This is a genomic window from Bacillus sp. FJAT-45066, assembly GCF_002335755.1.
Classification (GTDB): domain Bacteria; phylum Bacillota; class Bacilli; order Bacillales; family Bacillaceae_I; genus Bacillus_CD; species Bacillus_CD alkalisoli.
Genome location: NZ_NISQ01000001.1, coordinates 3,420,308 through 3,477,978, shown reverse-complemented (window position 1 = coordinate 3,477,978; position 57,671 = coordinate 3,420,308). Strand labels below are relative to the sequence as shown.

48 protein-coding genes, 2 pseudogenes and 1 riboswitch (1 of these 51 cut by a window edge) are annotated in these 57,671 nt (G+C 35.6%); of the genes and pseudogenes, 18 read left to right on the top strand and 32 right to left on the bottom strand.

Annotated elements, in window-relative coordinates:
- Positions 1-314 precede the first annotated feature (314 nt).
- Positions 315-439 (top strand): annotated as a pseudogene (locus CDZ92_RS20635) (excalibur calcium-binding domain-containing protein); the annotation flags it as partial.
- Between the two features lie 420 nt (positions 440-859).
- Here the strand turns inward: CDZ92_RS20635 and CDZ92_RS17500 are convergent.
- The 4 genes from CDZ92_RS17500 to CDZ92_RS17485 form a co-directional block, all read right to left on the bottom strand.
- Positions 860-2,041, bottom strand: a complete 1,182-nt coding sequence (locus tag CDZ92_RS17500; RefSeq protein ID WP_096156488.1) for an endonuclease NucS domain-containing protein — start codon at positions 2,039-2,041, stop codon at positions 860-862.
- Positions 2,042-2,186: 145 nt separating this feature from the next.
- Positions 2,187-3,125, bottom strand: a complete 939-nt coding sequence (locus tag CDZ92_RS17495; protein WP_096156487.1) for an MORN repeat-containing protein — start codon at positions 3,123-3,125, stop codon at positions 2,187-2,189.
- A 1,122-nt stretch (positions 3,126-4,247) separates the two neighbouring features.
- Positions 4,248-5,021 (bottom strand): transposase, encoded by a 774-nt coding sequence (locus CDZ92_RS17490; RefSeq protein ID WP_096156486.1) that lies wholly within the window; start codon positions 5,019-5,021, stop codon positions 4,248-4,250.
- Positions 5,022-5,037: 16 nt separating this feature from the next.
- Complete coding sequence (locus CDZ92_RS17485; protein WP_096156485.1) at positions 5,038-6,558, bottom strand: YifB family Mg chelatase-like AAA ATPase; 1,521 nt, start codon at positions 6,556-6,558, stop codon at positions 5,038-5,040.
- A 489-nt stretch (positions 6,559-7,047) separates the two neighbouring features.
- Here CDZ92_RS17485 and CDZ92_RS17480 point away from each other — a divergent pair, with 489 nt between their 5' ends.
- From CDZ92_RS17480 to CDZ92_RS17470, 3 genes are all read left to right on the top strand, one after another.
- Positions 7,048-7,872, top strand: coding sequence for a hypothetical protein (locus CDZ92_RS17480; protein WP_096156484.1), 825 nt, complete (start codon positions 7,048-7,050; stop codon positions 7,870-7,872).
- The gene (locus CDZ92_RS17475; protein ID WP_096156483.1) at positions 7,857-8,489 is read left to right on the top strand and encodes a hypothetical protein; all 633 of its coding nucleotides are present in this window, start codon (positions 7,857-7,859) and stop codon (positions 8,487-8,489) included. The genes CDZ92_RS17480 and CDZ92_RS17475 overlap by 16 nt, the downstream gene beginning before the upstream one ends.
- A 369-nt stretch (positions 8,490-8,858) precedes the next feature.
- Positions 8,859-10,238 (top strand): Glu/Leu/Phe/Val family dehydrogenase, encoded by a 1,380-nt coding sequence (locus CDZ92_RS17470; protein WP_096156482.1) that lies wholly within the window; start codon positions 8,859-8,861, stop codon positions 10,236-10,238.
- On the opposite strand, the gene CDZ92_RS17465 is transcribed toward CDZ92_RS17470, so the two are convergent.
- The 6 genes from CDZ92_RS17465 to CDZ92_RS17440 all read right to left on the bottom strand — a co-directional run bounded on the left by CDZ92_RS17465 (position 10,192) and on the right by CDZ92_RS17440 (position 19,167).
- Positions 10,192-10,644, bottom strand: coding sequence for a hypothetical protein (locus tag CDZ92_RS17465; protein ID WP_096156481.1), 453 nt, complete (start codon positions 10,642-10,644; stop codon positions 10,192-10,194). The genes CDZ92_RS17470 and CDZ92_RS17465 overlap by 47 nt on opposite strands.
- An 85-nt stretch (positions 10,645-10,729) precedes the next feature.
- Positions 10,730-11,593, bottom strand: a complete 864-nt coding sequence (locus tag CDZ92_RS17460; RefSeq protein WP_096156480.1) for a hypothetical protein — start codon at positions 11,591-11,593, stop codon at positions 10,730-10,732.
- 1,356 nt (positions 11,594-12,949) lie between these two features.
- Positions 12,950-14,068, bottom strand: a complete 1,119-nt coding sequence (locus CDZ92_RS17455) for an anti-sigma-I factor RsgI family protein (RefSeq protein WP_096156479.1) — start codon at positions 14,066-14,068, stop codon at positions 12,950-12,952.
- Positions 14,065-14,790 (bottom strand): RNA polymerase sigma-I factor, encoded by a 726-nt coding sequence (sigI, locus tag CDZ92_RS17450; protein WP_096156478.1) that lies wholly within the window; start codon positions 14,788-14,790, stop codon positions 14,065-14,067. Before sigI ends, CDZ92_RS17455 begins: the two co-directional genes overlap by 4 nt.
- Before the next feature lie 180 nt (positions 14,791-14,970).
- Positions 14,971-16,383: a DUF5667 domain-containing protein gene (locus CDZ92_RS19730; RefSeq protein WP_141395242.1), complete on the bottom strand. Its 1,413-nt coding sequence runs from the start codon at positions 16,381-16,383 to the stop codon at positions 14,971-14,973.
- A gap of 49 nt (positions 16,384-16,432) precedes the next feature.
- A riboswitch (cyclic di-GMP riboswitch) is annotated at positions 16,433-16,521 on the bottom strand.
- Between the two features lie 405 nt (positions 16,522-16,926).
- Complete coding sequence (locus tag CDZ92_RS17440) at positions 16,927-19,167, bottom strand: phospholipase D-like domain-containing protein (RefSeq protein WP_096156477.1); 2,241 nt, start codon at positions 19,165-19,167, stop codon at positions 16,927-16,929.
- 162 nt (positions 19,168-19,329) lie between these two features.
- On the opposite strand from CDZ92_RS17440, the gene CDZ92_RS17435 reads away from it, so the two are divergent.
- The 5 genes from CDZ92_RS17435 to CDZ92_RS17405 all read left to right on the top strand — a co-directional run bounded on the left by CDZ92_RS17435 (position 19,330) and on the right by CDZ92_RS17405 (position 25,213).
- Complete coding sequence (locus tag CDZ92_RS17435; protein WP_096156476.1) at positions 19,330-19,725, top strand: hypothetical protein; 396 nt, start codon at positions 19,330-19,332, stop codon at positions 19,723-19,725.
- Between the two features lie 1,226 nt (positions 19,726-20,951).
- Positions 20,952-21,623: an EcsC family protein gene (locus tag CDZ92_RS17420; protein WP_096156473.1), complete on the top strand. Its 672-nt coding sequence runs from the start codon at positions 20,952-20,954 to the stop codon at positions 21,621-21,623.
- A gap of 307 nt (positions 21,624-21,930) precedes the next feature.
- Positions 21,931-22,302 (top strand): hypothetical protein, encoded by a 372-nt coding sequence (locus tag CDZ92_RS17415; protein ID WP_096156472.1) that lies wholly within the window; start codon positions 21,931-21,933, stop codon positions 22,300-22,302.
- Positions 22,303-22,668: 366 nt separating this feature from the next.
- Positions 22,669-22,980, top strand: a complete 312-nt coding sequence (locus CDZ92_RS17410; protein ID WP_096156471.1) for a 4a-hydroxytetrahydrobiopterin dehydratase — start codon at positions 22,669-22,671, stop codon at positions 22,978-22,980.
- Positions 22,981-23,479: 499 nt separating this feature from the next.
- Positions 23,480-25,213, top strand: a complete 1,734-nt coding sequence (locus CDZ92_RS17405; protein ID WP_255249838.1) for an aromatic amino acid hydroxylase — start codon at positions 23,480-23,482, stop codon at positions 25,211-25,213.
- A 453-nt stretch (positions 25,214-25,666) separates the two neighbouring features.
- Here the strand turns inward: CDZ92_RS17405 and CDZ92_RS17400 are convergent, their stop codons facing one another.
- Together CDZ92_RS17400 and CDZ92_RS17395 are read right to left on the bottom strand one after the other, a co-directional pair.
- Positions 25,667-26,779 carry a Fic family protein gene (locus CDZ92_RS17400; protein WP_255249863.1) on the bottom strand — a complete coding sequence of 371 codons (1,113 nt, stop codon included), beginning with the start codon at positions 26,777-26,779 and terminating at the stop codon, positions 25,667-25,669.
- Positions 26,780-27,221: 442 nt separating this feature from the next.
- Positions 27,222-28,397 (bottom strand): hypothetical protein, encoded by a 1,176-nt coding sequence (locus tag CDZ92_RS17395; protein WP_096156470.1) that lies wholly within the window; start codon positions 28,395-28,397, stop codon positions 27,222-27,224.
- Positions 28,398-28,812: 415 nt separating this feature from the next.
- Between CDZ92_RS17395 and CDZ92_RS17390 the strand changes: the two genes are divergently transcribed.
- Positions 28,813-29,445 carry a hypothetical protein gene (locus CDZ92_RS17390; protein WP_096156469.1) on the top strand — a complete coding sequence of 211 codons (633 nt, stop codon included), beginning with the start codon at positions 28,813-28,815 and terminating at the stop codon, positions 29,443-29,445.
- Positions 29,446-30,526: 1,081 nt separating this feature from the next.
- Here CDZ92_RS17390 and nagB read toward each other — a convergent pair.
- From nagB to CDZ92_RS17345, 9 genes are all read right to left on the bottom strand, one after another.
- Positions 30,527-31,234 carry a glucosamine-6-phosphate deaminase gene (gene nagB / locus CDZ92_RS17385; protein WP_096157055.1) on the bottom strand — a complete coding sequence of 236 codons (708 nt, stop codon included), beginning with the start codon at positions 31,232-31,234 and terminating at the stop codon, positions 30,527-30,529.
- A 99-nt stretch (positions 31,235-31,333) separates the two neighbouring features.
- On the bottom strand, positions 31,334-32,149 hold the full coding sequence (locus CDZ92_RS17380; RefSeq protein WP_096156468.1) for a carbohydrate ABC transporter permease: 816 nt from the start codon (positions 32,147-32,149) through the stop codon (positions 31,334-31,336).
- Positions 32,150-32,165: 16 nt separating this feature from the next.
- The gene (locus tag CDZ92_RS17375; protein WP_096156467.1) at positions 32,166-33,125 is read right to left on the bottom strand and encodes a carbohydrate ABC transporter permease; all 960 of its coding nucleotides are present in this window, start codon (positions 33,123-33,125) and stop codon (positions 32,166-32,168) included.
- 149 nt (positions 33,126-33,274) lie between these two features.
- Positions 33,275-34,570 (bottom strand): extracellular solute-binding protein, encoded by a 1,296-nt coding sequence (locus tag CDZ92_RS17370; RefSeq protein WP_096156466.1) that lies wholly within the window; start codon positions 34,568-34,570, stop codon positions 33,275-33,277.
- A 61-nt stretch (positions 34,571-34,631) separates the two neighbouring features.
- Positions 34,632-36,104 (bottom strand): argininosuccinate lyase, encoded by a 1,473-nt coding sequence (gene argH / locus CDZ92_RS17365; RefSeq protein WP_096156465.1) that lies wholly within the window; start codon positions 36,102-36,104, stop codon positions 34,632-34,634.
- A 1-nt stretch (position 36,105) separates the two neighbouring features.
- Positions 36,106-37,320, bottom strand: a complete 1,215-nt coding sequence (locus CDZ92_RS17360) for an ROK family transcriptional regulator (RefSeq protein WP_096156464.1) — start codon at positions 37,318-37,320, stop codon at positions 36,106-36,108.
- A gap of 911 nt (positions 37,321-38,231) precedes the next feature.
- Positions 38,232-38,654: a DUF6843 domain-containing protein gene (locus CDZ92_RS17355; RefSeq protein ID WP_096156463.1), complete on the bottom strand. Its 423-nt coding sequence runs from the start codon at positions 38,652-38,654 to the stop codon at positions 38,232-38,234.
- An 868-nt stretch (positions 38,655-39,522) separates the two neighbouring features.
- A complete protein-coding gene (locus CDZ92_RS17350) occupies positions 39,523-40,395 on the bottom strand; it encodes a helix-turn-helix domain-containing protein (RefSeq protein ID WP_176483802.1) in 873 nt (290 codons plus the stop codon).
- 671 nt (positions 40,396-41,066) lie between these two features.
- Complete coding sequence (locus CDZ92_RS17345; protein WP_096156461.1) at positions 41,067-41,669, bottom strand: helix-turn-helix domain-containing protein; 603 nt, start codon at positions 41,667-41,669, stop codon at positions 41,067-41,069.
- 241 nt (positions 41,670-41,910) lie between these two features.
- Between CDZ92_RS17345 and CDZ92_RS17340 the strand changes: the two genes are divergently transcribed.
- The 3 genes from CDZ92_RS17340 to CDZ92_RS17330 all read left to right on the top strand — a co-directional run bounded on the left by CDZ92_RS17340 (position 41,911) and on the right by CDZ92_RS17330 (position 44,367).
- Complete coding sequence (locus tag CDZ92_RS17340; RefSeq protein WP_255249836.1) at positions 41,911-42,201, top strand: hypothetical protein; 291 nt, start codon at positions 41,911-41,913, stop codon at positions 42,199-42,201.
- Between the two features lie 1,053 nt (positions 42,202-43,254).
- A complete protein-coding gene (locus CDZ92_RS17335; protein ID WP_096156460.1) occupies positions 43,255-43,539 on the top strand; it encodes a helix-turn-helix domain-containing protein in 285 nt (94 codons plus the stop codon).
- A 279-nt stretch (positions 43,540-43,818) separates the two neighbouring features.
- Positions 43,819-44,367 (top strand): competence protein ComK, encoded by a 549-nt coding sequence (locus tag CDZ92_RS17330; protein WP_096156459.1) that lies wholly within the window; start codon positions 43,819-43,821, stop codon positions 44,365-44,367.
- 87 nt (positions 44,368-44,454) lie between these two features.
- Here CDZ92_RS17330 and CDZ92_RS17325 read toward each other — a convergent pair whose 3' ends face one another.
- The 3 genes from CDZ92_RS17325 to CDZ92_RS17315 form a co-directional block, all read right to left on the bottom strand.
- Positions 44,455-44,724 carry a hypothetical protein gene (locus tag CDZ92_RS17325; protein ID WP_096156458.1) on the bottom strand — a complete coding sequence of 90 codons (270 nt, stop codon included), beginning with the start codon at positions 44,722-44,724 and terminating at the stop codon, positions 44,455-44,457.
- An 85-nt stretch (positions 44,725-44,809) separates the two neighbouring features.
- On the bottom strand, positions 44,810-45,583 hold the full coding sequence (locus tag CDZ92_RS17320; RefSeq protein ID WP_096156457.1) for a hypothetical protein: 774 nt from the start codon (positions 45,581-45,583) through the stop codon (positions 44,810-44,812).
- Between the two features lie 391 nt (positions 45,584-45,974).
- Entirely contained in the window at positions 45,975-46,409 is a 435-nt protein-coding gene (locus CDZ92_RS17315; RefSeq protein WP_096156456.1) for a DUF7830 domain-containing protein, read from the bottom strand.
- A 577-nt stretch (positions 46,410-46,986) separates the two neighbouring features.
- Between CDZ92_RS17315 and CDZ92_RS17310 the strand changes: the two genes are divergently transcribed.
- The 3 genes from CDZ92_RS17310 (at position 46,987) to CDZ92_RS17295 (ending at position 49,386) form a co-directional block, all read left to right on the top strand.
- Entirely contained in the window at positions 46,987-47,250 is a 264-nt protein-coding gene (locus CDZ92_RS17310; RefSeq protein WP_176483801.1) for a helix-turn-helix transcriptional regulator, read from the top strand.
- A gap of 564 nt (positions 47,251-47,814) precedes the next feature.
- The gene (locus CDZ92_RS17300; protein ID WP_096156453.1) at positions 47,815-48,330 is read left to right on the top strand and encodes a competence protein ComK; all 516 of its coding nucleotides are present in this window, start codon (positions 47,815-47,817) and stop codon (positions 48,328-48,330) included.
- A gap of 540 nt (positions 48,331-48,870) precedes the next feature.
- Positions 48,871-49,386 carry a competence protein ComK gene (locus CDZ92_RS17295; protein ID WP_176483800.1) on the top strand — a complete coding sequence of 172 codons (516 nt, stop codon included), beginning with the start codon at positions 48,871-48,873 and terminating at the stop codon, positions 49,384-49,386.
- Positions 49,387-49,459: 73 nt separating this feature from the next.
- Here the strand turns inward: CDZ92_RS17295 and CDZ92_RS17290 are convergent, their stop codons facing one another.
- Positions 49,460-50,008, bottom strand: coding sequence for a DUF1836 domain-containing protein (locus CDZ92_RS17290; protein ID WP_096156451.1), 549 nt, complete (start codon positions 50,006-50,008; stop codon positions 49,460-49,462).
- 143 nt (positions 50,009-50,151) lie between these two features.
- Here CDZ92_RS17290 and trhA point away from each other — a divergent pair, with 143 nt between their 5' ends.
- Both trhA and CDZ92_RS17280 read left to right on the top strand, forming a co-directional pair.
- On the top strand, positions 50,152-50,799 hold the full coding sequence (gene trhA / locus CDZ92_RS17285) for a PAQR family membrane homeostasis protein TrhA (protein WP_096156450.1): 648 nt from the start codon (positions 50,152-50,154) through the stop codon (positions 50,797-50,799).
- 173 nt (positions 50,800-50,972) lie between these two features.
- The gene (locus CDZ92_RS17280) at positions 50,973-51,260 is read left to right on the top strand and encodes a hypothetical protein (RefSeq protein WP_096156449.1); all 288 of its coding nucleotides are present in this window, start codon (positions 50,973-50,975) and stop codon (positions 51,258-51,260) included.
- Between the two features lie 227 nt (positions 51,261-51,487).
- Here the strand turns inward: CDZ92_RS17280 and CDZ92_RS17275 are convergent, their stop codons facing one another.
- From CDZ92_RS17275 to CDZ92_RS17245, 7 genes and pseudogenes are all read right to left on the bottom strand, one after another.
- Positions 51,488-52,249 carry a transposase gene (locus CDZ92_RS17275; protein ID WP_096156448.1) on the bottom strand — a complete coding sequence of 254 codons (762 nt, stop codon included), beginning with the start codon at positions 52,247-52,249 and terminating at the stop codon, positions 51,488-51,490.
- A gap of 9 nt (positions 52,250-52,258) precedes the next feature.
- The gene (locus CDZ92_RS17270; RefSeq protein WP_096156447.1) at positions 52,259-53,785 is read right to left on the bottom strand and encodes a YifB family Mg chelatase-like AAA ATPase; all 1,527 of its coding nucleotides are present in this window, start codon (positions 53,783-53,785) and stop codon (positions 52,259-52,261) included.
- Between the two features lie 430 nt (positions 53,786-54,215).
- Positions 54,216-54,539 (bottom strand): annotated as a pseudogene (locus tag CDZ92_RS17265) (GDP-mannose 4,6-dehydratase); the annotation flags it as partial.
- Complete coding sequence (gene rfbD / locus CDZ92_RS17260) at positions 54,540-55,394, bottom strand: dTDP-4-dehydrorhamnose reductase (protein ID WP_096156446.1); 855 nt, start codon at positions 55,392-55,394, stop codon at positions 54,540-54,542.
- Between the two features lie 6 nt (positions 55,395-55,400).
- Positions 55,401-55,961 carry a dTDP-4-dehydrorhamnose 3,5-epimerase gene (gene rfbC, locus CDZ92_RS17255; RefSeq protein WP_096156445.1) on the bottom strand — a complete coding sequence of 187 codons (561 nt, stop codon included), beginning with the start codon at positions 55,959-55,961 and terminating at the stop codon, positions 55,401-55,403.
- 15 nt (positions 55,962-55,976) lie between these two features.
- The gene (rfbA, locus tag CDZ92_RS17250) at positions 55,977-56,855 is read right to left on the bottom strand and encodes a glucose-1-phosphate thymidylyltransferase RfbA (RefSeq protein ID WP_096156444.1); all 879 of its coding nucleotides are present in this window, start codon (positions 56,853-56,855) and stop codon (positions 55,977-55,979) included.
- Between the two features lie 104 nt (positions 56,856-56,959).
- Positions 56,960-57,671, bottom strand: the 3' portion of a protein-coding gene (locus CDZ92_RS17245; RefSeq protein WP_096156443.1) for a GDP-mannose 4,6-dehydratase. The gene runs 314 nt beyond the window's last position; the window shows 712 of its 1,026 coding nt (coding positions 315-1,026); its start codon lies beyond the right edge, outside the window — the gene reads right to left on this strand; the stop codon is at positions 56,960-56,962.

Here is a 57,671-nt window from a genome sequence, read left to right as displayed (position 1 = left end):
AAGAGAAGACTGACGCGGAAGACAAAGCAAAAGTTGATGCTGAGGCTAAAGCAAAGGCCGATGCGGAAGCTAAAGCAAAGGCTGACGCGGAAGCTAAAGCGAAGGCTGACGCGGAGGCTAAAGCAAAGGCTGATGCAGAAGCTAAAGCGAAGGCTGACGCGGAGGCTAAAGCTAAGGCTGATGCAGAAGCTAAAGCTAAGGCTGATGCAGAAGCTAAAGCTAAGGCTGACGCGGAAGCTAAAGCTAAGGCTGACGCGGAGGCTAAAGCTAAGGCTGACGCGGAGGCTAAAGCAGCTGCAACTTCAAGTGGAGAAAAAGAGTTCTTTGCTAATTGTACTGAACTAAGAAAAAATATCCAAATGGGGTATCTTCTGATCATCCAGCCTATCAGCCCAAATTGGATAGAGATAAAGATAACTTTGCTTGTGAAAAAAAATAGCTTAATATCACTTAGTAGACCTTTCTAAAGTATGTAATTATGAATAATCCCATCTCAAATATTGAGATGGGATTATTTGTGTTTTCTTAAAAATCATTATTCTGAAAGATTATTGGTTTTTAAGAATGTAGATTATTAACTACTAAAGCGAATTAGTTGAAGTTTTTGGCATTTTCTCGAATATGTTTGGACGCTGTCCCCTTGTCCATTCTATTAATCTCCTTATATTGAATCTGATCCAATAAATAGATAAGGACTATACAAATTAGTATCAATCCTAAAAACAATCCACTATTCCCGTCTCAAATTTGAAGAATTTAGGGATAAATTGGGACGGGGTTCATTTCACATTCCAAAATGTGAAATGAACCCCGTCCCCGTTTAACTCCATGATACAAGCTGAATGCACCTAAAATTCATTTAACACTCCAAATCAAAGAAATTAAACTCAATCCCCTTTTCCGCTCCTTTATAATGCGCTTTTACAATTGTTACTGCGAAAAGACCTTCAATAAGTTCTCCTATTTTCTTCTCTATTAAACTATCGTTTAAGCTTATCTCTCCTAGCCATAAAATTTTAGAAGGCTTTTTTTCTAATGAATCCTGGACGTAATATCCAAACTTATTGAGAGTGTGGTAGATATCTTCCCAGTGCTTTTTAGGTGTGCCAACTGCGTTAAATTTCAGCTCGTAAAATGGATATAATCCCCTTTTGCTCGTTCTTAAATATTTATGAAAACCATATTGAGTTTTCACTTGTTTTGTTCCTGTTCCAACTCTAACCTCGATAAACCTAGATTGCTCGTCTGCATAGGTACTCTTACTGTTACCACGATACCCAATTGTTCCTAAATAGACTTCACATGGAATTTTCATGTTTTCATATGAAAGTAGGTAACTTATGACATAACCTTGCCACGCATTGCCTTTCCCCTTTACTCTCCATTCCGGCGATTTGCCTTTTTCTCTAACAATAGTTATATTGCGATGAAATAATTCTCTATCGACGTGTGTGTCCTTGATGTGTTGAATAAAGGAATCTGCAACGAATTGATTATCTTCTTTGTTATTACTTAACTCTGGACTGGCATCTATAGGCTTAAAAAATTGGTAGGACGTATACGGCACTCCAAAGGGGGACGTTTCATTTAAGTACTGTTGAAAACTTAACTTTGGGACTAAATCTGCTTGTTTATATAACTTCCCATCCAAAAACAACGCTTGAAATAAACCTCTGTTTTCTTTTTGCAAGAAACTATATATTTCTTCCGTATTTACTTCCTTCCACTCTATTGTTTCCTTTTCACATAATTCTTTTATCTCACTAGGAACATACTGACCTATCAGCATTCCTCTGACATCTTTGTCCAAGGTCAACGTTAAACGATTCAAATAGTCTTTTATTTGAATAATATTGTCCTTGTTTACAACACCTTTTTTCAATTCAATTAACAAAAGCTTCCCTTCTTTATCGGAAAACGTTAAATCCGTCCTTCTAGTTTCTAATTGTGCTTGCCGACTAATTAATGTTAGCCCTTTTTCTATTAACTCTGGATGCAATGCTAGTACATCTTCCATCTCTCTTTCCGTTAAAATATGCAAAACTAATCATCCTTTCATGTAAAATTTAACGTTAACTCTGATAAATTAATTTCATTCACCAACAGAAAAGAAGACTCTCATATATTCTACAACCATGACTTTATTCCTATGTATTCGAACCGGGAATCTGGCCCCCGATCACTCCCTATTGTAACCTCCCATCCACCCATTGTCCTTCAAAAGTCGCTCCATCTGCTTGATAGAGTATGCCGTTTCCATGTGGTGTAACTTTATGAAGGGCACCAATATATGTGTTACCGTTTGAGTAACGGAACGTGCCATAACCAGTAATGTCACCATTTGTAAACTCACCGGTATATTCATTTCCATTTGGCCATTTCATTTCCCCTTCTCCATGAGGCTTCCCATTTAGGCGGCTTCCTACATGAATCGATCCATTTGCAGATTTGTATGTGCCATAACCAGTTATCTCTCCGTATGAAAACTCTCCTGTATAAACGTCCCCGTTTGCCCACTCTAGTTTTCCTTCACCATGCGGCTTTCCATTTAACGATTTTCCAACATATTTTGATCCATCTGGCCAAGTATATTTACTTTCCGCCAATTTGGTTACATTGCTTGAAACTTTCTCAGAGAAATCAGTCTGTAAAAACATCGGCTTGTCAGCGCCCATAGGTAAAAAATAATACAATACAGTAGCAACAAAAAGTAGAGAAAAAACATACCGCAGTTTTCTACCTTTCTTTCTTTTCAAAGCAGATACACCGTTAATTCTCTTTGTTTCATATTGGGTACTAAATAATATTCTGTCACACTGCTTACACGTATTTCTCAACGGTTCATTTGCCGTATGACAAAATGGACATACGTAGTAATTTGCATGATTTTTTACTTTCTTGCTCTTATTTCGCTTACTAGATAAGGTACTATATTGCACTTGATTCCCATTCACGTCCGAGTCCATACAAATTCCACACATTGCAACTTGTTGAAAACCCTCTTTTGACTCAGGATGCATTATCCTATATGCAGAAAATTCCCTGTCACTTAGCTTTTTATTGTTTTTATCTAAGTAAACTATTTTTAACATACTGTCTGAACCATTACATTTATAACATTTCATGCTTGACTCTCCTATCTCTATTAAAACAAGTCTACTAGTACCAACCTATAACCTCTAAACGAACCATCTCTTGTCGCTCTAACTCTTTTCTTTTCATGTCAATATTAAAAACAGAACTATGTAAGTGTGACGAGTCCATTCATTTCACCAGCTCTCTACAGAAAAAAAAGTATATATGACTATTATACCTTTTGAATTGATATATTTTCCATTTGCTAGAGTAATATTTTCAAATGATAAACAGGAACGGGGTTAAATTTATCATTTGAAAAAGGAGAAATGTAACCCCGTCCCCGTTTCTCTCTTAATAAAACAAACAACACTGTGAAATTGGGAATAATTCCATCCTTCCTTTTATTCGTAATAAGGTTTTATTCTCACAGAGTGAATATAGTTTCTTTATAGTTTAATAGGGTGGTCATCTACCCTGTCATCGTGGGTAGTCATCTCTGGTGAAAAAAAAACGATTATTGACTAGGTTCACCTGTCTGTTCTTTGACAGGATGCATTTACTTTCAAAAGATACTTTCGACTTGTTTCGAGGACGTGTCACCGTTCGGACATCTATGTATGCATTTGCAATTGGTTGGTATGAGAAATTTCTCGCCTTGGCTTACCAAGTCTATTTTATAAAAGTAGCGTTTGGATGAAAAAAGAGTAAATGAAGAGTTTGAGGGTGAGCAGCTAATGGAAACGTAACGTTTTCTCTAGGGAATATGCAACGTTTTACCTTTAATGTAGTAGGCAAATCAAAAATATAGTATAAATTTTGGTCGTAGGGATGGTTCTAGACCAGGGATAAAGTATTTCAAACATGTTTTGATTCATCTGGCACGGACAGCCTCTATTTCATTCAAAAAGAAAAGGACTCCGCGACAATTGTATGTTTGTCTGAGTCCTAATTATCTTTGTTCATTATTCGTATAAACTTGAACGAACTAATAGGTTGGAATGAAGGATATGGGAAAAACTTGTGAACAACGAGACATTCCTTGTCCACATCCGAAAAAGAATAAGGGCAGTCGACTCCTCCCGTTCAATCATTATGTGTTTAAGCTTTATAGATTAGTATAGTTTCCTAGTTGATTTCTCTAAAAATAGTTACTTTTCTTTAATCTAACACTAACCTTCACCCTTTATTAAATGTATCAAACTCTTAGATATCCCAGTTACTCTTGAAAGCTGCCTTAGGGAAATGCCTTCTAGTCTTTTGAGCTTCGTAATAATTTCGTTTCTTTTTTGGGTTTCCATTCTTTGTAGCTTTGAACTGTTAGCGACTCCTAATTGTTTTAGGTAGATTCTTATTTCATCATCAGATATTTTTGTTGCTGTGGTGTGGTCTAAGCATTGATCGTTGTTTGATTGGTTCATGAATGTCAGAAATAAGTCTTTTTCAGAGGATTTTCCGTTTGTATTAAATCGTTTTAGTGCTTCTTTCGTGTTTATTATTTTCCGCTTATGTGTGTATTCTTTTATACTTGTCCATTTACATTCGAAGATATTTTTGGCTAGTCCAGCTTTTACTGGGTTTTGATGGATATACCGGAGAGCGATTAAGAAGTATTTACTGTCCTCTACTCTTTCACTTTTAAATCTTTCTTGGAAAAGGTGGCCGCAACGGGCATATTTGTCATTGTACCAGTAGACGTAACTGGAGCTGATTCTTTTAATCGTTAAGGAAATTGTTTCTTCTGTTTCTTTCAATAGTAGATGTACGTGGTTATCCATTATACAGTAGCCATATAATTCATATTGGCTTACTTTTTTATATTTTGCTAACGTTTGTATAAATCTTCTTTTGTCTTCCTTGTCCTCGAAAATAGTTTGTTGGTTAATTCCTCTTAACATAATGTGATAGATTCCACTTCTACTTCTTTCTCTTGCTTTTCTTGGCATATAAATCACCTAGATATTATGTTGTTACTGCTTTCACTAGTTTATTGCTCTGTTCGCGACTGTTTAGTTTCACCGCTTCCCAGATGCTTTGGTCTGTTATGGAGATGGATTCAGCTAGATCGGATATCGTTCTGGCTAGGCGAATGATTTTTATTTGAGCGCGACTGCTTAATTGTTGTTTTGCGGCTAGATGACGTAGCAGCTGTTGTTGCGACGGTTGTAGAGGACTGGTCTTTAGTATTGTGTCGTAGGAAACTCTGCTATTAAGGATTGTTTGACTGTAGCGTTCGTATTGAATCAGCCTTGCCTTCTCTACTCGTTGTTGAACAGTTGCGGAGGTATCGCTTGGTGTATGGTACGTGTTGAAGTTAACCGCTTGGAGAGAAAGGAAAATATCAAAGCGGTCTCGTATTGGACCTGATAGGCGATTTTGGTATGCTGTGATTTGCTTCGGCGTACAGGAACAATAGTGTTTATTTGATCCTAAATATCCACAAGGACAAGGGTTCATTGCCCCGATCATGTTAAAAAGTGCCGGATAGGTAACGGTAGCATTCGCACGACTTATGGTGACATTTCCTGTTTCAATAGGTTGTCTCAGCATATCTAATGTCTTCTTACTAAATTCAGCCATTTCATCTAAAAAAAGAACGCCATTGTGCGCAAGGGAGATTTCTCCTGGTTTAGGAAATTGCCCACCTCCTATAATAGATACACTAGAGGCTGAATGATGAGGACTTCGGTATGGACGACTTGTTCGGTTTTCGAGTGAAACGCCACTTAAATGATACAAACTAAGCACTTCCAACATTTCCTCGCTTGATAAGTATGGCAAAATAGATGCAAAACTTTCTGCTAATAAACTTTTTCCGCAACCTGGTGGACCTGACATAAATAAATGGTGTCCTCCTGCTGCAGCAATTTCAAGTGCTCTCTTCGCTTCTTCGTGACCAACTATTTGTTCAAACGTGACTGTATGTGTTTTAGGTTCTAACTTTTTTGGTGATTGGCTGTTTAGTGTAAGTATGTTTTGTCCGGCTAGATGGTCGATTACATCTTGTATGGTAGAAACGTAGATTAATTGTAAATTAGAGAATTCGATTGGAGGGAGTTTTTCATCAAAAGGTAAATATAAACGTTTTAATCCTAGCTTTTTAGCTGCAAGTATGGCTGGTAACATCCCTTCAACAGGTAGGATACTTCCATCTAAAGAAAGCGAGCCGATGAATCCAGTATGTTCATCGATTGGACTGTGTATCGTATTCATTATGCAAAGCAAGCCGATTGCCATCGGTAAATCAAACATTGGTCCGTTTTTCCTTTGTTCAGCTGGAGAGAGATTGATCACAATTTTTTCTTCTAATCCGTGTTTAAATGTGTGTAGTGCAGCAGTAATCCTTTCTTTCGCTTCTTTCACAGATGCATCTGGTAATCCAACAATAACGATAGAATCAGGACCTTCTATTTGTTGGATTTCCACTGTCACACGATATCCTTCCATTCCTTTTAATCCGATTGTAGTAACTTTCACTGCCATGCTTTGTCCTCCTTTTGTAAATTGATAGGAAAATTCTGTCGTTTATATGGTGTGTGATTACTGGGGGGTGTTTTCATTAGAAAGTAGTTAGCGTCAAAATAGAACGTTTGTTCTATTTTTATTTTATTTAATTTTGTGGTAATAGTCAATTGTTTTGTATGGGAGGTAAGGAAGATTTTATCGTTGATCAATTTTTAATAGCTAAGAAGTTATGGGGGTATATTAGCACCTTTAAGTAGGTTGTAATCTTACAAACTACTTAAAGGGTTAGTTAAAGTTCTAATTGTAATTTCCAGAATAAAGGAACCTGTCCCCGTGTCCATCCAAATCTAGACAAGGTTTGGAAAACGGTGAATCTGTCATATTAGTAGTTGCTTTTAATGACCCAAGTAGAAAAAGGTACTATATTCCTATAAGAATACTCCATCGAGACTAGATGCATAGTATTATATTTATAGAGCGCTCTAAACATACAAAAAGGAGATTATTATGATAAAGAAAATAATTATAAGTTCTATTGCATTGATTATGTTTTTACAAATAGGTTTAATTACAAATTATGCTAATGCAAAAAATTCTTTAAGTAATTCTGAAGTTGAAGCTTTAAATCTACATTCTAATTTGCCTTCTAGTTCATTAGAGCTAAATCCTAAAGAAGAAAAAGTGATAACATTTACTGAATATTATATGCCAAATAAAAGTGGTGAATTAGAATTAGTTACAGATCCTAATATGATTAGGAGTTTAGAAATTCATTCTACTTCTGAATTTACTCCAATGAATAGTTTGGATCCAGGTCCAGGTGCTGTTAGGGTAAATGGTTACCTAATAGGCGCATCGGGGACTAACTTCGCCCAACAAGAAAAAGGTATTTTCGATTCAATCAAAAATATAGCAATGTATGTCGTAGTAAGTGGTGTAAAAACTTTTGTAACAACAGCTGGTAATGTTATATTGGATTTAGCTGGGATAATATCTACTGATGTTAATACTAAATCTTCAGTTACATCTACAATATCCTATTCATTAACTTATCCTGGTAAAGAAGGACAAATTTATAACTCAAATAAAACTTGGACTTCAAAATATGATGCTAGATCAAGATACACTTGGAAACATTATTATGGTATATGGCAAGATAGAAATGGCCAAGCAAGACAATATGTATACGACTATACTACGAGAAATGGTCATTCTCCTGTAAAAAGAGAATATTCTCCTAATTATAGTAACAATACCTATATTGCTAACGAAGCTTATAGAAGATGGACCTATAATCTTCCGAAAGGTGCAGAAAATTGGGCTACAAAATAATTGTTAATCTCACATTATTTATCATTATATTAACGGGTTGTTCCAATGAGTTAACAATGGATACTCCAAGTACAACAACAATTGATATTGAAGAAAGTGAAAAGTTAATTGAAAAAGAAGTACATGAAATAATGAGTAAATCAACAAGTGATTTTAGGACTAATTCTGACTTTTTTGAAATTAAAGGAAATATATTCCCTTCTGAATATGAGGAAAGAGATTTAATCACTATCGAGGTAATTATTAATAAACCTGTAGAAACAATGAATAATCTAGGTGCTACATTTGCATTAAATGATAATATTCTTACGTATCTTCATACACCACGACCATATAATTCTAATATTTGGGGAGATAAACCAACTATTACCCCTGAAATTAAAAAAGAAAGTGATAATTTAGGATTAACTATTGGTAAAGCTTTTGAAATTATTCCTGATGATCACCCTTATAAGTACAAAGAATTTAATAAAGAAGTGTTTTTAGATATATTAAGAGATATTCGTGTAAAAATAACCTGGGAGAACGATGATAAAGAAGTTTTTACAGAATATATTAAGTTAGATTCTGAAACTATCGAAATCGACGAAGGTATTTTAGATTTTTATACAGATTAGAGTTATAAAGCAGAAGCAAACTCTAGGAAGTTAATGAAAATATCAACCCTCGAATTTGAGCAAATCAGCTCAAATTCGAGGGTTTTATTTATAGGAAATAATCTTAGTGGACTCTAATACTATCCCGCAATATGTTTGAGGAAAGAGCCTTTTCCGAGTCAGTCCCTCTCCCAAATTAAAATCAATTTTCCAGTTTTTGCTTGGACAAGGAACCTGTCCCCGTGTCCACAGACAAGGAACCTGTCCCCGTGTCCACAAAGTTCAACTACAGCTAATTTTTAATAAAAGTTGGAGTTGCTCCATACCCTCACGTGTCCCATAATCCTTTATATGTTACACTAAAGAAAATCCAATAATTGGAGGGTTACAATGGCTAGTCAAACTAGAATGATTGTTCAACATTCATTAGATGCATTATTAAAAGAAGACCGCTTTTTGCCTGATTTACAAGGGGAAGCGCGAGAGCAAGCTTTTACTTCACTAGGAGCTATTCTTTCTACACCAAATCATGTGCATAAGGCATTTTTAAGAATTCCATTAGAGGATGGAAATGTTGTTCGAATACCTGCATTTCGTGTTCAGCATAATAACGCACTTGGCCCTTACAAAGGCGGGATCCGTTTTCATGAATCGGTGAATGAAGACGAAGTAATCAATTTAGCCTCCTTAATGACGTTGAAAACCGCTCTTCATGACGTTCCGTACGGTGGAGGAAAAGGTGGCGTGATTATTAATCCGAGATCCTACTCCGTTAAGGAGCTACATTTAATTTGCACAAAGTATGTTCAATACTTTAGTGATATTATCGGTCCAGATAAAGATATCCCTGCACCAGATGTTGGCTCAAGTGAAAGAGAAATGGATTGGATGATGGCGGAATATAAAAGTATTCGTCCTGGTCAGCCTTACCTTGGTAGCTTTACAGGGAAAAGCGTCGTTAACGGCGGATCACTAGGAAGACGAGAGGCTACTGGAAAAGGTGTATATTTTACCTTCCGATACATGTTGTATAACTTCGTAAAAGAACAAAAGCAATTTCTTACAAAAACAGAAAACCTCTTCGCGAAAACAGCTTTAGAGCTTGAAAACAAAGCACTTACTATTGCCGTCCAAGGGTTTGGTAACGTTGGTTCTGTCGCTGCACTTGAGGCGTATCATTGTACGCACTTACAAAATAAAGTAGTAGCAGTGAGTGACCGAAACGTAACGCTATATAACGAAGATGGACTAGACATTCCTGCCTTAGTACGTTTCACTCAAGAAAATAAAGGCGACCTTCCAATAAGTGAGGAAGAACTAGAAAAAATTGGAGTAAAAGCAGAGATTCGCGGAAGAGAAGATGTTTTATACTTGGGAGTCGACGTCCTATTTTTAGCTGCATTAGAGGATCAAGTTCATAAAGATAATGTAGATAAAATTCAAGCAAAAGTCATTGTAGAAGGCGCAAATGCACCAGTTACAAGTGAGGCAGATGAATATTTAAATAAAAATGGAACGATTATTATTCCTGACATTTTAGCTAACGCAGGTGGTGTTATTGTATCCTACTTTGAATGGCTACAAGGACGCGAAACACAGTTTTACAGCCAAGTGGAAGTATTCAAGCTTCTAACGGAAAAGATGCAGGCTACCTTAGACAATGTCCTGCCTTCCTTCTTTGGAGATCCATTCCCATTACGCCAAAACTGTTATATTCAGTCGGTTATGAAACTGTCGACCGTACTTTATAGGCAGGGGAAGTTGTATTAAAGAGAAGCACAGGTAGTGGAAAGTGGGGACGGGGTTCATTCCGAATTACTTTTACATCACTTTCGGAATAATACGTTTTTTTATTTACCGTATATAATTCGTCTCCTACTTTTAGTTCATCACCTAAGTCAACATGTAATGTAAAAGTGTCATATCGATTCCAACTTAGTTCGACATGATCCATGTACGTTTCTTCAGGGAGAAGAACTACTCTCCCCTCTTGTCTATAAATATTTTCTATCGTGCCTGAATTTACTTCTGCTCGTAGGTGCACCGTGTTCACCGTTTCGTTCGTTACATCTTTTACCGTTTGAGTAGTGCTTTGACTACTAAAATAAAACAAGCCGTAAATACATCTAGAAAGAACGATTAAGATAAAAGTAGACAGTATTAGTTTTCCTTTCAAGTTTCTTCAGTCCTTATAATGGATTTTTGGATTAACAAAGAGCCCGCCATTTGACGAGCTCCTTTTATTCAAAATTGGAAGTAGTTTATTTGTAAATCACATGATCGATGAAACGATTAATATGGTCCATGGAGTCTTCAATTGGATATATAGGATTAAAGAATAAAGCAACCACGTTTGCTTGCTTTTCTGATGTTTTCACGTTTATATATTCAAAATAAAGATTAGTAGATACAAAATGGTACATATCTAGTTCATTTGTTTTCCCTTCAAACATTAAGGCGATTTCTACGACAGAATCAGCAGGAATGCTTAATGGTAAAAGTTCATCTTTCTCTACTAGTTGTCCGTCTACTTTTATATCCGAAATGATTGGTTTAATATGATCTAATGTATAAATACTTTGTAATTCAATAGCTTCTTTCGCTTCGAATTGATAAATAAATGTATCATTTTCATTATTTATTGCTTGTGTGGAAAATTCATTTGGTAATATGTAAGGAACAAAATCATTTGTAAACACGTTTCCACCTGCAAATGTATGCTTAATAGGCGTTGTAAAATGAACTTTGTTTGGCTTTCCATCTAATAAAAGGACCATTTTATTAATCTCTATATCATGTTCGCCATCTTCTGGCATCACGTTCACCATGACGATAGAAATATAGTAACCTTTGTGCTTATGATTTTTAATTTGGTCTACTGTATTGTTTATTAATTCTGCTCTGCTATTTTCAACATTCGTGCCTTCAAACCCACCAAACTCCAAATTTGTAACTTTGCTCTTAGTGAACAACGTTACTTCAAAAGATAGTACACTTTCGCTTTCACTAGAAACGAACACTTTGTCCGCATTGGAGTAGAACTCCATTTTTCCGCTGCTCGGATTTGAGCATGCTAGTGGGATCATCATCATGATAAGTAAGATTGCATAAAGTAGTTTGCGCACAAAATTCCCTCCAAAAATTAGTATAATAGATGCTAATCTTTCCTATCATATCAAGCATCCTCCGCACCACTATATATAATTCTCTGCTAAACTAAATTTCTTCTATTAAATTTACCTATCACTAGCTACACTACCATTAAGAAGATAATGATTAATTGTTATACTAGTCCGTAAAAAATAAGAAGAAGTAAAACCTTACAAAAAAAGTTACTACTTACAAAAATTAGAAATTCTTCTATTCATAAAATATCACGACTAAACACCTATTTTCTACAATTATTCTTTCAAGAATAATTAATAGGTCTAAATGGCCAGAGTGATAATACGGGGACGGGGTTATATTTCTCATTCTTGGAATGTGAAATGTAACCCCGTCCCCAATTATTCTCATATTTACTGTTCGTTTAGTGAAAAATGAATAACGTTAGATATAAAACGTTAATTATATCAAAGGATAGGTTTACTATTCGTTTTTCGTTTAGTCATTGTACTTTTTGAACTCACTTACGTAAAAAGGTTTTATTCTCACAGAGTGAATATAGTTTCTTTATAGTTTTATAGGGTCGTCAACTACCTGGTCATCATGTGTGGTCATCTCTGTTGAAAAAAAACTGGATGATGAATAGATTAACCTGTCTGTTCACTGACAGTGTGCATTTACTCCCACAAGATAATTTCGACTTATTACGAGGACGTGTCACCGTTCGGACATCTATGTATGCATTTGCGATTGATTGAATGATATGGGCCATTTCGCACCTTGGCTTACTTAAACTATTTTATAAAAGTAGCGCTTGGATGCAAAAAGAGTAAATGTAGACTTTTAGGCTGACCAGCTGGTGGAAACGTAACGTTTTCTCTAGGGAATATGCAACTTTTTATCTGTTATGTAACTTGTAAATTAAATATATAGGGCAAATTACGGCCGCAGGGACAATTCGAGACGGGTGATAAAGTATGATAAACGCAGAACCAGAATCAACCGTTTACCACATTAATAAACAAACAGATCTTCACAAATAAGAGCAAACAGTTCGTCCTTACGTTGGCAAATCGATTTAGCCCTATTAATAGGTTGATAGACATGGCAACCGCGATCGTTAATTTCGTTTGATGAAACCGGTTTTGCTGCCGGTATCACTCAGAAAGTTCATTTATATCACGACGATCCATATGAGTCCTCTTCCCACTCTGTCCTACGCGCACTTGTAGAAGTGTACGCACAAGACGACAACAAAGAAAAGTTTATGAACGACTTTATTGCAGCATGAGTAAAAGGGATGAATACAGATCGGTTTGATTTAAAAAGGTGATTTTGGGTGAGCAGCGGGGACAGACCCTCCTGCTCCCCTAAAATCATTCTTCGTCTTCATCTTCAGCTACATCTTCTTCTTCTTCTTCTTCTTCTTCTTCCTCTTCCTCTTCTTCCTCTTCTTCCTCTTCTTCTTCTTCTTCTTCTTCTTCCTCTTCTTTACCACTTCTTCCATCATTCGTATTCTTCTTACTGTTATCTTGTTTTTCTTCAGGGGCAATATCCTTGTTATAGTCTTTATTGTTTTCCTGAGCTTTAATGGTGTCTTTGGACATGTCTTGACCATAGTTACTATTATTATGTTGGCGTTCCGAATTTTCAGGGTGATTATTGTCTAATTTCTTATTTATTGAAGGAGAAGGCTTATTCTTTTCTTCCTTCGTTTGTGGTTGTTCTTTTGTAAGATCCCTGTCTGGCAGAGCTCTTACTATTTGCTCGGTTTGATTCGAAGACTCTTGTTTTATACTAGGTTCTTTTTTTGACTTAGTTGTTTTTTCTAAAGTCTCTTTTTCTTGAGTTACTTCTTGTTTGAATAATGAAGTGTTTATCGGAATATTTGACTGGATAAATTGATCAAAAGTTGATTTATCAATCGTTCTTGTGACAACATTTGCGTCGATAGAGTGCCTATCCAAAGCTACGGTTATGTTATGTTTAACATCATTTTGCAAGTCAACTCCTTTATTTTTCAAATTTACAACAGTCACTGCAATTTGGCCTTTTTCCGTTTTACTTAAATATTGTTCTTGGACGGATATTTGAATAATATCCTGTATAATAGAGTGCATATCTTTACGTTTCCATTGTAGGACCGAGGCAACGTACTCACCTTCTTGATTTAGTCCTGCTAAATTTGTAATCTTTAAAGTTTCATCCGTATATATTTCGATACTAGGGTTAATATCTAACACTAGTACATAGGCATTCTCTTGTTTGAGAAATGAGTTTATAGATGTCACAAGTAATAGAATTGCAATGGCAGCAGCAAATGCTATATAAGGTATAGCAACTTTTGCGCGTTTTCCCTCATAAACATAATTGCTTCCAATGGTAGGCATATCTTCTTTAGATCGTGGTACGTTTTTAAACTCCCCGTTCTTACATAGTAAAACTATATATTCAGGTGTAACCTTCATAACAACACCATGATATTCATGCTTCATCCACGCTCACCTCCCTCATTGAAATCGGCTATAAAACCTGTAATCTGCTTCCACTCTGGATGAAGCTTTAAAATAATCAGGCTAATCAGGTATTTCCGATGTCTCTCAACAGTCTTTATATGATAATTAGTTCTAGAAATAAATTCAGATGAAGGAAACCTTTTCTTTCTCTTAAATATTTCTACTAAATCAGGATACTGGAAAAAATGATTTGCCATCTCAAATATTGTTTTTTTTGTACGTTTATGACGAGGAGAAAACTGTTCAAGCTCTTCAAAGTTTATTTGAAACTCTTGTAATTTTTCACTTAATTCTAGTATCTCTTCTACAAGTTCGGTTCTTTGTAAAGAATGCTGATAATTATCCAAAGATTTTTTAAAATCTAACGTATTAGCCATTACTTCTTCCTCGTTATTCGTTTCTAACCTTATATGTGTTTCTTTTTTCTCCTTACGATAAAAATCAATTAAGTCTCTCTTCATCAGTAAATAAGCAAAATTAAGAAACGTCCGACCACCATTTTCATCAAACGTATCAATTGCACGATTAAAAGCAAGTAACCCAATGCTTGATTCTTCATCATTCCAAGAAATATAACGTCTACAAAGGTTACCAACTGTACTAAGTATGTATGGTTTATAATGGCGAATTAGCTTTTCTCTAGAAAGTTCATCTCCGTTAGAAGCTTCTTTTAGATGTTTAGGAATCTTGGTACCGTTCATAACTTCTTCACCCCTAATCCCGTTTCTTCTAGTTTGATTTTGATTGATAGGAGAAAAATAATCTATAGGTAAAAATTAGACTTCTATCTCTAATACTAGATACTAGACTAGGGCCTAACCCCAAAAAGAGTTAGGCCCTATTTATATCCAATTATATCAACCCTTCAAATAATGGAGAAATCAATCGTCACCTTCGTCTTCATCTTCGTCTTCGTCTTCATCTTCGTCATCACGGTCTCTATCTTTAAGCTCTTTTTCTTTTCTTTCACTCTCTTTCTTTTCTGCTTCTTCTTTTATTTCACGTTCTTTCTTTGCTAATTCTTCTTTTCTTTCACGTTCTTTCTTTGCTAATTCTTCTTTTCTTTCACGTTCCTCCTTTGCCGCTTTTTCTTCTCTTTCACGCTCTTTCTTTTCTGCTTCTTCTTTTCTTTCACGCTCTTTCTTTTCTGCTTCTTCTTTTCTTTCACGCTCTTTCTTTTCTACTTCTTCTTTTCTTTCACGTTCTTTCTTTGTTAATTCTTCTTTTCTTTCACGCTCTTTCTTTGACGCTTTTTCTTCTGTTTCACGTTCCTTATCGGCTAATTCTTCTTTTAATTCTTGTTTCTCTTTCTTAAAATCTTCTTTTAATTTTTCCAAGTCTTCGTCTGCTTCTTCTAAAAGCTCTGCTAATTCTTTTTCAAATTCTATTTGAGTTATTTCACCATTTTGTAGTTCTTTCTCAAGCTCTAATAGTTCTTTTCTTAGCTCTTCATCTAATTCAACATATTCTTCAATTATTTCAAACTCTATTTTCTTCACTTTAATATTTTCCATTGCTTTTGTTAGCTTATCAAGTGCTTCCACATTCCCAGACTTTTCTGCTTCTTCAAGTGCTTCCTTCAAAGAATCTTGCTTTCGCTCTATCACGTTTTTAACGATGTCAGATAGATTCAGATCTAAGTCTTTAGCTATCTCGCCAAAGCCTTTATCTGACTCTAAAACTAACGCTAAGATTTCTTCCACTGATTTACCAGAAGCTTCTGCAAGCGAAATTACTTTTGCAATTTGACCAAATCCCAAATCTGCTTTTCTTAAAAGTTCAACCTTATCTGCATCTAAATCTTTTACCACATTGGCTACTAAATAAGCTTCTTGATTAGCTGACTTTACTTTCTCTTTAACTTCTTCCGCTAAATCTTTCTCCACTGAAGTACTTGTCGATATAACGGACTCTAATTTTTTAACAAGAGCTTCTTTATCATTTTCTTCAACATCTTGTGCAACAATAATTTCAGAGATAAGCTCTTGTGCATCTCCTAATTTTTGAATATAGGCATCGATTAGTTCATTTAAATACTTTTCATGTCCTTCTTCTATCATTTTCTCTGTTTCTGCTAATCTCTCTTTTGCAATCATTAATAATAGATCTGATTTAATCTGGCTATCCCATGTAAATCGTAGTTTTAATTCTTCTGCGAATCTATCAAAAATGTAATAAATAGAATCTGGTGTTATCCCAGCCTCTGCCTTACTTTCTTGCCCCTCCGCAAATACAGCAGTAGACCCAAAAATCATCGCACCTGCTAATACAATAGAAGAAAAAATCTTCTTCATCCTTTCCACTCTCCCTTTTTTCCTATTTTACGGCTACCTGTAATATATGTACGGTAGCTGGCTGACATAGGGCACTCCTGCCCATTAGTCCCTATAGCTTTGCGTCACCATCTTTCAATAGTTTTGCCTTTATCTTGTTTATGTAACTTATATTATCTATACGGTATCGTGTCGGAATTTGAGAGGGAAAATAAAAAATTTTTAAAGAACAAGGACTTTGGACCATTTAACGGGTCAAACCTGACTCCTTGTCCCTTTCCTACGTTTAGATATTCCCGATTCAGTAGATAATGGGTTGCTATAAAGGACAAATCAGGAGTTGATGGAAAAGATGATGAGACAACTTTTTTTAATGACTTAGGCAAAAACAGGGACGGGGTTACATTTCTCATCCAAAAAAGAGAAATGTAACCCCGTCCCCATATTCCCACTGGTTGACCTGTCCCACACTCCGATAAAACTTACCGCAACGGGGGTCTGGCGCCAGAAACTACCATTGCAAATAGTAGTGGGGTTTTAGATTGTTAATGTATGGATAAAAACTTAATAGTTTACTTTAAAACTATCAATATTGATTCGAGAGCCAGTTTTTCCATTCGCGATAATGCGGAAGCGAACAGGTTTATTTTCGTCAACTATGACAGAGTAAGATTCTAGTGTAGCTGTACTTTCCATTTGTTCGCCTACATTTACCCATGTAACACCGACATCTGTAGATTTCTGTAATTGCCATATTGCTCCAGTGTCAGTTCCAAAGTTTGCGTGTGAAAATGAAACAGACTTAGCGCCGATAATATCGTATAGCATGGAAATAGAGCCTACGGAACGAATACGTGCTGCACGATTACCTTCTTTTTTATCACTAGCTAATGAACCTAAGATTGCATTGTCAAACTCCCAAACACCACTTCCAAGTTGAACATTTCCCTTTGCATAAGCTGTTTTACTACCTGTCTCGAAATCTTCTTTCATAATTTCTTCATTGCCAGAAAGTGAACCTTCATAGTCCCATAGGAAGACATCTTTATAGAATTGCGCAACCTCTACATTTTCTATAATAATACCAGCTTCTCGATTATTAATAGGGCTGTTTGCTGACCAGTTAATACTTGAGATTAATACTTTGTTATCAGCAATAACACCTTTGTTATGTGTTTTATCAAGGCCAGTTCTTGTAGTATCTAATAATTTCGCCTCCATATCTAACCCTTCAGAAGCTGCAATAGTGTTAATATACTCCACTGTATGAATGTTATCACGTGGATTAGAAGGATCTAACCAAGAAGAACCTAACGACACTCTAACAGTAACTCCTCTTCTAGCTGCATCAATTACTTCCTCTAAATACACATTAGGATCAGTTTCAGGCGAACCATACATATCTCCCCAATACTTGTGTGAGTACATTTGGTCTACATATACAACATCTTTTGCTGAACGAATCATCCCAATAATAGAAGTTTCCATTAAGAAAGTGGAGTCAGGTGCTAATATTGGTGTAACTTTAAAAGAACCTGTAATTTCTTTCCTTGGGAACAATGCTGGATAATTACCTGTTGGGATTTCCAGATCTGGTTCAAATCCTGGTGAAGGTTCTCCATATCGCTCATGGCCTGGAGTATATGGGAAGCTATCACGATACAGATAATTCCAATCTGTGTTAAATGCCGTTAAGAAATGTGCCGTAACATCAGGGTTTTCAATAATGATACCCCATCCACGGTTTCCAAATGAGTTATTTACAGGGACTCCTGTCTTCTTCCAGTTCTCACTTTGGACGAATATTTTTTTATGATCCACTACTGCGTATTTTGCATGGTTCCAACGATAACGCTTATAACGTTGGTCATCTCGGTCTAAAATAATATACCGAACTTCTCCACCAGCTTGTACAATTTGTTGGGAAACATATTTAGATCCATCCTGAAGTCCCCCTACTGGTGAACCTTCAAAAAAAGCACGTACTTGAACTCCACGCTCTATTGCAGCTATTACTCTATCAAGTAAATAAGGGCTATGAAACTCGTATAAATTCAAGTCTATCGTATATTGTGCCGTATCAAGGAGTTCGGATAAAACTTCAAAACTAGAATCTGGGGAGGTATATGGCGTAACGCTTCCTTCAAATTCAAATGTTGGTGTTTCAAATCGTGATTGCCCAGCTTTATAACTTCTATAAGAAATAAAATCGCTAGCGCTGTTCGTGTCTATCCACTCACCTGTAACTTCATCTTGATTTCTAACAAGTATTTCTCCTTCTCGTACACCTGGTACAGGAGAACTATTCCACCCATCGCCTATGTAGGAGGAACTACCATATACAACAACATCGATTAATACATCGCCATTAAATAAGAAAACTTCATCTCCATTATTCGCAAATCGTGGGCTAACAGTACCAATCATTTGTGGAATAGAAGAAACTGTATCTTCACCATACTCAAAATTAGGAATGACATCCACAACCATTTGTTCCATAAATGCATCAGCATCTCTAACAATATAATAAGTTTCACCAGCTTGAATGATAGTTCCATTCGGGAACGTAACAAAGTGATTCCCATCACCAATACGCCATCCAGTCAAATCAATACTCGTTGATGCTGTATTCGTAATGGCCACATATTCTTCTGGCTCAAAAGGTAAGTGTGTATCGTAATACACTTCTGTAATAAGTAGGGTCTGCCCCTCGTTTGCATTAGCTTCAAAGCTATATGCTGGAAATATTACTGAAACTAACAAAAAAATAGATAGTAATACGGAAAACGTTTTTCTTTTTAACATTTGTTTTACCTCCTTAAATTTCGGTACAATTAAAGAGTATTAAATAAGATATGTAGAATCTAGCAGAATTTTGTAAAGATAACATAAAATCAAAAAAATAACCTAAAAGTCTAGCGTTTATTTAGGTAAAATAACCCATGAATTGGAAGGGAATTGGTGTTTATGCAAAACAAAATCATTCAACTAAGAAAAGAAAGAAAAAAGGCAATTAGTAATATCCTTAAAGAATTACAACAATTACTTATCCAATCAAGTGTTGAACTAGTTAAGATTACTAAAATAATGGAGGAAAAATCACGCATCGAAAAATATTACTTTGAGACAATAACAAGAATACTACTCACGGAAAGAAACAAACTGCAAAAAGAGAAAACGCGTGAAGCAGCTCAAAACTTAGCACAACTAAACAAGCAAGCCCAAACCTTTGAAGCAGAATTACTAATGGAGAAACTCGAACTAGCACCGCTACTAAAAATTCCCCCTACAGAACAAGAAAAGATGAAAAAGAGATTATACTCTATAGGATTCAAGTGGACACCGGGACAGGAACATCACTAGTATGCGATTACGTTTTTGCCTATCCATCCTTTTCAACTCTGAACTGTCGGCTGCACCTAGCTCCCTAAGTCACTGCCTTGCTTCTTCATCCGAAAGCTTAATGATTTCATCGTATTCTAGGCATTGATCTTGGGTCGAAGTGGACAGTGTTCCTGTCCCGGTGTTCATTTGATCGGAATTATACAATCTACTAAAATGTTAACTTCTACTAGAATGAAATTAAATATTAAAACTTCAGTAAAGCTTTGGTTTGGAAAAATTGTGTAGTCAAATATCCAGAGAAGTAAAGAAGTAGTAATTGAATCAATTTTATAATTACGGTTCGTTTAATGAAAAACGAATACTTTGTTGATATACAACATGATATGTTCGTTTATTAAGGTGTTTAAATACAGAGTGCGATGCTATTATTCGTTTTTCGTATAGTAGTCCTACATTATGAAACGGACTCAATTAAAAATATTAAAAACATAATCACGTAATATTTCATAGATTTCCTTTCTCTATATTGTTCTCTGGACAAGGGCCTGTTCCCCTCCGATAAAACTTTAACGCACAGGGAGTTTGGCTCCAGAATCCAATCTAATACGGATTATTGGTTTACTTAGAAACACATGCTATTATATACAGGAAAGGGGAGGAGTAATATGTTTTTTAAATCAAAAAAAGACCACGATATGATTAGCACTAACATTGCTTTTTACTGCATCTTTGTCTTTTGGGCAGGCTTCTTATTAATTAATAGCTTTTTAACTCTAGTTAATAAAGATATTCAAATTAATTCTTTGTATTTATTACTAAGTGGCCTACTAGTGTTTTTTACTACTGAGAGAATAGCATTTTATATAAGAAGAAAAAAAAGATTACAGTCATCAATTATTGACTAGTAATCTTTTATCTACTAATTATTGTGATTTACAAGAATAACTCGATGTAGCCCCAATTGTTACTCTCGTGATTATTATTTCTCTATCAAGTCTATTGCATCATGTATTAACTACAGCAATTCCCAATACTGGAATTACAACAATCAATATTGTTAAAAGTGTTGGATTTTTACCAAATACTTTAGCTACTCCCCAGAATCCACTATTTAATCCTATAGCATTATAATAGAAAGAGAATAAAAGTTGATCAGACATAAAAGAAGGGTTTATAACTAAAAGGCAGAACATATTACCTGTATAAAGATTACTTAAATTCATCCATTATTAAGGAGTCTATTCATGAAAAAAATTAAAGAAATTACACATGAAAATATGTTAAAAGCTCTCGATTGGTCATATGATACAGCAGTAAATGGAGGTATCCCTGGTGTGGATACTGCTATTGAACTGGCGGAAAATTATTTAAAAAGGAAAGGCACGCTGAAACAAAAAGTCAACAGACTCATTCGATTTCAGAATTCGAAAAGTGTGACTAGTGGCTTTTTAACTGGTTTAGGAGGGGTAATTACCATGCCGTTTACCATACCCGCTAATATTACTAGCGTCATATTAATACAAATGAGAATGGTTGCAGCAATTGCTCATATGGGAGGATATAACCTTAAGGATGATGAAGTAAAATCTTTTGTATATGCCAGCTTGGCTGGTAACGGTGCAAAGGATATTCTAAAGAATACTGGAGTACAGTTAGGAAAGAAACTTGCTATAAATGGCATTCAGAAAATATCTGGTGCAACCATTACAAAGATCAATCAAGCAGTAGGGTTCCGCTTACTTACTAAGTTTGGACAAACGGGCGTCATTAACTTAGGAAAGATGGTACCACTGGTTGGAGGAGTAATAGGAGGTACAGTTGATGGAGTTACAACAAATATTGTGGGGAACATTGCTAGAAATCTATTTATAGATGGAAATGAAAAAGAAGAACTAGAAACGATAGTTGTTAAATAGTGAATAGTAGCAAGAGGATCACATCTTGAAGTAAACTCGAAAAATTAGACACATTTATTTAAGCAGCTAACAGGGTATGGGTATGAGTTCAGATTAAGCCAGGTTCATACCTTTTAATTTCGTTTTAATCAGGCCTTTTCACTGATGATTATATCAGAATTGCAAAAGACCAAATTCTGGGGCCAGTCGCCCGGTACGTTAATATATGAAAATGTTAGTGAAATTAAGATGTCAGCCTTCTTGACTTAGAGTAGTATAGATGTTTTATAACATTTTGATTGTTGTATTTTTGACGGGGGTTGGTTTTATGAAAAAAATGTTAATACTTTTTCTGGCTGCGATACTTTTAACAACGTTTACTGGATGTACCAAGGAAGAAACAAGTGAATTAATCAAAGTGGCAGACTCAACTAATGATTTTAAAGAAATTACTAACAAGAAGGATATATCAAACATCAAAGACATAATGAAAAGAGTAGAATGGAAAGAAAGTCTAAAAAGACCAAGTGATAAAGAGTCTTATTCATTTTGGTTAGAGAAAGAAGGAAATAAAGAACGACTAACTAATTATGAAGTTTGGTTTGAAGATAATCAAACAATCGTATTCGACAAACTTAATGGCAAACTCGGTTTGGTAGATAATTCGGATGCACCAATCTTAGAACAACATCTAGAATAACTAAATATCTGGCTACTTTGTAAGCAAAAGCGAAAAGCATCGGCGTTAAAACCGATGCTTTTTTGATGCTGAAATTATTGCGATTTTTATTGTTTTTTTTATTTTTGCCCCCCAAAAGAGAACCCGTTATTACTAAAATAGGAGCTTTTTTTATTTTTGCAAATGACCATTAAATTGAATTTAAATAACATTTTTGAAGCGATGCATCGCTATTTGGACTGTCCCCAACATACTTCTTTATGGTTAATGCAGTATATAAATATGTGAATGACTGTATTGATATAAAGGCTATTGCCTAATTTTTTGTTGACTTTTTACGAAGAAGGGGTAAAACTTAGTTAAACAGTTAGGAAGGAAGAATAATATATGGAAAAACTTACTGAAGAGCATGTACTAAAATTGTTGCATACAATCGACAACTGGAAGATAGTAAATGAAGTGTGGATCGAAAAGAAATATCGATTTAAACATTATTTAACAGGTATCGAGTTTGTCAAAAAGGTTGGAGAATTGTCTGAAGAGGTTAATCATCATCCTTTTATTTCAATAGACTATAAGCTTGTTACTTTAAAATTATCATCATGGCAAGCAAAAGGGCTAACCGATTTAGACTTTGAGTTAGCTAGAGTCTTTGATCAATTTTATGAAAACTTTAAAAAAGAGGTTGACAATAAATAGAATTGATTGTATATTTTTTTACATAATTACTTTAGCGATTAAAAGCGTGTGTGCGTTAAAGTGTATAAGTGAAAATAATGTTTTAAGCCTAGCAAACTAGTAGCATTCATAATGACAGTAATTAGAGACTGGATGGTTGGTGAAAATCCAGGTGTTATGAAATGTGAATTACACTTGCGGTTACATAGGGCTTGTTTTTCTAAGTGGATGGGTAATTGCCTGTCAATTAGGGTGGTACCGCGGAGAGTCACTTCGTCCCTTTTCTAGGGATAAGTGACTCTTTTTATTTTATGGCTTTGTTAAAGCTTGTTGTTGATATTAAACTAGCCTAGCTGTTGATTGTAGTGCAAGACGAAGACTCCTGCGGGAATAGAGCAAAGCTTGAGACCCCACAGGCGGGACGCCGAGGAGGCTCAAGTTGCTCCCCGCGGAAAGCGCAGTCTTGCACGGAAATCAACAGCGGACATGAACAGAGCTTATTTTATAAGGGGGAATTAACATGTTAACTGAGATGAAAGCAAGGAAAATACCAAAACACTTACAGAAATTTGTTGTGGATCAACAATATGATAAATATACACCGATTGATCATGCAGTATGGCGTTATGTGATGAGACAAAACCATCACTTTTTAAAAGACACATCTCATGAAGCATATGTGGATGGATTAAAAGCTTCTGGAATAAAAATTAATAGTATACCAAATGTAGATGAGATGAATGAGTCTCTCGCACCTGTAGGATGGGGAGCTGTAAATATTGACGGGTTTATTCCTGGGGTTGTCTTTTTTGAATTTCAGGCACATGGATTATTGCCTATTGCATCAGATATTAGAAAACTAGAAAATATCCAATATACACCTGCACCCGATATTATTCATGAAGCAGCTGGTCACGCCCCCATTTTATTGGACGAAAAATTTTCTGAGTACGTAAAATTGTTTGGTTCAATAGGTGCGAACGCCATAGCTACGAAAGAAGAGCATGATTTATTTGAAGCGATCCGTCAATACTCAAATCTTTTAGAAAATGGAACTGGAACAGATGAACAAATTGAAAAAGCGAAACAAAACTTTGAAGAAAAGCAAATGGCTGTCACAGAACTTTCAGAAGCAGAGCAAATCTCAAGATTGTATTGGTGGACTGTGGAGTATGGACTAATCGGAACTGTTGACGATCCAAAGATTTATGGAGCAGGTTTACTTTCTTCTGTATCGGAAGGAAGAAATAGTATTACATCCAATGTTGAAAAATGGGAATTTGATTTAGAGAAAGTGACACAAACGGGATTTGATATTACGAAACCACAACCACAATTGTTCGTCTGTAATAGTTTTGAACAACTAATAGAAGCTGTAAAAGAATTTGCAAATACAATGGCATTTAAAGTTGGAGGGACTGAAAGTTTAGAAAAAGCTTTAAAGTCAAACCATACTGCAACGATTGTATATAGTTCTGGACTTCAAGTGACGGGAACGTTGACTAATATATCAAAAGATGCCAGCGGAGAAGCTAATTATATTCAGTTCTCTGGTCCTTCAGCTTTAGCCTTTGAAAAACAACAGTTAGTTGGTCATGGTAAAGAAAGACACACAGAAGGATTTAGCTCACCAATTGGAAAACTTGTAAATCATGAAAAACCGTTAGAAGATTGGACAGATATGGAATTATCTTCTCAAGGAATAGAAGTGGGTGTCCATACTAAACTACTATTTGAAGAGGGAGTAAGCATAATTGGCACTGTCACCAGCATTATAAGGAAAAATCAAAAAGTAATTTTAATTACTTTTAAAGACTGTTTGGTTACTAGACAGAATCTTACACAACAGTTTAACGAGTTCGATATGGCTGTTGGAGCAACAATAACCTCTGTATTTGCAGGTGCAGCTGATTCTGAAGCATTTTTCGCTGATTTAGAAACTGTTACCCAGAAAGAGTTTGTTCCGAGAGAACTAACTGAATTAGAAAAGTTATACGGAGTTGTAAGAGAAATCCGTCAAGACAGTACAAACAAAAATACCATTGAAAACAAACTTTCTGAAGTGATGACAAAATTAACTCTACATCATCCAAGTGACTGGTTATTAAGAGTTGAAGTGTTGGAACTTTTAAAGCAGAAGAACATTCTTCATGAAGAACAACTTGTTTTATTAAATGAGCTGGAAAAGCTTAAAGCATTGGATCAAGAGTTGTTTGAATTAATTGAAAGAGGGTTAAAAATAATCCCATCATAAACATCATATTTTATAGTAACTTATTGTAAAACGACTAACTTTGTTCGTTTCAGACTGTCGACAAATTCAAAATAATTCGGGTTTGTCGACAGCCTTTTTTTGTATAAATAAAGTATCAAAAGAATTATGGAGAATAGGCATAGTTTATAGATAAATTATACTTATTAGAACAAAAGCACAACGAAAAGGCATCCGCGACAAATTGTATGTTTGTCAGAGTCCTATTTATCTCTGTTCATTATTCCTATAATATCTCGTTCGTTTCGTACGGATTTTTCCAAGATGAAATCTTAGTCCCTCTAAAAGGCAGAACATATTACCTGTATAAGATTACTTAAATTAAGATGGTCAGCCTTCTTAACGGGTACCTGCAAAAGTAAATGAGTTTTTACGTATAATGCAAGTAGATTTTTTTGAATAACTAGAAATATACTTGCATTTACTTTTTTCTCGTTAGTCTTCTCTATATCCTAAATCATTTAAAGTTAAATCTTGGTATGCTTCGCCAATTCGATACGAAGTAATTCTTTCCTTACCACTTGCTCCCTTGATAATACCTCTATCTAGCCAAGTTATTGCCCATTTAGTAACAGTAATGGGCTTTACTTTAAATAATTCTGCAATTTCCTTAGGTTTAGTGGGTCTATTACGTTCTATAAGAAATCGTAACAATGTTTTTTCTTTTGGCTCTAAAGAAAGGATTCTTGGGTCTGAAGGTGTAGTGGCAAATTTAATTGAAAGATTAGCAACCTTTTCATATGCTAGAGCCATGATTCTTAAAAAATATTCAATCCAAGGGGCTAAATCTTCAGGATTTTCACGCCCTTCATAATAAAGAGCAGGCAGTCCCATTTGTAAATGCTTATAATACCCTTTTAAATCTTCCACATAGTATTCTTCCATTGAATGAAATCCTTTAACATCGTAATTCTCAATTGACAAAATGTATGATGCTAGGGCTCTCGCTGTTCGACCATTACCATCTTCAAATGGGTGAATAGTAAGTAGCTGATATGTAGCAATAGCTGCTTTAATGGGAACAGGAATTTCTTTTTCTGAGTTAATCCATTTCACCAGTGCTTCCATTAATAGTGGCACATCTGAATGTTCGGGAGGTATATATTCTGCTTGTTTTGTTTGATTATCATATACAGCAAATAATACACCAGGTGGCATTGCCCCACGATAGTTACTTTTTGTAGACTTTCTGCCAGCACCATGTTTTACAATAATAGAGTGGAGTTGTTTTATAAAATCTTCTGTAATAGGAGTTTTGTTTTGTTTTTCTTGGGATAAGAAAGAAAGAGCTTCCCAATAATTTCTTACTTCTTCTTCGACAGGAATTCTAAAATCATTTTGTTTTTGTTTGACTACACGAGCAACTTGTTCTAAATCAAGTGTATTTCCTTCTATACGTGTAGAATAATGTGTTGCCTTTAATTTTGCTTGTTCTTTTAGGTCACTTTCAATATGTGCAGGTATAGGCATCAATTCAACAATTGCTCTAGAACGTTCGATTGACATTAAGTCTTTTACGATTGGTTGGGAATAACTAAATTTAGGCATGTACAAATCATTTCACCATCCTTTTAACTCAATTGATACGTTAATTATACGCTATTCATACGCTAATTGAAATTTGTAGTTTATAATTCGTACGCTATTTATATACTAAATGCACTTTTTAGTACGTTATATATACGCTATTTACACGCTAATTTAAATTAATAATATGTAATTCATACGCTATTTAAACGAAATTTGAAATTTATATTAGTTTAATTGTAACCTCATATAGAATAGTAAGGTGAACCAGGTAAATGAAGAATTCAATCAATTACAATCGAAAAGCCCTATTAATATGTTGATAGACATGGCAATCAATGATAGAGTTTAGCTTTAAAAATTATTCATATTTTCAAATAAATAATTGGACATTACCTGTCCCCATACTCTTTATTCATGGTTCTGTGTAATTAAAGGAAAAATAATTTTTATGAGTTAATGCCTAACCTCTAGCTTGTTTTGCTGCTTCTTCTCGCTCTGGTCTATATGCATTTACAATAAAATGATATATCTTAAAGCAGGATTGATTTTCGGGATTTTTATGTGTTGAAATAATAACGTTCTCTATTTCATCTAAGCCCATGGTTAACTCTACTGTTTCAAAGTATTTCTTGCCTTCTATATCTAAAAAGAAACCTTTTAACATTTCTTCCCTTCTTCTCAGGACAGTATGGAGATTAGTTGTTTTATTAAAGAGGATAGTAAAACCAAACGGAATGTCCTCGTTCATGTAACCAATTAACTGTTTACATTGATTCTTATAGTTACCCCATTCTTTGTTTTCTCCAATAGCAATTGGCTTAAATGTATGCTTAGTCTGGGTATAGATAAAAAAGTCTATTTCTCCTGTATTTTTTCTAGCGAATCCACCAGGTTGTTCCCTAGCTACAATGATACCTTTATCTGATAATGATGTTTGTAAAACATGAGCAATATCGTCGCTTAACTGAGTTTCTTTTGTTTCCATTAAACGTCTAGGGTCCATTTCCTTTTGCTTTATCGCTGAGTAAATTAATCGTACAATTAATTCTTCAATATTTTCACTTTCCTGTGATGGATTACTGTTTCGTTGTTGAAGATATCTTTCTCTAATATCATAAGGCATTAACTCAATATATTGATCAAGATCGACATTAAAAAATTCCAGTGTGTTTTTAGAATTAAAAAACAAATGTACGAATGCATCAACGTCCAAAAAGTCCCAGTCATCAAATAAAAAATAAGGATATGATTCTAGATCATCTATTTTATCAAGTATGTATTCATCGTCTTTAGTAATAGGATTTATACTAGTAATGTCAGTAGCTTTATTGTTATCTTCTACATTAACATCGTTAAACCACTCTATTAAAAAATAGAGAGTATATTCTTGAAGTGGAGTAAGGTTATGTGGAAAACTGTCTGTTGTATATTCTTGTAATTCATATAAGGTTTTCTTGCATTTCTCAATCTCATTCCTAGCCATAAACGTCGGAAAAACATAATCTAACATGTGATCGAAATCTCCACTATCTTCTCCCAGTTCAATAAAGAATGTAATTATTTCTTTCAACTCATGGTTAAACTTTTTACTAATTCCTTTAGAGATATTATAGGAAATGCTAATAATTTGGATCACCCCTCTCTCCTAAAATATAACATATTCCTGAACCGAGAGCACCAAATGTAACCAACTTCCTTGGAAAACGTGTCCTGAATTTCGTTAGGTTTACTAAAGTATATAAGCGTAGCAAGAATGTAATTGCTTCATAATTACGCGAATGGAATGGTCGATGGTTTGTAACTGAAGATGTATATGTTTGGACTTAATACAGTAGAAAAGTATTATAAATGGATACATTGCGCGGACTTCTTCGATGTAGAAATAGTTGATGAATTCTAACTCATGAAAAAAAACAGATCTCTTTTTCCCCTCGCTGTAATATGATACAACGCCACTGGGTACCAGCACGATGATTTCTACATAATTCTATGTATCTGACAACCTATTAATCTCATAATCTTATATATACAACTAAGAAGGGGATGATGAAATGGTCATGATTGCATCAATACCTATCAGTGAGATTAAGGCATTGCATAGCTATAGACCTGGCATTGAAACAGCAAAGGCTATTTACGATACCTACTCCACTACAAACACGATACAGATGGTAGTGAATAAATCCAAAGACGGTTCTTTGACCGTGATAAAAGGATTAAGCGTATTTAGTGCTATAAAGGTATTTAGACCAAATGATATTGTCATGGTAATTATCAAGGTAGATTTAGACGATGAATTAGATATAGTACTTGAGGCTACTAGAAACGCAAAAATGGAAAACAATTATTTTAAAATCATGGATGAATATTGTGAAATATTACTAGAAATTTACCATTTATCCGTGCAATCTATCCATGAGTTAACAGGCATAAAGAAAGATAAGCTAGAATCACTAATCTTAAACGACTCTAGGATCCTCCCTCGAGTAAGAGCACTTGCTGAACAAAAAGGAAAAATTCCGTTTATAAATAAAATATTGAATGATAAAAAGATCCCAAATGAAAACAAGATACCTCTATGCCGTCATGCATTAAGAGAAACAAGACCATTAACTGTGGAGGAATTACGTAATTTCAAGTTTTTTATTGAGGTAGGTTACAGAGTAGACAATCTTACTGTTTGAGATATAGATTATATTGTAAATAGAAAAGCTGCTTTTCTCGAATATTGGGAAGACAGTATTTATAAAAGAACACCAATATTCCAACCAAATAATAGCCAAGATGAACAACAATGGCATTAAGTAACGGAAGAACGGGGATCAAACTATCTTTTATGAAAACTTTTCTTCATTCCACGTTCACTTATAAAAAGTTACGGAACTTCAGTGTACCTTTCCCTAATTCCACTTTCCGGTCATAATATCTTTTCTTGTTCATACATTATAAATGAAGGATACATTCTTTCTTCCCTCTATGCAGGGAGGATGGTATATTGCTTAAGTACTACATAAATTACTGGTTTAAAAGATTAATTAAAGTTGTTAGTAACATTTACTAACTAAGTTTTATCTCTGTCGAATGTAGCCACAGCCTGAAAATAAAATATTTGGGAAAAGGATGTAACCTTCTTCTTCCTTTTCCCTTTTAAATAAACTATACATAAAACAATTATCTTTGAAGCAATCAACTTTTACAGGTTTGATTGCTTCTTTATTTGCTAGCAACATAAAGCGGTTTTCCCTTTGACTACATAGATGTTTCTACTTTGTAATATCAAAATGCATAAGAGGATAAAACTATTCCGTTACCAACGGGTTGTTTTGTAATTTTATTTACACTTCTACTATTTATTTGAAATGGAACTTGTCACCGGGCCTTTTTATCTTTTTGTAAATGTCCGTCTACTAGATTTGCTAGTATAATGATAACTTCCTCGTGCGCATCACTTGTAGAACTAACCCTCCGCTCCAAGACACAACTCCCTAAGCAGAAGCATCCAACGCCCCCAAGATAAAATCTGTTATGAATGAGTGTTACTTAAGAACTTGAGACGTAATACTACCCAATCTACCAGGGAACTAAAAGCTGGAATAATGATCTTAAGCGTTTATATTAAAATGTGGGGAAAATTAAAAATCCCTTTAAGCTTATTCAACTGCTTAGTAAACTACTAAAGAGCATTATGGTTTCATTAGTAATTACCAATATTTGTATGGACACAGAGCCTGTCCCCGTGTCCTCTTCCAGCAGTCTCAGCCTACCCTATGTCCACAACAAGGTGGTGTTGGAGTGGGTGTTTAAGATAGAGGCTGGGAATTGTTCGGTTAGGTTGCCTTTTAGTAGTTGTTCGATTGCTTGGGATTTGGATTTCCCTGAGGCTAGGAGGATGATTTCTTTGCTTTTCATGATTGTTTGGATGCCCATGGTGATAGCTTGCGTTGGAACTTCGTTTAAGCTTGAAAAGTATCTTTCATTTGCTTTTCGGGTGGAGCTTGTTAAAGTCACGATATGTGTTTTGGAAGTGAAGGAAGTTCCAGGTTCATTAAACCCGATATGACCATTTTTCCCAATCCCAAGAATTTGCAGATCTATCCCTCCTGCATTTTCAATCAATCGCTCATAGCGCTGACATTCTTCCTCATGATTATTGGAAATCCCATTCGGAATGTTTGTGTTTTCTTTTTTCACATTAATTCCGCTAAACAAATGTTTATTCATATAATAATAGTAGCTATTCTCGTGCGTTTTCGGCAGCCCAATATATTCGTCCAAATTAAATGTTTTTACATTCTCATAAGAAGGCGCACCAGTTGCCCTAAACTTTTCTACTAAAATTTCATACATTCGCTTCGGAGTCCCACCAGTTGCTAATCCTACTGTCAAAAAAGGATTTTGTTGGACTCGTTTCATCAACAGCTCAGCTGCCATAACGCTCATTTCTTCATAACTATTCACTTTCACGATCCTCATGTTATTCCCAACTTCCGTTTGAACATCTACTCGCATAACTTTTGTCCTCCTTACATAAAAAGAAAGCCATGTAATACAATCTCTACATGGCTTCCCAAATCACTTCATACCCGTTAAAGTAATTCCTTTTATGATGTGCTTTTGTAATAAGAAAAATACTAGTATTAAAGGTAGGGCTGTGATTGTTGCGCCTGCCATAATGAGCTCCCATCTTGATTCAAACTCACCTGATGCGAAATACGATAAACCGACTGGTAACGTGTATAGTTCGGAAGAATCTGTTACAATTAACGGCCATAAGAACGCATTCCAGTTACTTAAGAACGAGAAAATGAATAGTGCGGAAATCGCTGGCCATACTTGAGGAATGGCTACTCTCCAGAAGATTTGAAACTCGCCTAAGCCATCAATTCTTGCTGCATCTAGCAAGTCGTCCGGAATACCTTCCATGAATTGCTTCATTAAAAATACACCAAAGCCAGTCATTAAACCTGGGAAAATGAGCCCCCAATAACTATTCGTCCACCCAAACTCAGAACTCATAATATACCAAGGGATAATAAGCATTTCTGTCGGAACCATTAACGTACTTAATATCGCAATAAAAATAATGCCCTTGCCAATAAACTTAAACTTAGCAATAATATAGCCGACTAATGAATCGAAAAAGACAACACTAATGGTTGTAACAACCGCTACAATGATACTGTTTATAAACCAGCGCGGAAATAAGGAATCTTGAAAAATTCGGCGGTAGTTTTCGAATGTTAGATTTTCCGGAATGATACTAAGTGTATATACATCTAAGGCTGATTTTAAGGAAGTGGACACCATCCAGATGAATGGGAAAATCATTATAATGGAACCTAAGATTAGTAATGCATATACGATGATTGATTTTTTCTGTTTTTCCATGATTTTTCCCTCCTTATTAATAATCAAACTTCTTAGATAGTACTTTCATTTGGAAAATCGTTAACGCCAGAATAAATAAGAACAAGATGACCGTAGCTGCTGAAGCTAACCCCATGCTATATTGTCTAAACGCCAACTGATAAATATAGACAACAACAGAAATCGTGGAGTGTAATGGTCCACCTGCGCTATCCACACTCATATTGACAACTTGAGTGAAGGATACTTGAATAAAGGTGATACTTCCGATAACGACCGAGAAGACGAGCGTTGGATTTAACAGCGGGATGGTGATGTCTTTGAACTTTTGCCAACTGTTCGCTCCGTCCACTTCTGCTGCCTCGTAAAACATTTTCGGGATATTTTCTAAACCGGCTAAGAAAATAATCATTTGAAAACCTAGTCCTTGCCAAATCATCGTTCCGATAATAATATAGATTGCTTGGTCTGGAGAATTTAAAAATAACTGCGGAGGTATTCCAATCGTTACTAAAAGTTCATTGATAATTCCGTTGTTCATAAATAGCCATTTGAATACCCAGCTTATTGCTACAATACTTGTGACGTACGGAATAAAATAAATAACACGAAATATCCCAACGAACTTATTAATTCGTTGTAACAATAAAGCGATCGCAAGCCCGATGATTACTTGGCCAGCAACCCCAAGAACGATAAAAATTAACGTGTTCCATAACGATTTTTTGAAAATAGGATCTGACATTAGTGTTTTGTAGTTATCCAATCCAACGAACGGTTTTTCTGGCGATAAAATGTTCCATTCTCTAAATCCAATATTAAATGTATATAAGGTTGGTGCGATTCGAATTCCTAGATAAAAAATTAATGGTAGTAAGAGGCAGACATAGACGAATAAATATTGGCTTTGTTTTAATGTTAAGTTCGGTTTCGTAAATCTTTTCTTCTTCGGTTTAGGTTTAGTAGGTGTACTCGGTTGATAAGATGGCTCAGCCATTACTATTACCTCCTATGAAAACAGTGGTTGTGTTCATGGCCAGAATCCGCTCATGTTGGACAATGAACATTACTTTTTGGTTTGCAGAAAACTATGTATCTATTTTTAAAAGAAGGACGATATTCATCGTCCCTCTTCTCTCAAACTACTTAATCTTTCTTAGACCAATACTCATCAAACAGACTTTGTGTACCGTCTACTAGCTCTTTATAAGCATCTTCTGGGGATACACCTTGTAATAGAACTCGGTCTACCGCTTGAATGACTAAATCTCTTTCTCTACTTTCATCCACGAAGAAATGGGCATTTGCATACGGTAGCTGCTCGATGAACGCACCGTATAGTTCATGGTTTAAATATTTGTCTTGGAATGCTACTTTTTCTCTTGCAGGAAGCTCCCCGATTTTGTCTAACCATCTTTCCATTACTTCTTCACTTGTTAAGAACTGAAGGAATTTCACCGATGCTTCTAACTTTTCTCCTTCTACTTTAGAAGTGATGCCGTTACTCCAGAAAGAAGATTGTGTTGCTTTCGTGCCATTTTTCGAAGGAAGTGGCGCAATTCCGTAGTTTAAGTCTGGTGTATCATTTTGTAATGTACCGATACGGAAGGAACCATCAATGTTCATTGCTGCGTTTCCTGTTTTAAACGCCGTTACATCATCTGTGTAGAAGTTACGCTCTCCTACCTTGTGCTCTGTTGCAAAATCTAACCAGTATCTGAATGCATCTAAACCAGCAGGTGATTGTGCCCATAAAATATTTTTACGGTCTTCACTTAAACCCTGGCCGCCAGCTTGATACAATAACGCATCTCTAAACCAGTGGTGCCCTTGTTGACTTGGCTCCCAAGCTAGACCAGCTTGTTGTATTCTTCCGTTGTTGTCGCGCTTCGTTAGCTTCAACGAATAGTCTACTAACTCATCCCATGTTGTCGGAGGGCTATTTGGATCTAAGCCAGCTTCTTCGAAAAGGTCTTTATTATAAAATAATGCAATTGTTCTTACAGCAGTTGGTATCGTCCAATATTCCCCGTCTAGCTTGACAGATTCCACCATCGGGAAAAACTCGGATTCTATCATATCGTGCGGGAATGCGTCTTGCGGTAATGGCTGTAAGTAGCCAGAATCTACGTATCTAGGAACCCATCCGTAAAATAAGTTGATCACATCTGGGCCACGACCTGCAGGTACTTGTGCCGCTACTCTCTCATTGAATTGATCATAAGGAAATGTTGTATGTTTTACTTTGATTCCAGGGTTCGCATCTTCAAACTCTTTAATTAACTCGTCAACTAAGTTCACTTTTGACTCGAAATGGTATTGCCAATACTCAATTTCAATGATGTCTCCATCCGTTCCACTTGTCGTTTTTTTGTCACTACTACAAGCTGCAGCAAATACACCAAGCAACAAAACTAAAAACAGCACTAACGATTTTCTCATTTTTATCCCCCTCAATTGCTTTTTATAATAGGAGTTAAAGTACAACCTCAACTCCGTGTTACTATCGTTTAATACTCATTTCTACCGTTTCATGAAGCCTCAGAATATAGTTATCTAGTTTTTCAAACGTTGCCTTTACCCAGCTTTCGTCATACGTTAACGTTTCAAGGCAAGTCACATATTGGTTTTCGACTTCTATTGCCGCTGGTCCACCGAGTATGTCGCGAACGTTAATAAAGTTTTTCGGACAAACCGCTTTCCGATAATCTTCTTCTGAAACGTTTAACAGTAATTGAAACTCATGTTGAGCAATTTCATTTACCTTGTTAGCGCTTCCATTTGTAAGGTCATTTCCTTCTGCTAAAAGCTCTTTTACAAACTTACTTACAATTCCATGTGAGATTCGAAATGGCACTTCATAGTTTCGTACTAAAACGTCTGCCAGTTCGGTTACAGTCGAGAAACCATTTTGCGCGTGGTAAAGTAAGCGCTCTTTATGGAATGTACCGTGCTCTAAAATTTCCGTTAAAATGTCTAATATATTGATTGTTTGTGAGTAGCCGGAGTATAGTGGCATTTGAATATCATCGCCAATGTCGACTATGTCTCCGAGTGGCACATTATGTGTTAAAAACATGGTTCCTTGAAGCTCGCCCATCGCTTTACTAATGGAAGCTCTCGTATGTTCGAGTGCAGATGGGTTTCTTTTTTGTGGCATGATACTTGATGTTTGAACATGCTGGTCATGTAAACGAAGCGTGTTCACTTCGTTCGTCGTCATAAAAATTAAATCGTATACGAATCTAGAAATAGAGGATAGCGAAATAGAAAGTACACTACTAATTTCCATCATAAAATCGGATGCCGAAATGGCGTCATAAGAATTGGCCATTGGGGAATCAAAGCCTAGCTGGGTACCTATATGATGGCGGTCTATATTAAATCCTGTTGTCGATAGGGCTGCCGCTCCCATTGGCGAGACATTGATTCGTTTATAAAGCTCCAGCCCTCTTTTTGTATCACGTTGGAGGTTATTTTCTACAGCTAATAAGTAGTGTGCGAGAGTCGTAGGTTGTGCTTGCTGATTATGTGTGTGGGCGGTCATGATTGTATGTTTATGTTCCTTAACAAGAGCTAAAATGGTTCGTCGTAGAGCATTTACTTTGTCTAGCCAGGTGGTAATTTTTTCTCTCCAAAACATGCGAAACATCGTCGTGTCCATATCGTTTCGACTGAACGCGATATGCATGTTTCCAACTAACATCGGACCTATTATTTCTGTAAGGTCTGCTTCTAGCATGAAAAATAAATCTTCATAACGGTCATCGTACTCTTTTGTGTAGCTTTGTTTATACAATTTATATGTAGCATCTAAAATTTCTCTTGCATCGTCACTGTCTAAAATCGCTTGATCTCGTAGCATTAATACGTGCGCTATATTGATTTCCATAATGTGTTGATAAAAATGATCTCGTGTATGTCGGTACGTTGGCTCTAGCTGTATATCAATATATCGCTGTGAGCGTTTCGCCAATTTAGTTTCCCCCTCGATTATTTAGTAACGATTCGTGTTCTCGTAAAACTAATGCCCCAGCACCTAGTAAGGATAAGCCGTCGATTTCTGATATATATATATCCGTGTTCATTGGAAGATGCTTTTCGATAACGGCTTTCACTTTTGGCAAGAACCACTGCCCTGACTTTGATAAACCACCGCCAAGAATGACGCATTGTGGGTTGAAAATACAGATAACATTTACAAGCGCAAACGCTATATGTTCCAGTGTTTCTTCAATGACTTCTGTTGCGATTGGGTCATGGGTGATTGCATGTTCAAAAATTAGCTTTGCTGATAATTCTTTGTTTTTTAGGGGATGCGAGTCCGTAAGCGTAGCTAGCTTTTGTTCCATTCTTTTTACGATAGACGGTCCACCAACATGGCTGTCTAAAAATCCGAAGCCTTGAAAAATATGGTCATAATCTTCTAGTGCTTCGTTTTTATCTGTAACCATGTAGCCAATTTCTCCAGCTGCAAAAGAAGCCCCTCTGTACAGTTGGCCATTTACAATAATGCCGCAGCCAACACCAGTACCTAACGTTATAAGGATTAAATGGTCCGCATTTTTCGCCTTGCCTTTCCATTGCTCGCCTAATACCGCAACATTGACGTCATTTTCAACATATACTGGAAGTTTTAGTAATTGTTGAAGCTCTTTTTTTAGCTCGAAGTTTTTCCAACCTAAGCTTGGTGCATCTAACACGATTCCGTTATCTGAATCAGTGATACCTGGTGCTCCTACTCCAACCGCCATGATTTTATTTTTATCGATGTTATATGTTTGCACTAAACTCTGAATGGCGAGGAACGCTTCATACACAAGGTCTTTTTTTAGCGCATATTGAGTGCTTAATACTTTGCGAGCGATGATGGTCCCGTAGGCATTTACGATTCCGACCTCAATATTGGTGCCACCAATATCGACACCTACTAACAGGCGGGCATTGGGGTTGAAGGTGAGCAAAACCGGCTTTCTGCCACCGAGTACACTTGATTCTGATCCTTCTTTCTCTAGGACCCACTCCTCGGAAATTAATTCATCCACGATAGAGGAGACTGTCGGCTTACTAATTGCCAGCATAGCAGCGATATCCGCTCTCGAGGTTTGTTCATTATCACGAATAAACTGCAATATTTTCTTTGAATTTAAGTACTTCAAATAGTTAGGTGTGTTACTTCTAGCTTGTTTCATATCTACTGTGCCCCTCAAAAAAATCCGACATTAAACTACGTTAGTTTGTAAACTTTCCTAACCAACCTAACTATATAATATTTACCATTTGCGGTTTTGTCAATACTAAATTTTGAATTTTCTAAAAATGGTGAACAGAGGGACATGTCCCGCTAGCGTTGCACATCATACAAATATTGTAAGTAGTTTACTGTGAAGATAATTTTCGTAGAAAATTCGTAGACAAAAATAAAAAATTCTCCTATTGTAAAAATGGTAGATGTTTGTTCCCGAAAACAAACTTTCTACAAAGGAGCACCAAAACTTATGAATATGGTATCTCAAAATAGTATTAAGTCAATGCTTGTAGATGTTACCGACTGAAAAATTTTCATGTCCACTTTTAAACTTCGATAATAAAAAGTTATCTAAGGATGCGATAATCAAAATCTTTGTTACTGCACAACCGCTTCCTTGCAGCAACGCCCATAACTTAGTATGGCATTTACAGAAGCACAATCCGACTTACAAGATTTGCCCCTTATAATCACTTTTTACAACCTACCAGATTTGTTCACCTACATCTTAAAATAATCCTTTTGGAAAAAGGGATACGTATCCTTTACTAGGAACTTTATTCAGTTATTAGTCAGACTTAAATACAGTGCTACTAATACCTCCGCCCCATAATCCCCTACACAACTTATTGCATCCAACGCCAACTAAACTTAGCACCTTCCATATTTTAATGCTAGCATGTCCCTAAAAGCTTGGGAAAACAGCATCTATGAAAGAAGACAGATATACAGGGCCAATAATGGCTACTATGAACAACAATTGCATTGAGTGAATGAAAAACAGGGACGGGGTTGAATTCACATTACGAAAAATGTGAATTCAACCCCGTCCCGACTTCGCACTTCTAAACAGGACTAATTACAGTGTCCATCCCTACCATCAAATGAAATACTGTATGTTTCAGATAAAGGATTGTTATCTGTACTGCTATGTTGACCATTCAAAAACTTCTCATGAGGAATTTCTTCTGTGCGTTCCCGATTTTCGTTAACATAATAAGCCTTTACTTTATGCCATCCTAATTTTGTTATAACATCTGAAGAAGAGGAAGTCATAACTCTTCCGTTTTCAGGTACATCAATGATCAGTTCTTTATTTACTATTTCCAACGGTTTTTCATTGTCTTCGTTATATCGTAAATACACACAGCCACCATCAAAACTTTCTGAAAGATGATAGATGACCGTTACATCAGAATAACTCTTCTTATTTGAAATAAACACGAAGGAAAATATTAGTATGAAAGCTAAAAAGGAAAAACCAGCTATTTTCTTCAAAACAATTCCTCCTTATTAAGTGTGTTATGTAAGCATATTTTCCAAAATCTATATATTATATTAACATATATATCCAATAGCTACGACAACTTTAAAGTAGTTATTCATTCATTCTTCAAATACTACGGACATTTAGTAGAATAATAGTTTATAAAAAGTGATTTTCTTTTAAATAGAACTTTTTCTACTTAGAAAAAGTAACTGACCATGCACATGGGTAAAAAAATTCCTTTAAGTAGGTTGTACATATATAACTATTTGGATTCGTTCAGGTTTTTATTTTCCATAATATGTTTGGGCAGTACCCGTGTCCATTCCATTAATCTCCCTTATTTTGTACTTTATCCAATAAATAGAAAAGGACTATACAAATTAGTATCAACCCTAAAAATATCCCACTATTCCCGGTCTCAAATTTGAAGAATTTAGGGAAAATATATAGTTCTAATATAAAAATAAGAATTGCAAGCGATACTAAGATTCTATAAACCAAGCAAATTCCTCCATTATTTTTTTTAGTTGAAAATATTGACTACTTTGTAACGCAAGAATCAAGGTGTATTGTATACCTATAAATGTAACTTTAACTATGACAGCCAGACTGTTATATTCTCAAATATGCTTAGACAAGGAGCCTGTCACTGTGTCCATACTTTATGATTTATCAGTCAGATCAACCCTAATTCTACAAAATCTATTATCCATAAATTTCTAGTCTTTAACAATACTTATTTTTGGTGTCGGAAGGGGGTGATGCCGATAGGATGACAACTTTCCGATTATTAGTGCTTACGAGTGCATTTACTAGTTTTCTAGCATGAAAGACAAAACTACCCACCCTTGAATATACTGGGGGTCTTGCTCCATATCAGGAAGTACCTGTCTCTGCCTCTACCATCTCATTGAACACATCAAACATCAACCGCTCATAGTTCTCTTTCCGCTTTTCTGCTATTAAATTTGCATACAACGTCTTGTAAAAATACCCTGCAAAGGAAGTATGTATTTTCTTGTTTTTATGCATAAAAATAGACGTTTTTAACGATCGAACAACAGACCCGATAAGTTCCTCTAAAGGCCGATTAAAAGGTATTTTGTTATAGGTGGTGTTGACACGTTTCCACAATGTATATATTTCAAGTGGAGTAAAAAATGGATCAGCAGCCTTAATAAATTCTGGATGGATAAATTCAGGTAAGTAGCTGCTATCAATATGTTCACTAGGGTCTTTCTTGAACCGCTTGTTTTCCAAAAGAGTAGAAAAATGAGAAGTAGGTATGGTACTAGTCGATTTTCCTTTCTTTTCGACTATAGGTTTTTTATTCTCACAGAGTGAATCTAGTTTCATAATAGTTTTATTAGGGTGGTCACATACCTGGTCAGGATAGGTGGTCATCTTTGTTGAAAAAAAAGGCTGAATGACGAGTATGTTTACTCCTTGCTTGCCATTTTCCCGAATGGTATGTATTTTCATCAGGAAACCAAGATTGACTAATTTTGTGATAGAACGCGTGACTGTACGTACACTTATATTCAATGCATTTGCGATTGTTTTGTTTTTGGAAAAAGATACACCGATTACTTTACAAGAATGTTTGGCGATATACCGAATGACCTCGATGGCCCCATGAGACAAAGAGGCTTTGTGCACATATAAAAACCTTCGCACCACCTCGTTCATTCCCTCCAAACTAGCAAAACTTTGATAGCTTTTGATTCTTTCAAAAGTGAACGTTTCCATGAAAAACTGCTCCTTTACCATATTCTTTTACAAAGAATTTAATATAAGAGCATGAACAAGTAAAAATAGTAAACGATGCATTTTCGGATAGATAGAGGGATAAAATGCGACGTTCTCCTAAGGAATATGCAACGTTTACCTGTATGGTTAAACTTTGAATTAATAACTTTGTTAAATCTCCCAGTTGTCATCATATTTCTAAGATAGTAAAAAGTTGTAGTGCAGATTCTTGGACTGTATCAGAAAAAGTAAACACTTTAGTTGGGAGTGCGAGGGTATTTACTAATTGGTGTTGTCTTATTCGATTAACGGAAGCGAGTATGGAACAAGGAAAGGTACTAATAAAAGCGGGAATAGTAGCTTTTTCCAGTATTGTGAAATGAAAAATCGTCATTAGCTTAATGCTTAGTAGACGCTTACTGCGCAGCAAGTAATTTAGCAACTACGCATAGATTAGATACCTATTGATTAATTCTTTTCTAACCTAAATCGTTATTTTCTAGTAGTATTTTTTTATGAAGACACTTAAATTGCGAATAATTTCATTTAAAATAAGGTAAGGTTGAATAATCCAATAATACTAAAGTGAAACTTCCTTAAATTTGGAGGTTTTGCTTTTTACTAAATATAAACATTAAACTTTAACAGAGCCAATAAAAAAAGAAGAGCAATCATTGCTCTTCTTCCTCAGTGATTTCATTGTTATTTATTTTTTCGACAAACTGGGAAATATCAAGAGAACTTAATTCTAAGTAACTTAACAACCTTGTTTTATCTTCAAGTAGCTTTTTCTGGACTTCCTCTAAGACCTTTTTTGCCTTTTCTTCATCCCATTTAATCTTTTGTTCTACTTCATTTTTTACATTGCCCTTCAAGGCTTTTAAACCCCACTTTATTCCAACTGCGGTAGCAATCGCTACACCAATCCCAGGTAATACAGCACCTAAGCTACGCGTCGCCGTAGCAGCAATAGTTCCAGCTGACAATAAAGAAGTACCTGAAATCACTTTCATGTAAGTATTTAGTGAATCTGGAGACTTGTAAGCAGATGGATTTATATTTTTGACTTCTTTTATGCGCTTCTTGATTTCGTATGATATGGATACGAAAAAAGCAAAGGCTAAAGTTTTGGTTAATCGAGACGGATCCTGTTCAATTTTGACAATTGTGGGACGGCTTACTCCCATTTTATTAGCTAAATCCTCCTGAGTAAGATTTAATAACTGTCGGATATCAGTAAAGTTACTTCCAAGCATTATTAAGTAATTATTCATATTAACACCTCTCTTATTATATTTTAACTTAAAGTAAAATGTATTTCAAAAATAAAAAATAAAAACTTTATGTAAAAATGTTTACATTTTGTAATAATAAACCTATAATGTAAATAAATGAACAATTAAAATTTTGAAGAGGTGGAACGAAAATGAATTTCAACCTATTTAAAGAAATTTTTATCGAAGTACTGAAATCAATTGAAAATGTCACCAATAATCTAAAATAGGAGTGAGGATAATGGGATTGAGTAATCTTGTTGAATTTGTAAATGAAAAAAAAGAAGCTGTAATGGACTGGGGAGTTAAGACAGTGAGCGTTACGATTGGAACGGCAACAGGCGGCGCAGCAGGTGGAGCATCAGGCGCAGGTTTAGGTGCGGGTATTGGAATGGTTATAGGAGGTCCTCCTGGAGCAGGCATCGGGTTTGCAATTGGTAGTTTTGTTGGAACAGGTTCAGGATTAGCAGCTGGTGCAGTAGGTGGAAAAAAGGTAGGAAAAATTATAATTGAATCATTAAAGGAGGACTAATAGAATGAAAAAGATATTTCTAAAAGGTGCTGAAGAAGGAATAAAAGAATTCATCAACTTAATGACCAGGATTTTAAATAAAAAGTATTAGGAATTGAACAAATTAATGCAGAATGTCAGCATTGTGGGGTTGCATACCAAATCCTGAAAATTATTCAGAAATAGAAAAACTATGCCGTGGTGGCCAGTTCAATTACTATGAATGTTTGATGAAAGTGGAAAACAGCAATATAAGTTGTCCTAAATACAATGACTCAAAATAAATTGACAGTTAGAGTAACAGCTGAAAAATGGATGTTTTTAGGATTATAGATTCAGTTTTTGAGTACAAAAGTATAATTTACACACAATTTAGCAATCCAATTCGCAACTGAATTGGACTGCTTTCTTTTGTTAATATATCTATGTTTTTCAATAGTTTAAGCATGTATTAGCACCCAAATTTGCAACCCTTTTACCAAGGATGACAGAATTTATTGGGTACTGATGTTGAATAAGCATGAGGAAAACAAAAAATCTATTTATTATTTATTGCACAGTACAAATATACTATTCAATACAAAATAATATTCCGCAATCGGCTCGATTGCGGAAGGCCAAAGGCCTAAATCCTCGGTAAAAATAAGGAGGATTTAGGCTTTTTTTATTCAAAATAGTCGACGTTATTTAAATACGTTGACAGCAAGTGGTTAATTACGTGGCAACTGCTGGTAAAAAACATGGCTGAGATGGTTCATTTTAGAGTATTTAAATGTATGACTACTATATACAAAACGAAGGACTCAAGTAACAAACCTTCCACCATGAAAAATAAAACAATTTCATTTCCATCCATACAATCATAATCTTAATTTCTAGGTAAGTTGAAATAACTTTAATTAGAAGTAATAGCAAGAGAGATCGTCTACGCAGAACACAAAAAATGACCCCATGTCCCTACTCAAAACAAAAAAATTTTTTGTATAATTTTACTATTTATTGTCAAAACACCGCAATCATGCGGTGTTCCTTCTTTTTTTCTGCTTACATAATTAGGTAAAAAGGGGAATTGATTTGGATAAGGATGATAAAGAGAAAAGTTTGAAAAAGGAATTTGGAAGGCTAATTCGAGGGCTTCGACTGGAACAAGGGATGTCGATTGAAGAGTTCGAACATGTGTTAGGTGTGGATAAAGCGACGGTTGATCGAATGGAGAATGGAGGGAATCCCCCTAGTTTTTCCACTTTCTCTCGCTTACATAAAAAAGGAAAGATAGATATAAACGTGCTGATCAAGAGTGCTATAGGAAATAGTAACTATTTTGAAGAGTCAACAGAAGAAGATAGCGACGACCGATAACCACACTGATGAAGTCTAGGCACCCTTAGCCTTTATGAACATTGTTAAGGAGTGAGATTAGTGATGATCCAACAAACTAATGATAGGACGTACACGTCACTTTCCAGTGTATGTCCTTCTCCTGGGACTGTTAGTATAAATAGAACATCTTCTTTTACCAACATTGTCAACCTACGTTCTATTTCAAGAAACCACAGCAAAGGCAAGATTCCGTAACTGTCCCCAAACAAAATACACTACGCCATAATAGAACCAAACCACCCTTCCAAGATATCGCCTATGGAACAAACCACCTCCTCTTATCTTTCTTCCATTTTAATCAATACAAAAAGAAAGATAGAAAAGAAGATTATAATGATGGAAGTAATGAATGATTATTTAATGGATACTAGTACATATGCATTGTTGCCTTATTTTCATGAGAGGTACCAGACGGAAATTATCGATGAGGATGGAATCTATTATTCAGAGGAGAGGCCAGAGGAAATATTACGTCTAAGTTATTTGACGTATGGGGCTTCGTATGAGGGGAGAAGAGATTCTGTTATTTATATGACGAATTATGTGCAAAAAACGCCGATCCTTACATTTCAGGAGGAAAAGGTCATTTCCATTCCAACGCACTCCCCTGATCACATGGATTGCGCGTGGATTATGTATCACCAAATACGCCAACTTGTGCCAACCAACCGGAATAGCTGCATCATCAAACTACGAAACTATACGGAAATCGAAGTGCAAGCATCCCATCAAACGATGAAGCAACAAATGCAGAAGGCGGGCCAGACCCTCGATCCGGGGACGGGGTGTCCTATATATCTCCTGTAAAATGTTGTTCTTTATTGAATCAAGACGTGTCATTTCTCTTTCTTGAAATTGAGAAATGTAACCCCGTCCCCCCGCCTCATTATATATTCATATATAATTAAATGAAATTACATATAAAACAGGAAAGAGTATATAGAACACTAGCAAACTAACCATAACCACATTAGCTCTACGTTTTATCTTTTTCTCATTTTGTTTCATCATTAAAAAAATACTAATTGCGATAGTGCCTACTAATGGTCCAATCGTATAGTCTAATTGGAAAGATGCTTGATAAGTTGTTGCAACAATTATGATGAACAAGATAGATAGTAAGAGAAATATTTTCGGTGCTAAAGTATGGAATTGTCTACTCATATTTAAGTTCCCTTCGCATATAAAATTTACTAAGTTAAATACGGAGTATTAGTTTATTTAATTCTTATAATTATAAAGTTTATTGTTAATTACACCAACTAAATTCTTTACAGTAAGGTTTGGTATTTCTATAGTGATTAATATATCTCCACTCTTGATATGCTACATCTGCTTTTTGCGTCATCCATCTATTAGAGTACCAGTTATTACTCCCTCCAGATTGGACTAATTTTCTATTAACTTTGCCATTCCATAGTGTAACACTATAGTCATGCCATTTTTCAACAGCTAAAGTAATACCTAGTCCCACTACATATTTTTCTAGGGTCCAAACCCTATTAACTTTTATACTTGGTTCAATTGTATACCTAATAGCACCAGCTATTATTACTACGTTTAGAGAAATCAAAATACTCGCTAAGGCTGCTAAAGTTAACCCTGCACCGATGACTCCTGCAACTACACCTGCAGCAACATCAATCCCTGTACCTGCAGTTAATCTGATTTTCCTTAATGCTTTTATATCTTTATTATGACTTGCATTATAAACTAAAACATTATGATTTCCTCGTTTATAGCTCCTTAAATATATCCAACTAATACTATTTCGATACTTATATATATTAAACCATTTGCTTTCATTAATATAATATCTAGGTGAAGACATTATACTATAGTCCATCGGATCATCCGTAACAGCTGATGAATAAGCAATAGGTTTCGGATCGTAAGGTGGATCTATCGGATAGGGATTAATAGGATTTACAGGATCTGGTACTAATACAGGGTCCTGAGGATCCGATATTGTATCATCATAATAGGTTGGATCTATTAAGTTATCCCTAACTAACAAGTCCATTATTTCATCATCAGACAGATCAGGAATATTATCTACAGGTGCTTCATCAATATACCGTTATAAAAAGAAGAAGTACTCGGTTGTATTTCTTCTAATATAAAACCTGAATTTAATTAGTAAATCAAATCAAGGTTTATTAAAATAACTTAACGCATATATAACTAACGAGTAGAAGCATATTAATGGCTTGCAGCTTTGCTGCAAGCCATTAATATTTTTTAATCCCTACTAAACAAATTCCTAGTATAAATCTTCACACACGCTTCCACCAAATCCTACGACAAACATTCTCAACAAACACATCACTAACTTCCTTAAATTTCAAATTCATTTAATACGTGTTTGCCATTAAATGTTTCATCGCCAAGTGCTGGTTCGTAGATTACTATTTCTACCCCTTTATCTTGGGTGGACACGGGGACAGGTTCTGTCCAAAATTAAAAAAGAAAAAGCGGAGTCTACTCCCCCATTGATACGGCTTCAGCTTACCTTCCAGTATTTCACGAAAAATGGTGAGACCAACGTCCTTCTTAGACTTATCCTCCATCTTAGACACATGCTTTTCATATGTTTTCGTATTTTCAGAGTATGAACATTCACTTTCATCCATATGACGAAAATAAAAGGGTCTACCTTCATCTTTAGTAAGATTCATATTTACTGGCTTATTACAACACACACAGGAAAACGCACTTTTCTTTGAAAAAATGCGATAGTTACTTTCAAACCAACGTAAAACCTCAGAACGTTCCATATTTTGTAGCTCTAGCTCTTTCCTTTTCATTTCAATATTAAACACAGAATTATTTAAGTATGCAGAATCCAACCTATTCCACCAGCCTTCTACAGATAAAGTAAATATGACTATTATACCTTTATAATACATATATTTTCCATTTAATAGACTGATATTTCTTTTAATAACCGGCTATAAATGAAAGAAATAAATCTAGTAATAACGAATCTACCCATAACTTAATGTGGCATGTACAGAAGCACAATACGAATTACTTGATTTGCTCCTAATAATCACTATTTACAACTTACAAGATCTTTCCACCTACATCTCAAAAAAACCCTATTGGAAAAAGGGATACGTATCCTTTACTGGGAACTTTATTCAGTAAATAGTCAGACTTAAATACAGTACTACTAATACCTCCGCCCCATAATTCCCTACACTACCTGTTGCATCCAACGCCAACTAAACTTAGCACCTTCCATATTTTATTGCTAGCATGTCCCCTAGGGACATGACACAAAGTGCCTGTCCCTAAAAGCTCCCTAAAAGCTCAAAACCAAAAAATCCTACAAAAAGTTACATTTTTCTTCCCAACACCTCACATGTGCCGTCGCCTTGTTTTTTGGTGGCTAAGATAATAGGTATAAAAAGGGGCATTTACGTGAGTCGTGATAGAGAAAAGGAACAAGTTAGAAGAGAATTGGGATTATTATTGAGGGAAAAACGTGAGCAGTTAGGGTATTCCCGGACAGAGTTTGCCAATATGGTAAAGGTTGATAAAAGTACGATTGAAAGAATGGAGTTAGGTAAAACATTTCCTAGCGTTCCAACATTATTTCAGATATATCATTTTGCTGGCTTAAGCATTGATGAACTATTTAATAAATTACGAGATTCAGTAGACTACTTAGATACAATTGATTAATTTTCTTAAGAAGAAGATAAGTATCTAATCCTTCGCACGTCTCACCTAGCAATCAACATCTAATGGAATCGGCACAAGTACTGTGGCGACATCTGATCTTACCGGGGCTGTTACATCTTGTTTATCTGGTAAATTCATATACTTCTTAGAAGCTTCCTACTGTCCCCTTTATTATTTCATCTCAAAGGGAATGTTTTTCGCCTTGTTCGATACGATTTTCTTTCACTTGAAAGCATGTTCGCTTTAACCTTTATCAACTCTGTAAGGAGTGAGTCGTGATTCAACAAGCTAATGTTTCATTCTACTCTTTTGTGTATGTCCTTCTCTAGGACTGTTAGTATGAATAGAACATCCTCGTTTGCCAACATAGAATTTCAAATCTTCTACTTCAAGAAACAGCAGCATATGCAGAAAAATCTAACTGTCCTCAAACAAAATTCATTAATGGTCATCCCAAACACTCAAGAACTCACATCTGAATGCCTACTTAATAAACCTCCGCCTATTTTAGCAGTTTTGGAAGTTACAAGTGATATATCTCATATGGGAAAAGGAGTATAGTCAATGGAAGTCAATGTAAACAACGAATATTACATTAGTTCAACTACTATCGCTGTGTTACCACATTATCATCATCGCTTTCAGACGAAAATAATCGATGCAGAAGATACATACTATGCGGAAGAATGTCCATTTGAAGTGATTAATAGAAGCTGTATGAAATATGGAGCAGATTACACAGGAAGAAGAAATGCGGCAGTCTATCATACGAATTACAAACAAAAAACACCTTTACTAATTTCCGAGTCTTTAAGATTGGTTGCGATACCTTCGCATTCACCAGATCACACGGATTGCACATGGATTATGTTCCACCAGATCGCTAACATAAATGCACTGGACCAAGAAACATGCGAAGTAATGTGCAACTACTTCACTGACCTAAAACTAAACATCTCTGCCCAAACCATGCGAACTCAAGTCCAAAAAGCAGCCGTCATCTATTCCATCTTTTGTACCGACCAGAAAATTGGCTTTAGTTTTATGGTGGATGGCAGAAGACCTGTGAAGAGGAAATAATAATAATTTTGGAACAGAGGGACTGATTCTTTGTTACTCATGTGGAAGTGTGCGATGTTACTTCTTTTTCCCAGCTTACATAATTATAGATATAAACGCGCTGATCAAGAGTGCTATAGAAAATAGTAACTATTTTGAAGATGTAACAGATGAAGATAGTAACGACTGATAACCACACTGATTAAGTCTAGGTACCCTTAGCCTTTATGAACCTTGTTAAGGAGTGAGATTAGTGATGAATCAACAAACTAATGATAGGATATACACGTCACTTTCCGGTGTATGTCCTTCTCCTGGGACTGTTAGTATAAATAGAACATCCTCGTTTACCAACATTGTAAAACCTACCTTCTACTTCAAGAAACCACAGCAAAGGCAAGCTTACGTAACTGTCCCCAAACAAAATACACTACGCCAAAATAGAACCAAACTACCCTTCCAAGATTTCGCACCTGAATGGCTATGGAACAAACCACCTCCTCTCTATCTTTCTTCCATTTTAATCAACATAAAAAAATGATAGAAAAGGAGATTATCAGGATGGAAGTAATGAATGATTATTTAATGGATACTAGTACATATGCATTGTTGCCTTATTTTCATGAGAGGTACCAGACGAAAATTATCGATGAGGATGGAATCTATTATTCAGAGGAGAGGCCAGAAGAAATATTACGTCGAAGTTGTTTGACGTATGGGGCTTCGTATGAGGGGAGAAGAGATTCGGTTATTTACATGACGAATTATGTGCAAAAAACGCCGATCCTTACATTGCAGGAGGAAAAGGTCATTTCCATTCCAACGCACTCCCCTGACCACATGGATTGCGCGTGGATTATGTATCACCAAATACGCCAACTTGTGCCAACCGACCGGAATAGCTGCATCATCAAGCTACGAAACTATACGGAAATTGAGGTGCGAGCGTCCCATCAAACGATGAAGCAACAAATGCAGAAGGCTGCGGTTATTTATTCTTTGTTCTGTACGAAGCAGCAGATTAGTTATAGTTTTATGGTGGATGGGAGGAAGAGGAGAAATCCAACGAAGAGCTGAGCAGTTTTAATTTAATTTAAGCAACAATAGGGACAGACTTGGCCCAAGTGGGTTGAGTCATGTCCCTTTTTCTTCAGTCCAAATCTCTTACTAGTTTTTCCGCTGCACTTTTATATAATGTGCTCATGTGCGATAGGGAGGCGATAAGTAATGCGTTAGTGATAAGCTTGGACTCCCCTGTCTCTTCTTCTATTACTTCTGATACTTCCTTCACTCGCTCATTAAAATCATTTTTAAAACGCTCGACATTTAAATCCACTAGCCCTAAATAAGTAGAATAAAATTGTTCAAGGTCAAAAGCTTCTTCTACAATTTTTTCATTCATTCCTTGCAATGTTGCCTTAATATCATTAATAGATAATGTCCCTTTTAACTGATAAATCAAGCTCATCAAGATAATATGTTCTTTTGAATATTTTTTATTTTGTATTGGAAAAAATAGCTTCGCCTTTGCGTAGTTATTAATCATCGTTTTTGTTAACGTTTTATCCTTTCCATTCGAGAAAGAATGATCAAACAGTTGAATAACTTGATCCATATAAAGATCAATCGTGGGGATATCCTCTAACTTTATTTTCTTTTCGAGCTTTAGCTCCTCAATAAACGCTTTCATATTTTCCATTTGTCATATCCTCTACAATTAGTAATTGTCACTATTTTAACATATAAAAAAGTTAGAGGTAAATAGTTGACGACATTATGTAGTATCGTTTATATTTGTATGTAGTTATTAAAACTACGTATCGTTATATAGGAGTGGTAAATTTGAATATACACATTCGAGAGCCCATAAATACGTATACTCACCTAGCAGGTGCTGTATTATCGTTTGTCGGATTATTGGCAATGGTCATGAAAGTAGCCAGCAACAACGGTTCAGCGTTACAATTCTTTACTGTCATTATGTTTGGAATTAGTTTAATTCTTTTATATGCAGCCTCCACCACGTATCATTTCGTTCAAAGTAACGAGAAAGTCATTGGCTTTTTAAGACGTATCGATCATTCCATGATTTTTGTACTGATAGCTGGAACATATACTCCGTTTTGTTTAATCAGTTTAAACGGTACATCTGGATGGATTATGTTTTCTATCATTGTTGTCCTAGCTATATGTGGAGTTTTATTTAAATTAGTTTGGTTTAATTGTCCTAGATGGTTATCTACCATTATCTATATTGCGATGGGATGGCTTATTATCACCGTAGCAAGTCCACTATCTTCTGCGATCGGGACAAATGGAATAATCTTGTTAGTAGCAGGTGGTCTCTTTTACACAATTGGGGGAATTATTTATGCAGTGAAACCTTCGTTTCTTTCCTTTAAAAAATGGGGGTTTCATGAGATATTTCATGTTTATATATTATTAGGCAGCTTTGTTCACTTCTTGTGTGTCTATTTATACGTGCTATAACAAATCAAATCAAATTTTATAGCAACCCCTACAATAGGTACTGCTTTGGAAAGATCAATTGGCGCTTTCATTAGGTATGTTTGTTTTAACTAAAAGAGAATTATTCGAATGAATACTACATGGGACTTGCATAATAGTAGTAATAAAAAACCATCAACGTTAGGAGATTTCCTATGAAAAAAATGATTATAGCTATAACCTTTTTACTATTACTAATAATTCTCTTTTTCTACTTTACTAACCAAACAGTTAAAACGGAAGAACAAGCTATTAACATTGCTAGAGAATACCATCAAAATAAAGATAACTTTACAGGGTTTAGCGCTGAACTTGTAAAACAAAGTAACATTTGGGTTGTAGCATATTATGATAAAAACTCTATCTGCAAAGAAGATTGCAAGATTAATATGAGTATTGACGCAAAATCAGGTAAAGTAATACAAGTTATTTACGATGAATAAGTAGTTAGTAAAAATGTTGTTCATTAGAACATCGTCCACATTCAATAAACTAATACATAAAAAAGCCCCTACTACAGTAAACCTGTTCAAAAGAACTGACATCTATAGTAAGAGCTATTTTATTATTCCTCAAATCAAGCACTAGTACTCTCCCAACGTCTCCCCAAAAACCCTCACCTTCTCATTATTAAACCAAACAAGAGCGTCACAATAGCCCTTTTCCACAATCACTTCACCTTCTGAATCAGACTCTTCGATATACCAGTCACCCTTGCCAGTTGTCTTAACGAAACTCCTTTCATTTTCTTCATCCTTACGAGTATGCGATTACGTTTTGGCCTATCCATCCTTTGCAACTCTGAACTGCTTGCTGCACCTAGCTCCCTAAGACACTTCCTTACTTCTTCATCCGATAGCTTAATGATTTCTTCGTATTCTAGGCATTGATCTTGGTTCGGTTTGCTCATGTACTGCATAAATAGAGTGAGTGCTTCTTGGCGGTTGGAGGAGAAGAGTTTTAGTACAAAGTCTGTGTGAATAAATGTTGGGTGAGACATATATTGTTTGATACTTGTCCAATGGCAGTCCTTTACGTTACTAGCGAGACCAGCCTTTATTGGATTTTGGTGAATGTAACGAAGAACAACTAGAAAATATTTTTTATCTTCGACGTTCTCGCTTTTGAATCTTTCCTGGAAAAGATGTCCGCAACGGCAATATTTGTGGTTGTACCAAAGCACATAGCTTGCGCTAATCCGCTGTATGGTAAGAGCGATTGGTTCTTCTACTTCTTTCATTAGTAAGTGTACGTGGTTGTCCATGAGGCAGTATCCGTAGAGTTGAAAATTACTAACATCTCTGTATTTTGCTAATGTTGTTAAGAATCTCTTTTTATCCTCGTTGTCTTCAAATATTGTCTGTCTGTTGATACCTCTTAACATGATGTGATAGATGCCAGTTTTGCTTTTTTCTCTTGCTTCTCTTGGCATAGCTTTCCCTCACTTACTAATATGTTGGACGGGTTTTCCACTATTAGCATGGATGTTTAATTGCACTGCTTCCCATATACTTTGGTCTGTTATCGTTTCGGAGCCTGCAAGGTCTGAGATGGTTCTAGCTAAGCGCAGTATTTTCACTTGTGCTCGATTGCTTAGTTGGTTTTTCGAAGATAAGTGGCGAAGCAGTTGTTGTTGAGAGTATTGTAACGGGCTTGTTCTCTGTAAGGTATCAAAAGAGACTCTACTGTTTAACATAGTACATCCATATCTCTTATATTGCCTGTTTCTTGCTTGGACAACTCTTCTTTGGACTTGCTGTGATGTTTCCCTTTGTTTGTGATGTGTGTTAAAGTTGACGGTTTGTAGAAATAGGAAAATATCAAATCGGTCACGGATTGGTCCAGATAAACGGTTTTGATAGGCTTTTACTTGTTTCGGGGTACATGTACAGTAAAAGTTGTTGGATCCTAAGTAACCACATGGACAAGGGTTCATTGCTCCAATCATACTAAATAGGGCTGGATAGTTAACGGTAGCGTTTGCTCGGCTAATCGTGACATGGCCTGTTTCAATTGGCTGCCGTAACATATCTAGTGTCTTTTTTTGAAATTCAGCCATTTCGTCTAAAAATAATACCCCATGATGGGCAAGGGATATCTCTCCTGGTTTCGGATATTGCCCTCCTCCGATAATGGAAACGCTAGAAGCGGAATGGTGAGGGCTTCGAAAAGGACGAGCCAAACCACCTTCATAAGATACTCCACTTAGATGGTACAAACTTAACACTTCCAGCTGTTCTTCACTCGTTAAGTCTGGAAGGATGGACGCAAAGCTTTCAGCCAGCATACTTTTCCCACATCCAGGCGGTCCACTCATAAATAGGTGATGTCCTCCTGCTGCCGCTATTTCTAGCGCTCGTTTCGCTTCTTCTTGTCCGATAATTTGTTCGAAGGCTACTGTATGAACTCTCTCTAAGTTAACTGGTGTCTTTTCTGGTTGGTGAAATGGTAATACGTGTTGTCCATGGAGGGAATCTATTACCTCTTGAAGAGATGAAACGTAGACAAGTTCTAGATTAGTAAAGTCTATAGGTGGTAGTTTTTCATCGTACGGTAAGTACATTTTGGTTAATCCTAACTTCTTTGCAGCAAGTATAGCAGGTAACATCCCTTCTACTGGTTTGATGCCTCCATCTAAGGAAAGTGAACCAATAAATCCTGTGTTCTCGTCTATATTCGCGTCTATAAAATGTAAGCTTTTCATTAAAGCAATCGCCATAGGCAAATCAAACATCGGACCATTTTTCTTCTGCTCAGCTGGTGACAGATTAATAATCACTTTCTCTTCTAACTCGCCACATTTGTAACTATGCAACGCCGCTGTTATTCGTTCCTTCGCTTCTTTCACAGAGGCATCAGGCAAGCCAACTATAACGATTGACTCTGGTCCATCTAACAACTGCACCTCAACCGTTACACGATACCCTTCCATTCCTTTTAATCCAACTGTTGTTACTTTAACTGCCATACTGCATTCCTCCTTGGGGATTAGAGTTTTTATAGGAAATAATGATAGTAGATAGCATCGTTGCAAATGTTAGTATTACGGTTTTGTGTGGTTCTCAGGTGTGGTGGAAAAGCGGAGAGATAAAAAGAACATTTGTTCTGTTTTTATTTTATTTTAAGTGTGGAAGAGCGTCAAGTGTTTTGTATCGGAGAAATCGTGTGGTTTCTGTCTTAGTGACATTCTAAAATTGAGGGATATTAATGGCTAATTTGTAATTATAAAATCTGTTTGGACACAGAACGTGTTTTTGTTTGGGGGTTACAAGAGTAGTATTCATAAGAAATTGCAGTGGAACCTATCCATACCCACTTTTGGTGAGCATTTTAATATTGCAAGATACCTTTGGAAGAGTTTGTAAAAAGTGGACGGTGTTCCTGTCCCGGTGTCCATGTGTGCCAACTACATTAGTCTGCACAAATACCCCTGGATCTTTAATAGAACGGTCAACATGACTTTCTGCAGCAAAATGAATAACATAGTCAAATTTTTCTTCTTCGAAAAGTGCAAGGATCGTTTTACGGTCAGCAATATCCGCTCTGACAAAGTGATAATTTTCTTTTGTTTCAATTGGTTTGTGCTTTGTTAAATCCCCAGCATAAGTTAATAAATCTAAATTATAAATGTCATATTGAGGATACTTGTCCACCATATAATGAACAAAGTTACCGCCGATGAACCCGGCACCACCTGTAACAACAATTTTTTTTCGTGCCACTTATTTCACCTCTTGTGCTAATTCATTTAAATAATGTTTTAAAGCATCCTGCCATTTTGGTAATGGCTCAAATCCATAGTCATTTAGCTTTTGCTTTGACATACGTGAATTTTTTGGTCTAATAGCACGTGTAGGATATTCTTCTGTTGAAATTGCGTTTACTCTAACATCTTTATTGGCCTGTTGAAAGATTTCAGAAGCAAACTCCGCCCATGTACAAAAGCCCTCGTTTGATGCATGGTAGACACCATACTTTTCCGTTTGAATCATATCAATTAATAAACGTGCTAGGTCAAATGTATACGTTGGTGAACCATACTGATCTCCGACAACATTTAGTTCATTACGGGTTTCAGATAATCGAAGCATGGTTTTTATAAAATTATGTCCATTGATTCCGAATACCCATGAAATACGAATGATAAAATGCTCTTCTAGTAAAGCTCTTACAATCTTTTCTCCTTCATATTTTGTTAAGCCATAATAGCCCAATGGATCCGGTTTATCAAATTCTCTAAAGGGCTCTCTACCTTTACCATCAAAAACATAATCAGTGCTTATATACATCAACTTTGCATTGACTTTCTTAGCCACTGTAGTAATAAATTTTGTACCTAGCACATTTACATTCCAGCACGTTTCTTTATCATCTTCAGCTTTATCAACTGCTGTATACGCAGCACAATGGATGATTACGTCTGGATTCACTCTTTGTACATATTGACATACTTCTGCTTCGTTAGTAATGTCTAAATCTTCTCTGCCAATGCCCACCATACTAATTCCACGTTTTATACCTTCTTGTACAACATCATAACCAAGTTGACCAGTATAACCAGTTACTAACACTTTCATAATAAACTACTCTCCATAATTAAAATTATTTTCAGCATCTTTTAACAGAGGTGCTTTTTGATCTTTTTCTGAAAGAATAGGCGTTATATCAATTGGCCACTCAATCCCAATTTCAGGATCATTCCAAGTAATACCTCGATCATTTTCTGGTGAGTAAAGTTCATCTACTTTATACTGTACCTCAACATTATCTGTTAAAGTTATAAAAGCATGTGCAAATCCTTTTGGAACTAATAATTGCTTTTTGTTTTCAGCCGATAATTCAATACCAAACCATTTACTAAAAGTAGGGCTATTTTTCCGAATATCTACAGCTACATCAAAGATTGACCCTTGAGTACAACGCACCAGCTTTGTCTGAGCTTTGGGATTTAATTGATAATGTAATCCTCTTAATGTACCTTTAGCTGCAGAAAAAGATTGGTTATCTTGTACAAAATTTATATCCAATCCAACTTCCAAAAACTTAGCTTTACTATACGTTTCCATAAACCAACCTCTATGATCACCGAATAGTGATGGTTCAATCACTAAAACATCTGCTAAATGGGTTTTTATGACGTTCATACTTCACCTCTTCAATTAGTACTTTATACCGCCGTTTGCAACTTTTAATAAATATTGTCCGTATCCAGTCTTAGAAAACAATTCTCCAGATTCAATTAATTGATTTTTGTTGATCCATCCATTAATATAAGCAATTTCTTCAGGTGCTGCGATTTTTATACCTTGATGTTCTTCTACAGTTTTAACAAAATTAGTTGCTGCAACTAAACTTTGATGAGTACCCGTATCGAGCCAGGTAAACCCACGTCCTAAAAGTTCAACTTCAAGTTCTCCAGTATTTAAATAGGCTTCGTTTACTGACGTTATTTCCAATTCTCGCCGTTTAGAAGGCTTAACTTTTTTGGCAATATCTATAACACGATTGTCATAAAAGTATAATCCCGTTATTGCATAATTTGATTTTGGGACATTAGGCTTTTCTTCAACACTAATTACCTTGCCATTTTGATCAAACTCTACAACACCAAAACGCTCTGGATCCTGTACATGATAACCAAATACGGTAGCTCCACTCTCTTTATTTGCTGCACGTTGAAGGATTTTTCTCATACCACTACCATAGTAAATGTTATCACCTAAAATCATTGCAACAGAATCTTTACCTATGAATTCTTCACCAATTAAAAAAGCCTGAGCTAATCCATCAGGGCTCGGCTGTACTTTATACTCTAGTGATATTCCAAATTGTGAACCATCTCCTAATAATGATTCGAAACGTGGAGTATCTTCAGGAGTAGAGATAATTAATATTTCCCTAATTCCTGCAAGCATTAATGTTGATAAAGGGTAGTAAATCATTGGCTTATCATAAATGGGTAGTAATTGTTTACTGGTAACCAGTGTTAAAGGATATAAGCGAGTTCCACTTCCACCAGCTAGGATTATTCCTTTCATAAAAACACCCTTTCCAACTTTTATTTCAAAGAAAAATTGAATTATATTTTTAAGGATATATAAAACCTTTTCTAATTCTATAACCTTAACTTATTTAATAAATATTACTTCATCATATAATAATCAACATACCAATCAGCAAACTTCTGCAAGCCCTCTGCTATAGAAGTTGTTGGTTTGAATCCTACAGCTTCTTGTAATAAATTAGTTGAAGCATAAGTAGCTGGAACATCACCCGGTTTAATAGCCTCAAAGTTCTTCTCGAACAATACTTCTTTACCTAATGCATTACTTAATGATTTTTCTAAGGTTTCAATAAACGTCATCAGTTTTTCAGGATTGTTGTTACCAATATTGAATACTTTATGTGGAACGACATCTACTGGTGGTTTACCTATAAGTCGCTCTATTCCTTCGACTATATCATCTATATACGTGAAATCACGATATAGATCATTATCAAAATCACCATTATTAAAGATCTTAATTGGTTCCCCAGCAAAGTATTTCTTCGTAAATCCAAAATAGGCCATATCGGGTCTTCCCATAGGACCATAAACAGTAAAGAAACGAAGTCCAGTAGCCGGTATTTTATACAAGTGGCTATACGTATGAGCCATTAATTCATTTGACTTCTTCGTAGATGCATAAAGTGATACAGGGGTATCTACAAAATCGGTTTCTTCAAATGGTACCTTTTTATTGGCTCCGTATACAGAACTTGATGAAGCATATACAAGGTGATCAACAGGATAGTATCTACATGCTTCAAGGATGTTATAAAAACCAATAATGTTGCTTTTGATATATACATCC

Bases quoted from the DNA above. Each gene is read 5' to 3' on its own strand.
- CDZ92_RS17495 (WP_096156487.1), bottom strand. From the start codon at position 3,125: ATGAAATGTTATAAATGTAATGGTTCAGACAGTATGTTAAAAATAGTT.
- CDZ92_RS17490 (WP_096156486.1), bottom strand. From the start codon at position 5,021: ATGCCAAGAAAAGCAAGAGAAAGAAGTAGAAGTGGAATCTATCACATT.
- CDZ92_RS17485 (WP_096156485.1), bottom strand. From the start codon at position 6,558: ATGGCAGTGAAAGTTACTACAATCGGATTAAAAGGAATGGAAGGATAT.
- CDZ92_RS17480 (WP_096156484.1), top strand. From the start codon at position 7,048: ATGATAAAGAAAATAATTATAAGTTCTATTGCATTGATTATGTTTTTA.
- CDZ92_RS17470 (WP_096156482.1), top strand. From the start codon at position 8,859: ATGGCTAGTCAAACTAGAATGATTGTTCAACATTCATTAGATGCATTA.
- CDZ92_RS17455 (WP_096156479.1), bottom strand. From the start codon at position 14,068: ATGAAGCATGAATATCATGGTGTTGTTATGAAGGTTACACCTGAATAT.
- sigI (WP_096156478.1), bottom strand. From the start codon at position 14,790: ATGAACGGTACCAAGATTCCTAAACATCTAAAAGAAGCTTCTAACGGA.
- CDZ92_RS19730 (WP_141395242.1), bottom strand. From the start codon at position 16,383: ATGAAGAAGATTTTTTCTTCTATTGTATTAGCAGGTGCGATGATTTTT.
- CDZ92_RS17440 (WP_096156477.1), bottom strand. From the start codon at position 19,167: ATGTTAAAAAGAAAAACGTTTTCCGTATTACTATCTATTTTTTTGTTA.
- CDZ92_RS17435 (WP_096156476.1), top strand. From the start codon at position 19,330: ATGCAAAACAAAATCATTCAACTAAGAAAAGAAAGAAAAAAGGCAATT.
- CDZ92_RS17420 (WP_096156473.1), top strand. From the start codon at position 20,952: ATGAAAAAAATTAAAGAAATTACACATGAAAATATGTTAAAAGCTCTC.
- CDZ92_RS17415 (WP_096156472.1), top strand. From the start codon at position 21,931: ATGAAAAAAATGTTAATACTTTTTCTGGCTGCGATACTTTTAACAACG.
- CDZ92_RS17410 (WP_096156471.1), top strand. From the start codon at position 22,669: ATGGAAAAACTTACTGAAGAGCATGTACTAAAATTGTTGCATACAATC.
- CDZ92_RS17405 (WP_255249838.1), top strand. From the start codon at position 23,480: ATGTTAACTGAGATGAAAGCAAGGAAAATACCAAAACACTTACAGAAA.
- CDZ92_RS17400 (WP_255249863.1), bottom strand. From the start codon at position 26,779: ATGCCTAAATTTAGTTATTCCCAACCAATCGTAAAAGACTTAATGTCA.
- CDZ92_RS17390 (WP_096156469.1), top strand. From the start codon at position 28,813: ATGGTCATGATTGCATCAATACCTATCAGTGAGATTAAGGCATTGCAT.
- nagB (WP_096157055.1), bottom strand. From the start codon at position 31,234: ATGAGGATCGTGAAAGTGAATAGTTATGAAGAAATGAGCGTTATGGCA.
- CDZ92_RS17380 (WP_096156468.1), bottom strand. From the start codon at position 32,149: ATGGAAAAACAGAAAAAATCAATCATCGTATATGCATTACTAATCTTA.
- CDZ92_RS17375 (WP_096156467.1), bottom strand. From the start codon at position 33,125: ATGGCTGAGCCATCTTATCAACCGAGTACACCTACTAAACCTAAACCG.
- CDZ92_RS17370 (WP_096156466.1), bottom strand. From the start codon at position 34,570: ATGAGAAAATCGTTAGTGCTGTTTTTAGTTTTGTTGCTTGGTGTATTT.
- CDZ92_RS17360 (WP_096156464.1), bottom strand. From the start codon at position 37,320: ATGAAACAAGCTAGAAGTAACACACCTAACTATTTGAAGTACTTAAAT.
- CDZ92_RS17350 (WP_176483802.1), bottom strand. From the start codon at position 40,395: ATGGAAACGTTCACTTTTGAAAGAATCAAAAGCTATCAAAGTTTTGCT.
- CDZ92_RS17345 (WP_096156461.1), bottom strand. From the start codon at position 41,669: ATGAATAATTACTTAATAATGCTTGGAAGTAACTTTACTGATATCCGA.
- CDZ92_RS17340 (WP_255249836.1), top strand. From the start codon at position 41,911: ATGGGATTGAGTAATCTTGTTGAATTTGTAAATGAAAAAAAAGAAGCT.
- CDZ92_RS17330 (WP_096156459.1), top strand. From the start codon at position 43,819: ATGGAACAAACCACCTCCTCTTATCTTTCTTCCATTTTAATCAATACA.
- CDZ92_RS17325 (WP_096156458.1), bottom strand. From the start codon at position 44,724: ATGAGTAGACAATTCCATACTTTAGCACCGAAAATATTTCTCTTACTA.
- CDZ92_RS17320 (WP_096156457.1), bottom strand. From the start codon at position 45,583: ATGGACTTGTTAGTTAGGGATAACTTAATAGATCCAACCTATTATGAT.
- CDZ92_RS17300 (WP_096156453.1), top strand. From the start codon at position 47,815: ATGGAAGTCAATGTAAACAACGAATATTACATTAGTTCAACTACTATC.
- CDZ92_RS17295 (WP_176483800.1), top strand. From the start codon at position 48,871: ATGGAAGTAATGAATGATTATTTAATGGATACTAGTACATATGCATTG.
- CDZ92_RS17290 (WP_096156451.1), bottom strand. From the start codon at position 50,008: ATGGAAAATATGAAAGCGTTTATTGAGGAGCTAAAGCTCGAAAAGAAA.
- CDZ92_RS17280 (WP_096156449.1), top strand. From the start codon at position 50,973: ATGAAAAAAATGATTATAGCTATAACCTTTTTACTATTACTAATAATT.
- CDZ92_RS17275 (WP_096156448.1), bottom strand. From the start codon at position 52,249: ATGCCAAGAGAAGCAAGAGAAAAAAGCAAAACTGGCATCTATCACATC.
- CDZ92_RS17270 (WP_096156447.1), bottom strand. From the start codon at position 53,785: ATGGCAGTTAAAGTAACAACAGTTGGATTAAAAGGAATGGAAGGGTAT.
- rfbD (WP_096156446.1), bottom strand. From the start codon at position 55,394: ATGAAAGTGTTAGTAACTGGTTATACTGGTCAACTTGGTTATGATGTT.
- rfbC (WP_096156445.1), bottom strand. From the start codon at position 55,961: ATGAACGTCATAAAAACCCATTTAGCAGATGTTTTAGTGATTGAACCA.
- rfbA (WP_096156444.1), bottom strand. From the start codon at position 56,855: ATGAAAGGAATAATCCTAGCTGGTGGAAGTGGAACTCGCTTATATCCT.